The organism is Deltaproteobacteria bacterium (genome assembly GCA_022340465.1).
GTDB lineage: Bacteria > Desulfobacterota > Desulfobacteria > Desulfobacterales > B30-G6 > JAJDNW01.
This window is the reverse complement of the sequence record JAJDNW010000020.1, coordinates 1-57,671: the sequence shown is the minus strand read 5'-3', so window position 1 is coordinate 57,671 and position 57,671 is coordinate 1. Positions and strand designations below refer to the sequence as shown.

Below are 57,671 nucleotides of genomic sequence, written 5' to 3'. Positions count from 1 at the left end.
AAGCAGGGCGCCGGGTTGGGCCTGCCGGTGACCGAGGTCAGGCACCTTGTTGAGCGCATCCGGGAGGAGGGTCTCTTCAACGGCATCGAAAGTTTTCTCGGATTGATTTATCCCCGGCTGTCATCCCTTTTCGAATATGTTCCGGAGGAAACCCTGTGGGTCTCCGTCGATGACGAACTCATGGAAAAGAGTGCCGGAGAAGCGCAGGATCAGGTGGACACGAACTTCGAAGCGTCGATCGCCGACGGCTCTTTTGCCGTTGAGCCGACCAGGATGTATTTCGATTGGCCCGAACTGAAGGAAACCTTTGCCAAGACCCTGCCCCTGGCTTTCAGGATGCTGTCGGTGGTGAGGGAAGAAGACGGCGATGACGCCGGGAAAAGGACCTACCCCTTCCATATTGAAAACAATGCCGTGTTGACCGCCGAACTGAGAAATCCCGCCCATGTGGATCGTGCGGGATCGCCATTGATAACATGGCTGGAGGAAAGGCAAAAAGACGGCTTCATGACCGTTCTGGTGTGCGCGACGGACGCCCGGCTGAAAGGGTTGCAGACGCTGATCGAACCTTACGGGATCGCCGTCCGTTATGAAACCTCTTTTCCCTATTGGCTGAGGGGAATCGCTGGGAGGGACGGGCGCGTGTTCCTGTGCAGAGGTGCGCTTTCCACAGGTTTTGTGTGGGCGGGGGAGCGGGTGGCCGTGGTTGCCGAGGATGAGATATTCGGCGCCCGCAGGCATCGCCAAAAGGGGGGCAGCGGGTTGGCGAACCGTCAGATCCTGGCTTTCGAGGATCTCAAGAGCGGTGATCTGGTGGTGCATGAAGAACACGGTATCGGTCAATACAAGTGCCTTGAAAAGATGAACCTGTCGGGAGTGGACAACGATTTTCTGCTGATAGAGTACCGGGATGGAGACAAACTCTATCTTCCCGTCGACCGGATGGCCCTCATCAAAAAATACATGGGAGTCGAGGGCACCATTCCCCTGCTTGATAAAATGGGAGGGGTTTCCTGGGCAAAGGTCAAGCGCAAGGCGAAAAAATCGGCCGAAAAAATTGCCGGTGAACTGCTGAAACTGTATGCCGCGCGCAAGGTCAACGAGGGCTTCGAGCACGTGCCGGTGACAGGTGAACTGAGGGGCTTCGAAGCCGGCTTTCTGTTCGAAGAGACCGCCGACCAGCGCGGGGCCATCCAGGACGTGCTCGAGGACATGCAGAAGGCCACTCCCATGGACAGACTGGTGTGCGGGGACGTGGGCTACGGCAAAACAGAAGTCGCCATGCGGGCCGCTTTCATGGCGGTGTTCAACAACAAGCAGGTTGCCGTCCTGGTGCCGACCACGGTATTGGCCGAACAGCATTTTGCCAGTTTTTCGGAGCGGTTCAGCGGCTATCCCATTCGGGTGGCCTGCCTGAGCCGGTTTCGGAAGAAGGCCGAACAGAAGCGGATCGTGGAAGAACTCAAATCGGGCGCAGTCGACATTGTCATCGGCACCCACAGGCTGCTGCAGAAGGATGTCGGCTTCAAGGACCTGGGGCTTTTCGTGCTGGACGAGGAGCAGCGCTTCGGCGTGCGCCACAAGGAGAAACTGAAACGCATCCGCAGCACCGTCGATGTCCTGGCGCTGACGGCAACGCCGATACCCAGGACCCTGCACATGTCCATGGTGGGGATACGCGACATTTCACTGATTGCGACACCGCCGGAATATCGCCGATCCATTATCACCTATATCTGCGAGTTCGATGAGGGCATCGCCAGGGAGGCGATCCGGAAAGAGCTGAAGCGGAAAGGGCAGGTGTTTTTCGTCCACAACAATATCAATACCATAGAAAAGACAGCCGGGTACTTGAAGACCCTGGTCCCCGAGGTGCGGCTGGACATCGCCCATGGCCGCATGGAGGAGAGGGAGCTCGAAAAGGTGATGATGCGGTTCATGGACCGCGACATCGACATGCTGGTCTGCACGACCATCATCGAGTCGGGTCTCGACGTCCCCTCCGCCAACACGATTATCATTAACCGGGCCGACCGGTTCGGTCTCGCACAGATGTATCAGCTGCGGGGACGGGTGGGGCGGTCGGAGGAACAGGCCTATGCCTATCTGTTTATTCCGGACGAAAGCTATTTAGGAAGGGATGCGCAGAAACGGCTCAAGGTCCTCATGGAGCACAGTGATTTGGGGGCCGGTTTTCAAATTGCCATGAGCGACCTCCAGATCCGTGGTGGCGGTACCATCCTGGGTGCTTCGCAATCCGGTCACATCGCCGCGGTGGGGTACGACATGTTTCTGAAACTGATGGAGGAGTCGATCAGCGAGTTGAAAGGGGAGCGCCTCATCCCGCAGCTGGAGCCGGAAGTCAACATGGCCCTTTCGGCTTACATTCCGGAGACTTATATCGAAGATATCGATCAACGGCTTTCCATATACAGACGCCTGGCAAAGATGACCGACATCGCGGAGATTACCGCGCTTAAAAATGAGTTGATCGACCGCTTCGGCAACCTGCCGGACGAAGCCGGCAACCTGCTATTGAAGATCATGCTGAAGATACTGGCGCGGCATGCCGGGGTCATGCGACTGGACATCGCCGGAAGCGATATGACTGTGCATTTCTCGGAAGCGCATCAGGAAAACCCCGAGAGGCTGGCCGACATGATCGTGGCAGGCGGCGATCGTTTCAGACTGACACCGGGATATGTATTGAACGCGCATCTCTCTCATCAAGGCGCATACGCCCGTCTCACCCAGGCGAAAAATATCTTGAAAGATATTGCCCGCCATGTTAACCCGTGATCACCTAAATGCATAATTTAATTAGAAACATACGTTAACAAAGAAACGCGGATTTTAGAATGGGAATGCCTTGGTACCGTTTGATAGCAACGCTGTTGAGCGCTGTTTTGCTGACCGTCGGCGGATGCAGCGAGCGGTCGACCCCGCCGAGGTTCGAATCCCTGATCAGGGTCAACGACCGCTCGATATCGGTGGCCGAATTCAATCGCCGGTACGATGCGGCCTCGGCTGAATCCCCGATACAGTCCCAGGCGGACCCGCTGGTGGAAAAGGAATTGAAGCTGCGCTTGCTTAATCAGCTGACAGAGGAGCTGATTCTGCTCGAAAGGGCCGAGGAGATGAACCTCGAAGTTACCGATGAGGAACTGCAGGCCGCCGTCGACAGAATTAGGGCCGACTATCCGGACGGTGAGTTCAAAAAGGTTCTATTGGAGCAGGCGATTTCCTACGATGTTTGGAAAGAGCAGTTGCGTACGCGTCTGCTCGAGGAAAAAGTGGTGCGTGAAGATCTGGAAGCGTCTGTGGTCCTGACGCCGGCAGAGATGACGGCTGCATATGAGGCGCTTTATCCGTCTGACGGCGCGGAGAAGGAGGGGCATCTGATCGAGCCCGACATCGATGCCAAAGTGGTTAAGCTGGTAAGACGGCAGAAAGCCCAGAAAGCCTATCGAACCTGGCTTGAAAATCTGCAAAACAGGTACGAGGTGGAGGTCAATTTCGCTGCCTGGGAAAAAATGAACGATTCGTGAGCGAAATGAGAATGGACCGTATTCATAGCACAGCGGGGGTGCTCCGCATTGGCCGGTGGTTCGCCGGGTGCCTGCTTCTGGTGGGACTGTGGACCGCCGGCCTCGCTTTGGCTGAAGAGATTGTCGACCGTATCGTTGCCGTGGTCAACGACGATATTATCACCTATCTCGAATTGCAGAAAGAGCTGAAACCCTATGAGGAAAGAATCAAATCCATGGGGTATTCGGAGGAAAAAGAACGCCGGATGCTCTATAAGGTGAGGGACGAACTGATTTACCGGCTCATCGACGAGAAGCTGGCAGACCAGGAAATCAAGAAAAACAAGATCACCGTGGATGATGCGGAAATAGACGCATCCATCGAGCGCCTCAAGGCTTCGAAAATGTGGACGGATGAAGACCTGCGCAATGCTTTGGAAGCAGAGGGGATGACCCTGCAGGAATACAGGCGGTCACTGAAGAATCAGATCTTGAGGAGCCGCCTGGTCGGCAGAGAGGTCAGTTCGAAAATTGTCATTACGACCGAGGACGTGCGTGCTTATTACGACAGCCACGCCGATGAATACATGGGCGACCTTTCATATCATCTTCGCAACATCATTGCTGCCGTGGATGCCAACGCCGGAGGAGTCGCCCGTGCAAAAGCACGCGCCAAAATAGATGCGGTCATGGAAAAACTGAACGCCGGTGAATCTTTCGAAGCCCTCGCACGGCAGTATTCGGAGTCCCCCCTGGCCAAGGATGGGGGGGATCTGGGAACGATACCCTATGCGGATTTCTCACCGCAGATCCAGGGGGCGATTGAAGGATTGAAGGCGGGAGATCACACGGCTGTAATGGATACGGAACGGGGATACCAGATATTTTATGTGGAAGACGTGGTCATGAAGGGCGGTAAGAGTTTCGAGCAAGCCTCTCCGGAGATAGAAGAAAAATTGTACAATGCGGCCGTCGACGAGAAATATGGCGAGTGGCTGGAAGCGCTTAAGAAAAAATCTCACATAAAGATCATACGATAGTGGCCGCCCCACCGCAAGCCATACCCTCATGCGGCGGCGCAAGCTTGCAGGATATGGCTTGCCAAAGTGAAGCTTTTCATGGTAAATAAATCTGTTGATTCTACCTAAGTTGAGCGTTTCGAATTTTAAGAATGATCAAAACAAACATATTTTCAATGGATTCTATCTATTTGAACCGAGATAGCGAGCGCATTCCCTGCAGCTTGCTGCAGGGTAAGCGAGCGAATCATAATTGATAGAATTCCTTACGGTGAAGATTCCCCTTAAGCTTGCTACGGGGAGTGTTCAATTCTTAAAATTTGAAACGCTTAGTTTCTATATTTTCCGAGGATTCCTATGCAGGGCGATCGCAATAAAATTTTGCTCGACAGCATTAAACGGCTGCTTCGACGCAATGCGCTGTACAATCTTCAGAAGATCGTTGACAAAACGCACGCCGCAGACCTTTCCAGGGTATTCGACTCCCTGACGCTTCAAGACCAGAAAAAACTGTTTCAGATGATAAGGGAAACCGAGCAAAAGGGGGTGCTCTTCAGCGAGATGGAGGAGGACACCTTCCTTGAGTTTGTGGAAGATCTGGAATTGGAGGAATTTGTTTCCATCCTGGAAAGCATGCCCAATGACGATGTTGCCGACATCATCGGCCGGTTGCCGGAGGAAAAATCCGATGAAATCCTCAAGTTGATGCAAAAGGAGGATTCGGAAAAAGTCGAGGGGCTGCTGCGGTACGGCGATGACACCGCCGGCGGCATCATGGTTCCGGACTTCATCGCATTGGAGGAGCATAATACCGCCAAGGAAGCCATTGAATCGCTGCAAAAAGAGCATCAGGACGTGGAGATGCCTTTCTATTTGTACGTAGTGAACGACTATGGCAACCTGGTGGGTGTCATTTCTTTGAGGCAATTGGTCGTCGTCCCTCCTCAAACCCCTTTGAAAGCGTTTATGACTACGGATGTGTTCGCCGTCAAAACCGACATGGATCAGGAAGAGGTGGCCCGAATCGTAGCCCGCTATGACATTTTGGCCGTACCGGTGGTGGATGAAACCAATAAGCTCGTCGGGATTGTCACCGTCGACGACGTCATCGACATCTTCAGGCGTGAAGCCACCGAAGATATATTGAAAATGGCCGGTGTGGGTGAGGAATACGTCGAGACCAAGTCTATTTTCAAGAGTACCCGCATCCGTTTCCCCTGGCTGTTTGCCAGTTGCGTCGGCGGCATCATCGCTTTTTACGTCATCGACGGCTTCGAGTCCAGCCTGAAACAGTTGGCATATCTCGCCGCTTTTATTCCGGTGGTTATGGGCATGGGCGGCAATATCGGAACGCAGTCATCGACCATCGTGGTTCGCGGTCTGGCCACCGGCCGGATCAATGTCAGGGAAATCTGGTCGGTCGTGTTGAAGGAGCTTGCCATCGGTGTCATATTGGGGTTGACCTACGGCATGTTTATCGGGATCGTGGCCCAACTGGTCTTCGGCACCATGGCACTGGCTGTTTCCGTGTGTTGCGCGATATTGTCCTCAATGGCCGTAGCCGCTCTTGTCGGATCGCTGGTGCCCATGGCTTTTGCCAAGGCCGATATCGATCCGGCCGTGGCCACAGGCCCTTTTGTGACGACATCCATCGATGTTATCAGTGTTTCCCTTTATTTTTCGATCGCCACGACCCTGCTGGGGGTGTAACGTATCCCGAGCTGCAGCTTTCGATGACACCATATACTACCCCCGCCATATTGATTCGCCGTGTGGACTATGGAGATTATGATCTCATCCTCACTTTCCTGACCAGGAACCGGGGGAAGATATCCCTTATCGCCAAGTCGGCCAAACGCAGCAAAAAACGGTTCGGGGGGCTGTTGGAACTGTTCAATTCGTTGGACATCGTGGTCAGCCGAAGACGGGGCAGGGGGCTTGCCGTCATTCAGGAAGCCTCCCTCATACAGCCGCTGTTCAACATCGCAGCCGATATCAGAAAAACCGCCTACGCCAGCTACTGGGCGGAACTGGTCAACTTATGGCTGGAGGAGGAACGGCAACAGAAGGATGTGTACGACCTGCTGGCATACGTTTTGACGGAGCTGGACGCCGGTACGATTTCCGGAGAAGTGCTGAGCATCCTGTTTCAGATGCGTTTTTTGGATATGTCAGGACTTTGCCCAAACCTCAGCAATTGCTGCACTTGCCGGATAGAGATAGATGCCGCCCCGCACAACCGGATGAATGTCGACTTGTCAAAGGGCGGTGTCGTATGCGAAAGATGTGCTCCCTATGGCAGGGAATCCCACTTTCTTTCGAAGGGGACCATCAAGCAACTCCAGTGGATCGGCAACGGAGATTTGCACAAGGCGGCCAGGATACGCTTTTCTGATCAGGCCCTCAAGGAAGGACTTCATTTTCTCGAATCCTTCGTACCCTACCACCTGGGAAAGGAACCCCGCAGCCTGAAGTTTCTCAGGCGGATACGTTTGTAATATTCTGAATTAATGATATTGTAAACCCCCGGCACGTAAGACCCGGCACTGGCTTCACCCTGTAAGTGCCTTGTGCATTGCGATTTTTTGAGTTCGTTGGGTTTGTTGCGCTACTCGCCAACCCAAATAACTCGAGTAACTCAATAACCCAAGCAACCCACGCGACCACAGGAAGGGTACCATGTCCACGGCCATGAGAGAGCTATTGAAATCGGGAGCGGTGAAGGCGTCGGCTCCCTGCAGGATCGACATGGGGGGCACCCTCGATCTGAGCACCTTTTTTCTGCCCTTGAGATTTGTTCGCCCCTGCACTTTTAATATCGCCCTGGCTTTGAGAACCACCGTTGTCCTTGAACCCTGGGAGAAGGAGAGAATCAGAATCAGCTCCAGGGGCTTCGAAGACGCCGAGTTTTATGCGGGGCAAGCGCCTTTCAACCATCCCCTCGGTTTCATGTTTGCCGTGGCCAATTATTTCGGTGCGGCGGGCGTTCGCATCACCATCGATTCATCTTCACCTCCCAGGAGCGCCCTGGGGGGATCTTCGGCGGCGGCGGTCGCTCTGGTGGCGGCCTTCGGAGCGGCGTTGCGGCGGGCAGGCAGGGGCGGATCGATTACCAGAAGAAGGGCGGCCCTGCTGGCACACGCCCTCGAGTCGAGCGTCGCCGGTGTGCCCTGCGGCCTCCAGGACCATCTTGCAGCTGCTTATGGGGGGGTGAACGCCTGGTACTGGCCTGAAAACATCGGTGCTCCCGATTTCAGGCGGGTTTCCGTCAAGCCGCCCGGCAAAGCCGAAAAACTCAAAGACCATATCCTGGTGGCCTACTGCGGCGTCCCCCACACATCGGCGGATATCAACGGTGAGTGGGTCAGGCAGTTCATAGCGGGAACGGATCGCAACAAGTGGGTTCAGGTGGCCGAGTGCACCCATGGGTTCGTCGAAGCGCTGTCAACCGGAGATTATAAAGAGGCCGCCGCGTGCATGAACAGGGAGGTCGCGCTTCGTACGGCGATGACGCCGGAGGTCTTGGATGGCGTCGGCCGACAACTGGTGGAGGGGGCTGTAAATGCCGGGTGCGGCTCCCGCTTTACGGGTGCCGGCGGGGGAGGGTGCGTGTGGGCTCTGGGTGATGTTGAAGATATTGACAGGCTGAGGCAGATATGGGAAAAAGCTCTTTCAACCAGAGCGGATGCCCGGTTGCTGGACGCCGCCGTTGACCGCACCGGGATGAAGGTCACCTCATCGTCGAGGGCCGGTCTCAGAGGTGCTTGAACCACATGGCAAAGCGAGGAACGTATATGAATTTTCAGGATATAATCTTAAAGCTGAATCAATTCTGGGCCAGGAAGGGGTGCCTCATCACGCAGCCCTATGACCTGGAGGTGGGTGCCGGGACCTTTCACCACAACACGACCCTGAAAGCGCTGGGACCGGAACCGTGGAACGTTGCTTATGTGCAGCCTTCCAGGCGCCCCACCGACGGTCGTTACGGAGAAAATCCCAACCGGCTCCAGCACTATTATCAGTACCAGGTGCTGCTGAAGCCGTCGCCCTATGATGTTCAGCGGCAGTATTTGCAAAGCATGAAAGTGCTGGGTGTCGACCCTCTGGAGCACGACATCCGTTTTGTGGAAGATGACTGGGAATCGCCGACACTGGGGGCTTCCGGCCTCGGATGGGAGGTTTGGCTGGACGGTATGGAGATTACGCAGTTCACCTATTTCCAGCAGGCCGGCAGTGTCGAACTGTCGCCCATTCCGGTAGAACTGACCTACGGTCTCGAAAGAATCGCCATGTATCTGCAGGGCGTGGACAATGTGTACGACCTCATGTGGAACGACACCGTGACCTACGGGGACGTGCATCACCAGCAGGAAGTGGAGCAGTCCACCTACAATTTTGAAAAAGCCGATGTGGACATGCTCTTCGACCTGTTTAACAAGTATGAACACGAAGGTCAGCGGATGAAGGCGGAGGGGCTGGTTCTGCCCCTGTACGAATACTGCCTGAAGTGTTCCCACACCTTCAACCTGCTGGATGCCCGGGGGGCTATCAGCGTCACAGAGAGGACCGGCTACATAGCCCGCATAAGGAATTTGGCGCGTGCGGCGGCGGAAGGTTACCTTAAACAGAGGGAGGCCATGGGCTATCCTCTGCTGAAGAAAGGGGCGTGAACCGGCCGTTGCGTATTTTATCGAATCCTAAAATAACGACATACGTTTTCCGTTTGTAATAATGGTAGAGGTGAGCATGGACAATTTACTGGTTGAGATCGGTGCGGAGGAGATACCCGCGGGATATATCGCACCCGCTCTGGAGGCCATCACTGCAAATCTGCTTAAAAAACTGAGCGCCGCCCGCATCGAACACGGGGGAGCGCATACATTCGGGACGCCGAGGCGTCTGGCCGTTATGGTTGAACAGGTTGCGGCAAAGCAGCCTACCATTTCAAAAGACGTGCAGGGACCTCCCGAGAAGGTGGCTTTTGACGCGGATGGCAATCCGACCGTTCCCGCCGTGAAATTTGCAGAAAAGGTAGGCGTGCCCGTTACGTCACTTAAACTGAAAGAAACGGAAAAAGGGCGTTACCTCAGCGCTCGGGTGACGGAAAGGGGGCTGGCCACCAAGACCCTGTTGCAGCGGATGCTGCCCGAGGTCATCCTGGCGACGCCATTTCCCAAGACGATGAAATGGGCGACACTGGATATTCAGTTTGCGCGGCCCGTGCATTCCGTGGTCGCCCTGCTGGGCAAGCAGATCGTTCCCTTTAAATTGGACAACATCAAAAGCGGCCGGCACTCCTACGGGCACAGCTTCATGCACCCGGGAAAAGTCAAGATAGAACATCCGGACGGGTACCTGGACGCCCTGCGCGGCGTCGAAGTCATCGCGGATATCGGCGAACGCAGGCAGATGGTCCTGCAGGAAATTGAACGCGCCGCGTCGGCCGTGGGCGGCAACATACTGCCCGATGAAGAACTGGTCGATATCGTCACCAATCTGGTGGAATTTCCCGTTGCGACCGCAGGCAAATTTGACGACGATTTTCTGGCGATCCCAAGGGAAATTCTGATTACGGCCATGCGGGAGCACCAGAAGTATTTTGCGGTTGTCGACGGCGGGGGAAAGCTTATGCCCTATTTCATTGCCGTCAACAATACCCGCACCAGGGATCTTGGCCTGGTGGCCACCGGGCACCAGCGGGTTCTGAGGGCGCGCCTCTCGGACGCCAAGTTTTTCTACAACAGCGACGTCAAGGCCTCGTTCGGTCCCTGGATAGAAAAACTGAAAGGGGTCCTGTTTCAGGCAAAGCTCGGCAGCATGCAGGAGAAGGTCGGCCGGGTTAAAATGCTGGCCGCCTATCTGGCCGACCAAGCGGGAAAGGATGCCGGCTTCAGGTCGCGGGTGACCAGAGCGGCGGAACTGTGCAAAGCCGACCTGGTAAGCCAGGTGGTGGTGGAATTCCCGAAACTTCAGGGGGTAATGGGCCGGGTTTACGCCGGTGTGGCCGGCGAGCCCCAAGATGTGGCCAGCGCCATAGAGGAGCACTACCGACCGACGTTTTCGGGCGGGAAACTCCCGGTAACGGATACCGGCGCCATCCTGGCCATTGCGGACAAAATAGATTCCATCTGCGGATGTTTCTCCGTGGGCCTGATTCCTACCGGCGCTTCCGACCCCTACGCCCTCCGCAGGCAGGGAATCGGCATCGTCAACATCATGCAGGACAAAGCGTTTGGTTTTTCCCTGCAGGATCTCATCGCCAAAAGCCTCGAACTTTTTAAATCCAAAGCGGATTTCGACTTTACGGAAATCGTGGAAAAAGTACACACCTTCATCCAAAACCGCATGGCGCACATCCTGGTTGAAAATGGCTTTTCCAAAGATGTCGTTGCCGCCGTCACCAGTGCGGGGGCGGAAAACGTGCCGCAGGTGTGGCGAAGGGTCAAGGCCCTGGAAGACCTGAAGGGGGCCCCGGATTTCGAACCGTTGGCGGCGGCGTTCAAACGCGTGGTCAACATCATCAGGAAAACCGAGGGCGGGGTTCAGACCCGGGTCGACGAAGATCTGTTTTCCCATGCGTCTGAAAAGGATTTGCTGACGGCCTTCCGTGATGTGGAGAACCAGGTGTCGGCGCTTTTTGCCTCCGGCGACTTCGAGGAAGCGCTGTTGAAAATCGCTTCGCTGAAGGATGCCGTGGATGCTTTTTTCGACGGTGTGCTGGTCATGGCCGAGGACCTTAAGGTCCGCAACAACCGCCTCGCTCTATTGGGGGGCATTGCCGCCCTCTTCGGCCAGTTCGCCGACTTTTCGAAGCTGGCCTGATTTTCCATGGCCGATATTGAAACGCTCAATTCAGGTAGGATAACGATTTGATGTTACAGGAGACAATATGCCATTCGACCCCGAAAAAGATAAAGTCCTCAAACGTTGGAAGTGTGAAGAGACCGGCCTGGTGGTGACGATCAACCAGTACAACGAGGGACAGCCCAAAGTGCAAATCGGCCCGCGAATACTGCTCAAAAAGGATGGTTCGGAAAGGGCACCGGTGAGAGCCGGTCGTCTGAGCATGGAAGACGTGATGTGGCTGTACGATACCATCGATGAAATCAAGGACACCCTGTCGGAGTATGCATCGCCCGAGTGATCAGCTGCAGCGGGGGCTTTAATCACGTATTGAAATCCTGGTCCTGTGGGCCAGGTCAGAGATATTTGGCTGTGCCGGCAACAAGGGTAATAAAATTCCAAGCACCAAATCCGAAATCCTAAACAATATCAAATGGCCAAAATTCAAATGATCCAAACATAGACGTAAGCTGCCGGTGGTCGGGTTTCAGTGGAAAAAAATAAAACCAATCACGAAAGCACGAAAGCGGGAAAGCACGAAAATTTTCATGATCTTTTTCGTGTTTTTGAACTTTCGTGTTTTCGTGATAAATGATCTTTCTCTTTTCCGGTTTGCCCGGAAGCTTCTCATGGACAACGACGAGCCCATCGTAAAGCCTGTCAGAGGCAAAAACTCACCGCAACTGGGGCCGGTGGCCGTCATGGCGGCCCCCAAACCGGATCTCCAGCCCCTGGCGGCATCCCTGGGAATGGAGAATACGAAACCCGCACCACTGTTTACCGGAAATCTGTTTGCCGGGGATGGACCGGCGGCCGGTTATTCTCTGGCGGGCCCCTTTCTGGGGTCACCGCACGCTGCTATGCTGATGGAGGTGCTGGCGAGCCGGGGGGCTGAAAAGGTGATCTTTCAGGGTTGGTGCGGGTCCCTCAATGCCGGCGTGCGCATCGGCGATATCGTCGTTCCGACCGGGGGGATCGTGGACGAGGGTACCTCGCCCCACTATGGGGTGGGTGCGGGAGAAATTTCCCGACCGTCCGAAGCACTCCGCAACGCCTTGTGCGGTGTACTTCACGATGAAGCGTTGCCATTCCACGAGGGCGTGGTCTGGACAACGGACGGTGCCTTCAGGGAGACACCGGCAAAGGTGGCCTGCTATCAACGGAAAAAGGCGCTGGCGGTGGAAATGGAGATGTCCTGCATTTTCAGCGTGGCCGCATCTCTGGGAATCGATGCCGGGGGGCTGCTGGTTGTGTCGGATGAACTGTTCGCCATGCAGTGGAAGCCGGGATTCAAGAGTGAGGCATTCAAGCGGGGGCGTATGAGCGCCGCCGGTGTTGTCGGGAAACTTTGCAAGCTGCTATAGCCTTTGGCAACCGGTATCATATGACATGCAAGATCGAAGCATCGAAAAACTGGCCGAGAGGCTCGAAGCCTGCAACGCCGCCTACCGAAGCGGAAACCCGCTCGTCAGCGACCGGGAATATGACGAACTGGTGGAGCGCCTGCGGGAGCTCGCCCCTCGGCATCCCTTTCTGACAAAGGTCGAACCGGAGAGGTTTGACGGGAAAATAGAGATCCGGCACCCCGTCCCCATGCTTTCTACGGAAAAGGCCTACAGCCGCGATGATGTCGAGCGTTTTGTCAACCGGGTGCAAAAAGCCGCCGTGCAGATCGGACTCGAAGAGATCACCTTCCGAGTGACTCCCAAGCTGGACGGCCTGGCCGGGAGGGACGACGGCAGGGCTTTCGTCTCCCGGGGCAACGGGGAGACCGGTTACGAAATAAGCAGCGCCTTCGACAAGGGCGTGGTTCCGTTGGGAGGCAGGGGAAACGGGCTCGGGGAGATCGTGGTCCGGCAGTCCTATTTTACGGAAAGACTGTCCGGCGTTTTCGAGCACCCGCGCAACATGGTGGTGGGCATCGTGTCGTCCGACACGGTCAACGAGATAGCCCGGCAGGCACTGGACGACGGCGTTGTCCATTTCGTTCCGTACGACGAACTGCCCCGCTGGGAAGGCAGCGGAGAGGAACTGCTCGATGGCCTGGAGGCCATTGTCGAAGATCTCGCATCGAAAACCGACTACCCCATGGACGGGGTCGTGGCGGAAGCCGTCGACGAGGAATTGAAAACCAGCATGGGGGCTACCGCCCACCACCACCGTTGGCAGATCGCCATTAAATCCAAGGGAGCCACGGCGGAGACCGATGTGGAGGGCCTCACCTGGCAGGTTGGGCGCACCGGCAACGTCACCCCGGTCATGGAGGTTAAACCCGTTCTGCTTTCCGGTGCCACAATCAGAAGGGTGACCGCCCACCATGCGGGCATGGTGGTGAGAGAGGGGCTCGGCAGGGGGGCGGTCGTCGAAATTATCCGCAGCGGTGAAGTGATCCCAAAGCTGGAAAAGGTCATAAAACCCGCCGATGCGGTCAGCCTGCCGGAAAACTGCCCTGTTTGTGCAACCCCGCTGACGTGGCAGAATGATTTCCTGCGCTGCACCAACCCCCGGTGCCGGGCTCAAGTCGAGCAGTCCATCAGCCACTGGTTCAAAACCCTGGGCAATGCCGACTGGTTCGGTATTAAAACCATTCAGAAAATAGTGGCCGCCGGATTCGATTCCCTGGAAAAAATCTATGCCCTTACGGAAGCGGATTTCGTGGCAATGGGCTTCGGCCCTGTGCAGTCCAAAAACCTGGCCGAGTCACTGAATATCAGCCGGAGAAAACCGGTGGAAGCATGGCGCTTCCTGGCAGCCTTTGGCATTGCCAACCTGGGAAAAGGCGACAGTCGCAAGCTGTTGTCACACATATCGCTTAAAGACCTCCTGCAGGCCGAACAAGAGGAGATAGAATCCATCAACGGGTTTGGCGGGGTCACCAGCCTGTCGGTACATCAGGGGATTGAAAGGCTGAAAAACACGATCGAGCACATGCTGTCGCTCGGCTTCAATCTCGTTGCGCCCGATCCGCTTCAGGATCAGGCGGCAGCCGACAGTGCGATTGCAGGCAAGGGCATTGTGTTCACCGGAAAAATGAAACAGGGCAGCAGGGAAGAGATGCAGGCACGGGCCAGGAACCTGAGGGCCCGGGTGCAAACGAGTGTGAGCGGAAAAACGGACCTGCTGGTGTGCGGCGAGAAAGTAGGCGCAGCCAAAATCAAAAAAGCCGAATCCCTGGGAGTGACGATTTTGTCCGAGGAAGCGTATCTGGCGCTTATCAAGCCGTGATATTCCCTTTTTCTACAAGGAGGCCGATATGGGAAATAAAGTTCGTGCGCATGCCATTATCACCGGCAGGGTCCAGGGGGTTTGTTTTCGCATGGAAACCTGCCGGGCCCTGGAGCGCCTCGACGTATCGGGCTGGGTCAGAAACAAACGCGACGGGTCGGTGGAGGCCGTTTTCGAAGGAGAGCAGGCCGATGTCGATGCCGCTCTGGGCTGGTGCCGGCAGGGGCCGCGCCTATCCAGGGTGGACGACGTGCGTATCACCTGGCAGGACTACATCGGCGAGTTCCCGGGATTCGATGTCACCTATTGAAACAGCGCTTCCACAAATGTTTCCCGGTCGAAGGGTTGCAGGTCATCGATCCCTTCACCGACGCCGATATACTTCAGCGGGATGTTGAGGGTGCTGCAGATGCCCACGACGATGCCGCCCTTGGCGGTCCCGTCCAATTTTGTCAAGGCGAGACCCGTGATGTCGAGGGCTTCGTTGAACAGGTTTGCCTGGGAGATCGCGTTCTGGCCCGTGGTGGCATCTAAAACCAGCAGAATTTCATGAGGAGCGCCGGGAATTTTTTTTGAGACGGTGCGTTTGATCTTCTTGATTTCTTCCATCAGATTCACCTTGGTGTGCAGCCTTCCGGCGGTGTCGATCAGTACGACGTCGGTGTCTCTGGCCTGGGCGGCTTCGAGGCTGTCGTAAGCCACGGCGGCGGGATCGGCATTGTCCCTGTGTTTGACGATGTCGGCACCCGCCCGTTCGGCCCATATGGAGAGCTGCTCGGTGGCGGCGGCCCTGAACGTGTCGGCGGCGGCGATCAACACCTTTTTTCCTTTGGCGCGCTGATTGGCGGCCAGTTTCCCTATGGTGGTGGTTTTGCCGACCCCGTTGACCCCCACGACCATGACCACGTGGGGTTTTGCGTCCGTGGTTTCCGGAGACGTTTCGATGGTGCCCATGGTTTTCAGAATTTCTTTCTTCAGAAAGCTTTTGAGCTGGGCGGCATCCTTGATGCTGCCTGATTTTCTGGAAATGCTTTCGATGAGCTCCATGGCGGTGGCCACACCGATATCCGAGGTGATCAGCAGCTCTTCGAGCTCCTCTAGGAGATCCTCGTCCAGCTTTCTTTTCCCGGTGAAAAGGTCGTCGATGTCGGTGGTTAAAATGTCGCGGGTTTTGGACAGGCCTTTCTTGAGGCGTTTGAAGAAGCTTTTCTTTTTCTCCGGTTCATCGCCCGCATTTTGATCCGGTTTTATTTCCGTTTCATCTTCCGGGGGTGCGGCCTTTTCTCCAGAACGTTCCCCGGAGGGATCCGCCGCTGCGGGCCGGGTCGTGTCGTTCACGGCTTCCGCAGCCGGTGTTTCCCGGTGGTCGGCCTCAGCTTCTTCGGTTAGCGTTTCATCAGATATTTCTGTTTCGTCTGACGCGTCCCCCGCGGTTGTCAGCCCTTTATCGTCACGCGTCTTCTTTTTGAACCATTTCAATGCCATTTTTTCTCCACACCATTTTCATATGCCATGATTTTGAGCATTTGCCATATACATGTTTCGTTTCAACATTGGATTGGCAGGTGGCGGGATTGTTTTTCAAAGCACCATATCATCGATAATCTGCACGGCTGTCGGAGTGCCCTGCCGGATTGGTGATGTCTCCGCTAGCTGATTTTATTAAAAATCTGTATTTTTTCATCAACAATCCGGCGGGCACAGGGTATGCCTTGGTTTGATATGACGCTTTGAAAAACAATCCCGCCACCCGCTCATGGCATACGGAACGGTATTCTGGCAAACACTATCGTGATTTTTTATAACACATTTATTTGAATCTGAAAATTTATAAAAAACGGTATAGTTTCCTTTATTTTTTAATAATTTTTCAAGTTTTACGTATAGAAAATCAGGAAAAGAATTTAAAACACAGCTATCCTGCGGTTTGTTTACGATTACGGCCTTGAAAAAATTATGCGGCTTGCTGTTTGGCGAGATTCACCGAAACGACTTTCGAAACGCCCTTTTCCCCCATGGTGATTCCGAACAGGGTGTCGGCAAATTCCATGCTGCGCTTGTTGTGGGTGATCATGATTATCTGGGATTTCTCCCCGATGACCTTCAGCAGATCGTTGAAGCGAAAAACATTGGCTTCATCGAGGGGCGCATCGATTTCGTCCATCAGGCAGAAGGATGTGGGTTTGATCAGGAAAATGGAAAAAATGAAAGCAATGGCCGACATGGCCTTTTCCCCTCCCGACAGAAGACTCATGCGGGTCAGCTTTTTTCCGGGGGGTTGAATCATGTATTCCACCCCGGTTTCCAGCGGATTGTTCGGCTCGGTCAGGGTCAGTTTGGCCGCCCCCCCCTCGAACAGGCGGGGAAACACTTCTTTCAGCTTTTCATTGACGGCATCGAAGGTTTGGGTAAAGCGTTCCTGGGTGATCCTGTTGATTTTTTTAATCACCCGATGCAGGTCATTGATGGCCTTCATCAAGTCGTCCCTCTGTTCAACCAGAAAGTCGTAGCGATTTTTTAGCTGGTCATACTCATCGATAGCCCCCAGGTTGACGTCGCCGATTCTGGCCATTCTTTTGCGGAGTTTTTCCAACTCACCTTCCATGGCTTCTATGTCGAGCGGCTCCTCGTCCGCTGATGGGGGAAACTGAAACCGCAGCTGCCCGACGTCGGAATGGTAGCGCTCCTTCAGGCGGCTGCCGATGTTTTCCTGCTGCATTTTCTGCTGGGAATGTTCGATCTCGAGCAGTCGAATTTTTTGGAGCGTTTCCTCCCTTTCGTTCTGGATGCCGGAGATAAGGTCATCGTTTTTCTTCAGCTCCGTTTCGATTTCGAGGTAATTCGACTCGTTGAGTTCAAGTGTGCGGCTTAGCTGATTGAGTTCTTCGTACAGTTCGGTAACGCTTTGTTCATGACGCACGATCTTTTCTTTCGAGTCCGACAAACGACGGGTTTTGGCGGCAATTTCCCCGTCAATCTGTTGGATCCTGACCAGACCGTCCTGCCTGAATTCTTCGAGGCGTTTGAGGGTGTGGTTGCTGTTGTCCAGCCGGGCATCCAGAGACGTCAGTTTCAGCTTCAATTCAACCAGGGCCTGGTTGAAGGATTCCGCTTCGCGGGAGTCCGTCTCTATTTGCACTTTTGTTTCCGCTACCGCGGCCTGGGCTTCCGTGACGCGTTTTTCGATATCGGCAATTGCCTGGTTGTATTGCGACATTTCTGCATCGATATCGCTTTCCTCGCCCAGCAGTTGTTCCTGTTCGAGCCTGAGAACGTCCAGATGACGCCGGGTATGCTTGAGGCTTTCCGTGGCCTTGTACAGGCTCTTTTCCTTTTCGACCTCTTCCTCGGACAGGTCATACTTTCTTTCCAGGCGCTGCTGCAGTTTGTCCTCGGATTCCTTTACCGCTTCCTCCAGCTCGGATTGCCGCTCCCGGGCTGCCAGAAGCTTTTGGGCCAGTTCCCTTTCACGTTGGTAAAGCCGTTTGATCTCCTGTTTCTTTGAAAGGATGCCGGACAGTTTTTCCCTGGTGCCGCCGATGATAATACCCTGGTGGGAAATGACGTCGCCGTTTTTGGTGACGATGGTCTGCAGGCGCCCGTTGCGGTTAAAAAGTTCGAGGGCCTCGGCCATATCCGTGGTAACGGCCACATGACCGAGCAGTGCCTGGGCGACGTTTTCGAATCCTTTTTTCACCGATACGCGATTCAAAAGCAGTTTGCCGGGTTCCGGTCCCTGCATGTTTTCGGAGGCCAGGCGTTTGACGTCCGGCAGCGGGATGAATCCGCTGCGTCCTTTCCCTGTGGTTTGCAGGTAGTCGATGGCATCCGCTCCCGTGGTCTGCTGTTTGACGATGATATACTGAAGCTGTTCGCCTAGAACCGCTTCCACGGCGGCTTCATAAGTGGGTTCCGGCACGAGGATGTCCGCCATCAGCCCCAGAACATTGCCGGCGAGCTTTTGGTTCCATTCCGCATTTTCAGGCCTCTTGCCATCTGCAGAGGTTCGGGCCGCCTGCATGACAGCCTTGACGCCGTCCTTGTACCAGGCATAGCTTTCTTCCATTTTTTTTAGGGCGGCATACTGTGAGTTTACCCTGTTCTGCTCCAGTTCAATGCCCTGCGCCAGCTTCACCTGACCGGCAAATGCCTGGCTTCTTTCGGCGAGCTTTTTCTCAACCGCCTGGATTTCCTCCTTGACGGATGTGATTTCGCCCCTCAGCTGCTCGAGATCCTCTCCGATCAGATCGACCTCCGCCTGTTGGGCGGAAACCTTTTTTTCGGCGGTGGCCGTTTCCTGGTCGGTGCGCTTCTGCCTGCGCCGCAGACTCTCTTTGTTGTTGGTGGCGTTCTGGTAAATATTCTTGAAGCGCGCCTCCTGGGCGACAAGGTCCATCAGGGTCGATTTATGGCTGTCGAGCAGGCGGTTCAACTCTTCCAGACGCTCTTTGTTTTTTTGAACCACCTCCCGTTCGCTTTCCAACCGGCGGTGAACGTCCTCTTTTTCGGTTTTGACGGCACCGGCTTCATATTTTACCTGATCGATTTCGGTCAGGATGCTCTGATTCTTCTCTTTCAGGTCGGTTTTGGCGGACTCCAGCTCAATGACCTCGGTGCCCAGTCTCTCGATTTCCTCCTTCAGGTGGGCCAGGTCTGATTCCGTGCGGTCCAGTCTGCGTTGGATGTCGAACTGTCTTGACTTTTGGTTTGATATCTCCTGGTTTTTCTGCCAGCGTCGCATCTTGATCTCTTCGACGGCCGCGTCGATTTTTTTCAGTTGCGAGGTGTGCTGAATGTCTTTGTCCCTTTGCGATTCCAAAAGAGCGGCGGTTTCCCTGATCTTGGCCGCATAATCATCGAAATAGTGCAACCCCAGCCGGATGTCCAACTCCCTGGCGCCTGTTTTATATTTCTTGAAACGCTCCGCCTTGCGTGCCTGTCGTTTGAGACCGGCCATCTGGCGCTCGATTTCAACGATGATATCGTTGACCCGCAAAAGATTCTGGTTGGTCGAGGCCACCTTGCGCAAGGCTTCCTTTTTTCGATTTTTATAGCGCGTTACACCGGCGGCTTCTTCTATGAACAGGCGGCGATCCTCGGGGCCGGCATCGGTGATGGCCCCGATGTTTCCCTGCTGAATGACGGCATAGGTCTTGGCGCCCATACCGCTTCCCATAAACACATTGTGGATGTCTTTCAGACGGCATGGACGCCGGTTTATGAAATAGGCGCTTTCCCCTGAGCGGTAGAGCCTCCGGGTGACATTGATTTCCGCAAAATCCTTCAGCTCTTCGGGTGCCGAACCGTTGTCGTTGAGGAGCGTCAAGGACACCTCCGCCATGTTCAACGGGGCCTTTCCCCGTGTGCCTGCAAAAATGACGTCTTCCATGGCTTTGCCCCGGAGCTGCTTGACGCTCTGCTCACCCATCACCCAGCGCAGGGCGTCGACGATATTGCTTTTACCGCAGCCGTTGGGGCCCACCACGGCAGATATACCGGTCGGGAACTCGATGGCGGCCTTTTCCGGGAAGGATTTAAAACCTGATATTTCCAGCTTTTTAAGCTTCATGGAATGGAGATCTCCTCTTGCTTTTTTCTTTATGCATTTGTAGCCGGCGCTTTTTTAAGATTCCCGCTGCGCCCGAGGCACAAAACAGGCAAAAATGGGGGTTGTCGTGCCGCAGGCGAGCGGTTCCCGGTCACAGATCTTTTTGCGCCTGACATTATCCCGGGTAATTTAGCAGATATAGGGCGGCTTGTAAAGAAAAAACACAAGGGGGAGTGGGTTTGCCGTATAAAAGGCACAAGATGTGGATATTTCGTTTTACGTTTCAGGTGTTAGGTTTTAAGATGCGCCTTGCATCCGGCTTTTCGCCGCTTAATGCCCAGCACCCAACCCGGATAAACCGGAAAAGATAAAGATCATTTATCACGAAAACACGAAAAAGACCATGAAGATGTGCGTGTTTTGCTGTCATTTAAACTCGTAAGGAGCTAAAACGTAAAATGGATCTTTACAAAATCTGACTGAGAAAAAGCTTGGTCCTTTCGTGCCCCGGATTGGTAAAAAAGTGTTCCGGAGTGCCGACTTCCACGATGGCGCCGGCGTCCATAAAGATGACCCGGTCCGCCACCTCCCGGGCAAATCCCATTTCGTGGGTCACCACCACCATGGTCATGCCTTCCTTTGCCAGGGTTTTCATGACGTCGAGCACCTCCCCGATCATTTCGGGGTCGAGGGCCGAAGTGGGTTCGTCGAAAAGCATCACCTTGGGATCCATGGCCAGGGCGCGTGCAATCGCCACCCGCTGCTGCTGCCCTCCGGACAGGTTGTCCGGGTAGGCTTTGGATTTGTCGGCAATGCCGACCTTGTTGAGCAGAAACATGGCCTTTTCCTTGGCCTTGTCCTTGGAGCGTTTGCGGACGACCGTCTGGGCAAGGCTGACGTTTTCAAAGACGGTTTTATGCGGGAAAAGGTTAAAGGACTGAAACACCATGCCGACTTCGGCGCGGACCTTGTTGATGTTGGTCTTGTGGTCGAGGACATCGATGCCGTCGATGATGATGTGACCGGAATCGGCTTTTTCCAGGCGGTTGAGGCATCTTAAGAAAGTGCTTTTTCCGGAACCGGAGGGGCCGCAGACCACGACCACCTCACCGGCGGCTACGTTGGCCGAAACATCCACCAGGGCCTTGACGTCGTGGGGGATGTGAAACGTTTTGTGAACATGCTGGATGTCAATCACTTTGTGGCCGTCCTCCTCTCGAGATGTTGCACGAACATGGAAAGGGTGAATGTCAAAACAAGATAGAGTACCGCCACCACCAGATAGATTTCAAAGGGCTGCAGGCTGGCACTGACCGCTTCCCTTCCAGCTTTGGTGAGTTCCCGGATGGCGATGATTCCCAACAGCGAAGAATCCTTGATCAGGCTGATGAACTGACCGGCAAGGGGGGGCAGTATCCTGCGCATGGCCTGGGGCAAAATAATGTGATACATGCTCTGGGCGTAGGTCATGCCCACGGAGCGTGCGGCTTCCGTCTGGCCCCGATGGATGGACTGGATGCCGGCCCTCACGATTTCGGTGACATAGGCGCCGGCAAAACAGGCCAGAGAGGCCACGCCGTACCAGAAAGCGGAAAGCCTGCCCAAACCGTAGGCGGCCAAAAGGTCGTTGATAACGGTTCCCAGAACGAAGTACCAGATCAGGATCTGCACCATCAGGGGGGTGCCCCGGATGATTTCGACATAGACGATGCTGATCCATTTGAAGGCCGGATTGGAGGAGATCCTGGCCAGGCCCCCGGCGACACCGATGATAATGCCGAAAATCGTGGCCATGACACTGAGCTTAAGGGTAATCCAGAGGCCGATCATCAGGAGCCCGGGTTTCCACTTGGTGTAGGAGCCCAGCACGTCCCCGATGGAGACCATATCGCCCCTTCCGACCTTCAAACCCTGAGTGGGGACGCGGTAGGCGGCTTTTTCATCGAATTCCTGGACGGTTACGATGGTGTCGTCACCCTCGACTCGCAGGTTGACCACTTCTCCATCCAGTCCCGAAGTGATTTCGATGGTATCCTCGTAGGCGAAGTAGATCGGCATGCGGTTCCAGCGCCAGACGTATTCGATTTTCTGGGTCGCATAATAGAAAAGGCCGACAAACACGAGGACAAAAACAACGAAGACACCCACCCACTTGTTGTAGCCCGGGGGCTTTTGTATTTTTTGTTTTTGGGAATTTTTAGTCATGGTGCCACGTTTTGAATTTCAGGGCTAAGGGCTAAAAATGGGCGGCGGTCCATCTCGGGTCGTTCGACCGGCCGCGGGCTACATTCCCCAAATGCCACAAGGCCGGCCGATCTCGTTCATACGGGATCAGCCGGCCTTATTCAGGGCGTCAGCAAAATTAACGCCCAATACCTCGACGTTGCAAATAGACAGGTTGCCCATGTCGTTTGTGCAACTGTGAGGGAAAATTGCTGGCAGTTATTACTCGAGCTCTTTTTTCCAGTCCGAACCGATGATCCATTTGTTGTAGACTTTTTCATAGAACCCATCCCCCTTGCTCTGCCTGAGGAAATTGTTCAGGAAATTGAGGAAGTCGGGGTCGCCTTTGTTGATGGCCCAGGCCAGCGGTTCGTAGGTGAAGGGCTTGTTCAGGAAAACCGTCTTGCCTTTGCCCTGGCTGCCGTACATGTAGCCGCAGAAGGGCAGATCGTAGACCATGGCATCGGCCTTGCCGTTGATGACTTCCAGGGCGGCTTCGCTTTCGCTTTCAAAAGCCTTGTAGGTTGCTTTGGGGATGTATTTTTTAATGGCTTGCTCACCGGTGGTTCCCAACCTGGAAGTCAGGATGTATTTCGGGTCGTTCAGGTCTTTGTAGGAAAGGACTTTACCTTCGTGTTTTTTATTCAACAGGATGGTCTGCCCGACGACGATGTAGGGGTTGGCAAAGTTGATTTTGAGGTTTCTTTCCTGGGTGATCGTCATGCCGCCCATGATGATGTCGAACTTGTCCGTCACGAGTCCGGCAATGATACCGTCCCAGGCAATGTTGACCGGTACGAACTTGACGCCCATGGCCTTGGCCAACTGGCGGCCGAAGTCCATATCGAAACCGATGAACTTGCCGGTTTTGGCGGTCATTTCAAACGGAACGTAGCCGGATTCGAATCCAACGCGCAGTTCACCCCTTTTCAGGACCTTTTCGACCGTCGATTTTTTTGCCAGCTCGATGTCCGCACCGAATACCGCTGTTGAAAAAATGAGCCCCAGCACGGCAATGGCAAAAAGCCCCGTCAATAATCCTCTCTTCATGTTTCGCCTCCTTACGTTTTTGGGATTTTGGAATGACCAGAACCTGATTTCAACTTAAGCACAGTTAAAGGAACTGATGTCTCGTGCCAAAACAAAATTAACCATTATACTATAATATCGGTATTGTAAACCTTTTATAGCGGTTGACGTGAATCTGCTTCGGTACAACCGATCGATAACCTCCGGCATTTCGAATATCGGCGCCCTGAATTGAACCCGGGGACTCGTTGTTTTGCCGAAGGTTATATGAGATATTGTAAATGGTTGCCCGATATTTTATAGTCACCGAACACAATTTTTTATGAAACGGAGGTTCGAGTATGACCATTCCCGAAGCGTTGTCCACGGAAAAATTAATGGCCCACCCCGAAGTCGTCCGGGCAGTCGACAAGGTAAACGCCGAATTTGTCGAAAGAACCGCCTACAGACCGCCCATGTGTGAGGTATTCACCTCGACGGTGACCGGACTCGAGGCGGATGACGCCTATTGTTTCGAGATCGATCGCGAGGCACGGAAACAGCTGCCGGATATTATCGGCAACCAGGTGCAACGCATCGTGGGAAAGGACAAGCCGGGCGGTGAAGACGAAAAAAAATATCGCCGTCGGCGCAGGATCGGGATCGTTTTTTCGGGAGGGCCGGCGCCCGGCGGCCACAATGTCATTGCCGGCATTTATGACGCCGCCAAGCGGGCCAACCCGGAAAATGCCGTCATGGGTTTCTTGCTGGGACCGGACGGCATCATCGAGAGCGAGGTGGTCGAAATCACCGGGGAAATGGTCGATGCCTACCGGAACCTGGGCGGTTTCACCATGATAAAGACGGGTCGGACCAAGATCGATACCAGCGAAAAAATGGCCCTGTCCCGCGAGACCTGCCGGAAGCTGAGCCTGGACGCTCTGGTCGTCGTGGGCGGGGACGATTCCAATACCAACGCGGCTTTCCTGGCCCAGGCGATGGCGGCGGACGGCATACAGGTGATCGGCGTTCCCAAAACCATTGACGGCGATATCCAGGTCAGGGACAGCAACGGAAAGGTGCTGTGCGCCATGAGCTTTGGATTCCACACGGCCGCGAGGGCCTTTTCCAATGCCATCGGCAACCTGTGCACGGATTGCAGTTCCGACGTGAAGTACTGGCACATCTGCAAGGTCATGGGCCGCGTTGCCAGCCACCTGGCTCTCGAAGTCGCCCTGCAGACCCATGCCAGCATGACGCTCATCGGCGAGGACCTGGCCGACTACACGGACCGGCGCCGGCTGGAACGGGCGGTTTCAGGGAATGCGACCGACTACAGCGCTTATGGTATTACCCTCAGGCACCTTTCGCGGGTGATATGCAACGGCATCGTAAAACGCGCCGCGGCAGGCAAAAAATACGGTGTGATCGTCATTCCGGAAGGCATTCTGGAATTCGTCAACGAAATTCAGGTGTTCATCCTCAAGTTGAACACCATTATCGCCGATTTCAATGCGACCCATGACCGGGATTTTCACAAAACCCACCCTTTTCTGGAGGACAAACTCGAATTTTTAAGACGGATGGCCAGGCAGTCGGAAGAGGAAGACAAGATTATGGTCTGGAACCGCCGGGACGAAGATCTTTTCAATGACCTCCCTTTGTTCTTTCAGGAGGGACTGCTGACGGAAAGGGACAGTCACGGCAATTTCCAGTTTTCACAGGTGGAGACCGACAAGGTAATCATGGGGATGGTCAGGGATTACCTGGATATCTTAAAAGAGCAGGGGCGCTATAAAAACGGCATCGAGGAGAAATACTATCGAAAGACCCTGCGCAGGGGGGGGCTCGAGCCTGATCTGTTCGGGCCGGTCCTGTTTGCAAATTATGGCGACGCCCCTTATCTTCTGGTCAAAGAATCGATCATATCCGTCAAGACCCTGACGCAGGAGCTGGAAGCGGCCAATTTACTGGATAAGAACGAATCCATTCCCGATGCTGTCCGCAAGATTTACAAGAAGTCCGTTCCGGAATTCAAAACCCAGACTCACTTTTACGGCTACGACGGGCGGGGGAGCGACCCCACGCGCTTCGACTGCATATACACCTATAATCTGGGATTGACCGTGTTCAACCTGATAGCCGATGGGGCCACCGGCCAGATGGCGGCAATCAGGAATCTGGAAAAGGAATTTTCCGCGTGGGAGCCCATCGGCATTCCCATAGCCCCCCTGATGCATCTTGAAGAGCGCAAGGGAAAGCTGGAGCTGGTGATAGAAAAAAGCATCGTCGATATCGATTCCAATGCATTCAGAGTGGCCAGGGCATGCCGTGAGGAGTGGCTGGCCGCCGCCCCCGGTGAAGATCACTTCAGAAAACCGGGCCCCATCCGCTTTGCCGGCAAGAGTGAGGAGGATCGGCCCATTACCCTGGTGTTGAATGCGATCGGGCGGTAGTTGCGGGTGCGTAATTTGCCTTCGGCATAATTCATTGCAGTTATTGGCGAGAAGCAATTGGCGACAATGAATGACAGCCAATTGAACCGAGATGGCGAGCGCATTCCCCGCAGCTTGCTGCGGGGAGTGTTCAATTACGCCCAGTGAACAACCATAGATGACGGGAATTCAAAGAGGGGAAAACAGCACATGCATACCGAAGAGAAAGAGGCGGCCATAGGACGCTTTCGGAACCATGTTTCCTCCGGCAAAGCAGATTTTTTCATCAATTTGGGGATGGACCTGGTCATGGGGGACAGGGAGGGGGCCTTTCTGGCGGATATGGACGGCCGCAAAAAACTGTTCAATTTGCACTGCAACGGCGGCGTCTTCAACCTGGGCCACCGAAACCCCGAGTTGATAGAACTTTTAAAGCAAAGCCTTGACGAGTTCGACATCGGCAACCATCATCTCATGAGCCGCGTACGGGGCGAACTTGCGGAGAAAATCGCCGGGTGCATGCCGGCCGATCTGAATTACACGGTGTTCGGCGTTTCCGGAGGGGAAGCGATTGATTTGGCGATAAAGGTTGCCCGGGCCTGGCAGGGGCGCGGGAAAGTCGTTTCGGCGAAAGGGGGCTATCACGGCCATACCGGGCTTGCTCTGGCCGCAGGCGATCCCCGGTACAGGGATCCTTTCGGCGTGACTTCCACCGGGTTCGAACAGGTTCCGTTCGGCGACCTGGACTGTATGGAAGCGGCCGTGGGGCCTGATACAGCTGCCGTCATTCTCGAAACCGTGCCGGCGACGATGGGCGTGGTCGTTCCCGGCAGAGAATACATGTCCGGCGTGCGGGAACTGTGCACCCGCAAAGGGGCGCTGCTCATTCTCGATGAGGTGCAGACCGGGCTGGGCAGAACAGGACGCCTCTGGGGATTTGAACACTTCGATGTGGTTCCGGACATCGTCGTGCTTGGCAAGGGACTGTCCGGCGGGTTGTATCCCATAACGGCCACTGTGTTGCGGCAGCCGTTGGAGCGGATATTCCACAAGGATCCTTTCGTGCATATCTCCACCTTTGGCGGAGCCGAACCGGGGTGCTGTGTTGCCGGACGCGTGCTGGAGATTTCTTCCGATCCGGCCTTCCTGGACAGGGTCGTCGAACTGGCCGGGGAATTCCGGCGGTGCGTGGCCGTCCTTCAGCAGAAATACGCGGATTTTTTAATCGGTTTCCGGCAGCTCGGCCTGATGATGGGTCTGGTGTTCGCAGGGGAGATATCCGGGCAGGTGGTCAGTAAAACCGCCTACGACAACGACCTGCTGATGGTGTATGCCAACAATGACCCCTCCGTGTGTCAACTGCTGCCGCCGTTGATCATGGAGAGGGAACGTGTGCCGTGGGTTGCCGAAAGGCTGGAAAAGGCCGTTTCCCAGGCAAGGGATTTCGTTTTAGACAATCGTTAATTACGACTAGTAAGAATACAGGCACAACATATTTGGAAAGAATTAACAGCGGATGAAAATTGATACGGAGCTATTAACGCGTTTCGAGGCCGGCCTGGACCCCCAGCAAATAGAACGATCGAGGGTCCCGGCAACGCTACTGGGCTACGGTGAAATCTCTGCGATATTCAAAATCGAGGGCGATGAAAGAACCGCGTACAAACGCATGCCCTTGTTTTCGGACAGGTCTTCGGCCGAAACGTATGTCAGCGTGTATCGGCACTACTGCAGGCTTCTTCGGGATGCCGGTCTGAATCTTCCCGAACACGATACGGCCGTTGTGCCTGTTCCCGGCCGCCCGGTGGTGGTCTATATCGCCCAGGAATGGCTGCCTGCGGAACGGTTCGCTCACAAGCTCGTTCACAACCTTGAAAGGGATGCTTGCTACGCGTTGATGGAGCAGGTGGCCCGGGCAGTCGACGGGGTGTGGCGTTTTAATGCCGCTTCCACACCCGAGGTCGAGCTGGCACTCGATGGCCAGATTTCCAACTGGGTTCGCACGGGCGGCGAAAAAGAAGCCGGGTTGACCTATATCGACACCAGCACGCCGTTATTCAGGTTGGGGGGAATCGAACAAATGGATCCGGAGCCGCTGCTGAAAAGTGCGCCGCTTTTTTTACGATGGATACTGCGGTGGCTGTTTCTGGACGACGTCATGAACCGTTACTATGACTTGAGGATGGTATTTATTGACATTGCCGCCAATCTCTACAAGGAACAGTGCCCGGATCTGATTCCCGGCACGATTGACGTCTTCAACGGCTATCTTGACGTTGAGCAGAAGCCGTTGACGGAAAAAGCGATCGAAAAGTACTACCGGGAAGACAGAATGATCTGGATGCTTTTTTCCGCTTTCCGGCGTGTGGACCGCTGGCTGACGACCAAACTGATGCGCAAAAGGTACGAATTCATTCTGCCGGGGAAGATTGTGCGCTGATTGGACAAAAAGGGCTCGAGGGTTCCAATGTCCAATGATCAAGTATCATTAGCCACGAAACACCAAACACGAAACACGAAATACTAAACAAAACACGCGGAAGACAGGTATGTGTGACACTTTCATCATCATGCCGGACAGCACGACGGACGGTTCGGTACTGTTCGGCAAAAACAGCGACCGTGAACCCAATGAAGCCCAGTCCCTGGAATATCACCCGGCCGCCGCACACCCAAAGGGCGAACAGGCGACGTGCACCTACATCGAGGTTCCCCAGGTCCAGGAGACGCTTGCGACCGTTATTTCAAGACCGTTCTGGATGTGGGGGGCCGAAATGGGCGCCAACGAAAAAGGGGTGGTTATCGGCAACGAGGCCGTTTTTACCAAAATGCCCCGGGAACGGAACGGCGGCCTGACGGGAATGGACATCCTGCGGCTCGCGCTCGAACGCTCGGGAACGGCGGACAGGGCCCTGGAGGTGATGGTGCAGCTTCTTGCCGACCACGGGCAGGGGGGGGCGTGCGGGTACAAAAACAAGGGCCTTTTCTATCACAACAGTTATATCATCGCCGATGCACAAAGGGCCTGGGTCTTGGAAACGGCAGGCCCCTTGTGGGCCGCCTTGAGGGTGAAAAGCCGATACAGCATCAGCAACGGACTGACCATCGGTGAAACCTATGACGAGGGGCATCCGGACCTGATTTCCGTTGCCAGGAAGAAGGGGTGGCTGAAAAAAAGGACCACGTTTCATTTCGCCAAATGCTACGCAGACTGGTTTTACACCACCTTTTCCGCCAGCGGGAAGCGTCGGTCGCGCGCCATGCATCTGATGAGCCGGCGGGCCAAATCCGTCGCTCCCGGCATGGCCATGCGCATCCTGCGGGACCACGGCCCGGATACGACGTATCGGCCGGGCGCCCACCTGTTCCTCGACCGGTTGTGTGCGCATGCCGCCAACCCGTTTTCCAGAGATGCGGCCCAGACGACGGGCTCCCTCGTCGCCCATCTCAAAGCGACGCGGCAAACGGTATGGGTTACCGGGACCTCGGCGCCCTGCACCGGCATTTTCAAGCCGGTCTGGATCGACGAATGCGGCCTGCCCGACATCGGGCCGGCACCCGGCGCCGTTTATGACGCCAAGAGCCTGTGGTGGTTCCATGAAAATTTGCACCGGCTGGTCATCGAAGATTATAACAACAGAATAGCCCTCTACAAGCGCGAACGAGACCTTTTGGAGGGACGGTTTGTGGAACAGGCTGCTTCCGCAACGCCGGAAGCCAGGTGGGAGGTGTCAAGGACCGCCTTCGAAAAGGCCAGGAAAATGACGCGTGAATGGATCGAACGCGTCGGGGCCGCTGCGGTCGACAAGCGTGAGAATGTGGTGTACCGGCGCTACTGGGAAAGGCAGAACCGCGGGGTATTGTAAGCGTCGGCTTTTCCCGATGCCGTCTTTAGTGGTTGCCGGAAAATGGTTCCGGACAGCCCCTATTTCGAGTTTCAATCGGAACATACTTATGGCAATGGGTATAAGAACCGCCGGGCTTTAAAACCATCGCTTCGAGATGTTCAAGGACACCATACCGATAGGTTGGCCCCACGGTTTTAAAACAACATGACAAGCAATAGATAATGATCTTTATCTTTTCCGGTTTATCCGGGGTGGGAATTTTTCAATTGTGAGTTCAAAGCATGTTTTTCACAGCAGTTTTGACGTTATCTCGTGCACCCCGGCAAAGGCTTCGCTCGACCTGTCGATCTGCGAGAGCGGTGTCATGCTCGATACGAGCGAATTCAGCCGCTTGTCGTAAACGACGCCCCCCATATCCACGGGTTCGATCATCAAATATTTCTCCGAAACCAGCCGGATGATGCTGCCGGCGTTGTTGTCCCTGCGGCTGCGGACCATATTGGTCACCAGCGCCGGGCGGATCGTAGCCAGTTCTCCCTTTAGAAAATCCGCTGCTTCGGCTCCCCCGTCGTCCCGGATAACCCGAAACAACTCTTTGACGGTTCTCACGTTCAATTCGTTTTTGGGATCCATGGCCGATTTGATGATGGACAGCATACCCGGTTTCTGGCTCGTGAGACGGCTCAATTTCCGATACACGGCGTTGCGGACGAAGGCGTAGGAATTCTGAATGGATATGGGTTGGGGGGTGAGCATGACAATCTGCCGGTGGGCAATCAGAAAAAAATCGAGGACATTGAAGGACGTTCCCGCCCCCAAGTCCAGAACCACATACTCGGCATCCAACTGCCCGATGCCCTGAATGATTTTCACTTTCTGGGCAAATTGGAGATTGGCCAGCGAGAGAATTTCACTCGCACCGCTGAGCAGGCGCAGGTTGGGCACGCCTGTTTCGATGCAGATATCTCCCAGGCTGCCGACTTTTTTGGTTATGAAGTCGTTAATCGTGTGGGTGGGGCTTTTGATCCCCAGCAGCGTGTGGATATTGGCGCCGCCCAGGTCCACGTCGACGATGATGGTGCGTTTGCCTATCTGTGCCAGCCAAAGCGCAAAAAGCGAGCTGAGAACACTTTTCCCGACCCCTCCTTTTCCGCCACCGACGGCCCATATTTTAGGTTTTACCGGCGATTGTTCCGCATGGTTATCAGTCACAAGGCTATCCTTTCACCAAGTCATCCCACAGATTCCAGAGCAGATTCTGTTCGGCATTTCCCTGCAGGCAGTATTTTTCCAGGGCCCTCCGTTCTGAATCGTTTAAAGCTTCGAAGCGGATGCCCACTAGTAAACGGGTGTTAGCGTTCTCGATAAATTTTACGCTCCAGGCGATGTTCCCGGCGATTTTCAGGGTCACATTCTCTCCGGTCAGCCTGATTTCAACGTTCACGGCGGCATTTTCAAACGCCTTCAAGGGGGTCGCGAGATGCTGGTCACCGATATCCACACACGCACCGCCCAGAGAGATATCCCTGGTGAGTCCCTCCGTGTCGATAGGGGGGGCGTTCTCCATTTGTGGAAGGATGCTGAGTTTGACCTTCGTGGGGATTTCGTACCTCACCGCCCGCCGAACGCTTGTCCACATTCTTCCGTCGAGGGTTTCGCTGGGGTTCCTGTAAAGGTCGGTCAGCAGGAGCTCCACCCTTGGGTGTTTCCGGCACAATTGCTGAAGTACCTGTTTGGAAATTTTGACCAGTTCGACATGGGTAAGTGTTTCAACGTCCGATCTCGAACGGTGTTCCGCATCGAGGGGATATATGTCTCCGAAGATGTCGTTATCGGACAGGTGCCGCACCAGTGCCTGGTCGCCGGATTCATCATCGCCGTCGGTGCGGTAGGTGGTTTCTTTCAGGGTGCCGGACACGATGAAAAACAGTTCGTTCGCTTCATCTCCGAAGCTCTTGACGGCATGATTGGCCGGGAAATGGACCCTCACCAGTCTCAGCATGACGGCCACCAGCTCCGGATAGGTGAAAGCGGAAAAAAAGTCCTGCAGGGGCGTTTCGGCAGATTTGGATGCCTGCACGGCGGCGTGGAAAACCCGGCCCTGATCGTGGGTGGGTTTGTTGATGCTCCATGCCAGTATCGTGGCCACGATGGCCTGCAGGCTCCTGCCCGAATCGAGGTACATCTTGGCGGATCGTTCATATACCCGAACGGCTTCGTCCCGCGCCCCCTCTTTTGCGAGAAAATCGGCAAAGGCCCTGTGAAGGGACGCTTTTTCGGGAAACAGTTTCAGGAGGTGCTCGAACTTTTCCCTTTCGTTGATGATAATCGTTCCTTCTTTGATGCGGGCAAGAATTCTTTCGTACGATTCATTTTGAGAATTCAATCTTTGTCCCCCGGGGTTCACCATGGCTGCGGCGCTCTTGGCTGCTCAACCACACCATCTTCGAATTTGGAATATCATTTCCGGTCGGCACGTTCGTCTCCGCCGTGACCGATCAGGGCATCGATGCGCCGGTTCATGATCTCGCTTTTTTGATGGATCAAGCGGATAATATCATAAAACGCATCGATGCGTTTATTGATCTTTATTACGATATCACTCAGTTGATAAATTTTATCCTGCAGTGCCGCCACCTGCTCCAGAGGATCGCCCCCGGCCGGGCGGTTCGGGGCGTGCGTTCGATCGGCGCTGAAGTCGCTGATCATGCTTTCCAGGTCCGCTTTTTCCTCGTCCGAGAGTCCAAGGTCGAACCCCTCTTGATCTTTTCCCGCCATCAGTCCGCTCCCTTGGGATTCGATTCCTCGTATTGTTTGAATTTTTCCCTGATTTTCGCATCGATGGAAGCCATGATGTCGGCGGTTGTCTTCAATTCCTCTCCGGAGTCGATGCGCCGGGTCCGGCCGGCAGTGTTTTTCCTCTGTAAAAGCAGCATTCCGATCAGGGCAAAGATGACAATCGATATGACGGCCAGGGCGGCGATCAGATAGGTCTGGAAGTTTCCCGACGGGGTTGTCTGCACCTCTTGCTTCATGGTGCCGGATGCCGGCGACGGCTTCGGTGCAGCCGGTGCCGTTTCCGGGGCCTTTGGCGCTTGTTTGCCGGCGGGTTGGGCGGGTGCGACCGCTGCCGGAGCAATTTCAGGGCCGGCAGCCATTTGCGGTGCAGGTTGCCGGCTTGGCACTTCGGCCGTTCGCCGCGGCTTTTGGATGCCGGGCTTGCCCCCGGGGGCCTCCGCCGCGGGGGGCGGGGAGGCGGCCTGTTCGGGAGCCGCTGTGTTGGGACTTTTTTCCGCCGTTTCAGCCGGTGATTCAATTTCCGTTTTTTCCGCGCCGCCATCGCCTCGCATCGACGCTTTCACAACCATCCGGTTCAGCCGCACCTCGGATGCGGCAGGTGCTAGAGGGTAAAGGTCGAAGACCACCCTGTCCGGTTCGGTCAAGGTGAACGCCTGCATGCGGTACTGGGGAGTGGCAAGGTCTATGCCGGTTTTCAGATTTTTCCCCTTCGCTTGAACCGTGATGGACTTGATAGGCGGGGCCAACGCAATCTTTTTGCCAGCCCCTGGCCCGGATGTCGATTCCGTGAAGGTCAACAGCAGCTTTCCCGCCCCCTGGCTCTCTTTTACCAGGTAGCGGACAGGCCCGTTGAACTCAAAAACGATGCGTGTAAAACCACTTTTTTTCCCGGTTCTGATTTCCTGAAGCTCCGCGGCGAAAGCAGCAGTGGCCATGCAGGCAAAGAGTATCACGAGGAAAAGGATTGCCGGGCATATGCGGGGTCCTGGTTGCTTCATTGCACGAATACGCTGTTCAAGATTAAGAGTAACGGTGTGGAAAAGGTTGTCCCGACACCATGAGGGCATCAGGCAGTTCGGTGAGAGAATAGATAAGAATCGTTTGCATGTCAAGGGATTGTAAAGGGGATGCGGTACACGGTATGCGGTTCACGGTATAGGGGACACTTCCAAAAAAGCGTGAAACGGTAGAGGTAAGACGATAGACGTGCGGTTCGCTCCACGTTTCACGGCATAGGGTATACGGCGCAGGGCTTAGAGCGCTGGGTGCCAGGCGCTCTGAAGGTTCCTTGCGCCTCGTGCCTGGCGCCGTTTAGGTCTGAGCCGGCTGGTAGCTGCACAGCGGCTCTTCCGCCATGTAGTCGCCGGTGGCTTCGTAGGCCCTGGCCCGGCATCCGCCGCACACCTTGCGGTATTCGCATGCCCCGCATTTCCCCTTCAATGCGTCAAAATCACGCAGATTTCTGAAGATTTCCGAATCATTCCAGATTTCCTGGAAAGGCTTTTGGGTGATGTCGCCGCAGTTGAGATCGAGAAAGCCGCAGGGCTGCACAATGCCGGTATGGGAAATGAAACAGAAACCCACGCCACCCAGGCAGCCACGGGTGACCGCGTCCAGGCCATGGGTTTGGAAGGTTACCTTTTCACCGTCTCTCTTGGCATTCTGCCTGAGAATCCGGTAATAGTGCGGTGCGCAGGTGGCCTTGAGCTGCAGCGGCGTCTGCCCTCTTTGATCGTAAAACCAATTGAGGGTTTCCTCGTACTCCAGGGCATTGATTTCCTTGTCGACAATGTATTTTCCCCTGCCGGTGGGCACCAGCAGAAAGATGTGGTGCGCCACGGCACCCAGTTTTACGGCGAGGTCCTGGATGGCCTGTATCTGGTCGAGATTGGACTTGGTGATGGTGGTGTTGATTTGAAACTCGATGCCGGCCTCTTTGGCCAACTCGATCCCATGCAGGGCGCCGTCAAAGGCTCCCTCCACCCCCCTGAACCGGTCGTGGACGTCGCGCGTGGCACCGTCGAGGCTGATGCTGATGCGCTTTATGCCCGCCCCGGCCATTTTCCCGGCCATTTCCCTGGTGATCAGGGTTCCGTTGGGCGCCATTACCATCCGGAGCCCCAGATCGGTCCCGTAACGGGCAATTTCGAATATGTCGGGGCGCAGCAGCGGTTCCCCCCCGGTGAGGATGATGATGGGGTCCCCTACGCCTTTGATCTGGTCGAGAAGCCTGAGGCCGGCCTGCGTGTCCAGTTCGCCTTCATAGGGCCCCATGGTGGCAGCCGCACGGCAGTGCACGCAGGAGAGGTTGCAGTTTCGGGTTATTTCCCATGCCACCAACCGGAGCGGTGGGCTGCTTTTCCGGTCCTCATGGGGGTGTTTTTTGTCGGACATTGGTTTTTTCAGTTCCTTGTTTCCAATGGGGTATCGCTTTGTGCCCTTTGTGCCTTTGTGGTTCGATATTTATTGGTCTGCGTTTGCTTCAATCGTGCAGCACCTTGGCCGCATCCATGGCAAAATAGGTGAGAATCAGGTCGGCTCCCGCACGCTTGATGGCCGTAAGGGTTTCCATCATTACCTTCGGACCGTCCAGCCAACCCAGTTTTTCGGCGGCCTTGATCATGGCATACTCGCCGCTCACGTTGTAGGCGGCCACGGGCAGGTCGATTTCGTCACGCACCCGGCAAATGACATCGAGATAGGCCAGGGCGGGTTTCACCATGATGATGTCGGCACCCTCTTCGACGTCCATGGTCACTTCACGAATGGCCTCCAGCACGTTGGCCGGGTCCATCTGGTACGTGCGCCGGTCGCCGAACTGGGGGGCCGAATCCGCGGCTTCACGAAAAGGGCCGTAATAGGACGAGCAATACTTGGCTGCATAGGCCATGATGGGGACGTGGCTGAAATCTTTTTCATCCAGGGTGTTGCGTATTTCGGCAACCCGTCCGTCCATCATGTCCGACGGGGCCACCATGTCGGCCCCCGCCTGCGCATGGGAGAGGGCGGTTCTGGCCAGCAGGTCGAGGCTGGCATCGTTGTCTATGACATTGCCGTCAATGATGCCGCAGTGTCCGTGGTCCGTGTACTGGCACAGGCAGACATCCGTGATGACAGCCAGGTCGGGGAGCTTGTCCTTGACGGCTTTCACCGCCCGTTGAACGATGCCGTCCTTGGCATATGCCCTTGTGCCCAGCGCATCCTTTTTATCGGGGAGGCCGAAAAGCATAATGGCCGGAATGCCCAGATCGTAGGCCGCTCCGGCCGTTTTCACCAGTTTGTCGATGGACATCTGGCTCTGTCCGGGCATGGACGGAATGGGGGTTTCGACGTTTTTTCCATTGACGGCGAAAAGGGGATAGATCAGATTCGACGTCGACAGCTCGGTTTCGCGCACCATGCGCCTGAACGCCTTGCTTTGCCGCATGCGGCGGCCTCTGTAGTCTGGAAACAGCATGTTGTTTTCCTCGGTATCAGGTTCAAGGTTTAAGGGTTAAGGCCGATGCCATTGTCACTCCGTTTTCTGGATTTCGGCGTCTGTCAAATAGCACGCCGGGTCCGGTGCCCAGATGTCGTCGTAAACCGCTTCCGCGCGAACCCTGAAGTTGCCGGCACAGATGTCGAGCCATCCGCAGGCGGCGCAACGGCCGGTCACATGATTCTTTTTCTCCTTCAGTTTTGCCATCAGGGGGTCGGACAGATCCGTCCAGATTTCGGAAAAGGGTCTGTCTTTCACGTTGCCGAAACTGTGGTGACGCCAGAACTGGTCGGGGTGAACGCTGCCGTCCCAGCTAACACAGCCGATGCCGCGGCCGGTATTGTTGCCTTCGTTCATTTTCAGAAGGTCAAATACCTCTCCGGCGCGCTGCGGGTCTTCCTTCAGCAGCCTCAGGTAGAGGTAGGGCCCGTCTGCATGGTTGTCCACCGTCAGTACCTCTTTGGGTTTGCCCCTGTCGTGGAGGTCCTTGGTACGGTCTATGATCAGGTCCACGGCCGCCCGGGTTTCTGCGTGGGAAAGATCCTCATCCACCATGGTGGAGCCCCGGCCGGCGTAAACCAGGTGGTAGAAACACACCCTGGGTATGTCCATTTCCTCCAGGAGGTCGAAGATGGCGGGGATCTCCCCTACATTGGCCTTGTTGATGGTGAAGCGCAACCCGACCTTGATGCCGGCCGCCTGGCAGTTTCGAATGCCCTGCATGGCCTTGCCGAAGGCCCCCGGCACCCCCCGGAAACGGTCGTTGATCTTTTCCATTCCGTCCAGGCTGATGCCCACGTAAGATAGGCCGATATCTTTCAGCGTCCGGGCCAGTTCGGCCGTTATGAGCGTCCCGTTGGTGGAAATCACCGCCCGCATGCCTTTGTCCACGGCGTAGGCGGCCAGGTCGGGCAGGTCCTTGCGGACCAGGGGTTCCCCGCCCGAAAAAAGCAGCACGGGCACACCGAATCCTGCCAGGTCGTCGATAAGGGTTTTGCCCTCATCGAAAGAGAGTTCGTTCGCGAAATGCCGGTCCTCGGCATGCGCATAGCAGTGTACGCACTTCAGGTTGCACCGGCGGGTGACATTCCAGACGACAACGGGTCGCTTGTCGGCGGAAAACTGCAGCAGGTGGGAGGGAAGTGAAGAGGACAGACGCCCGTAACGCAATGCATCCGACGGCTCTACGGTTCCACAATAGAGTTTCGATATTCCGATCATTGTATAATCCGTTCGTGTTTTCGTGATTGATTATTTTTCTTCCCCTGTTGGGAGTGATTTGGCGTGCAGGTTGATCAACTCGCCGACATAGGTCTCAGGGGAATGCAATGCATCACGGGTAATGAAAAAGCGGTTGCGGCCGGTTTTGTCCCTGACCAGTTTCAGGCCGTACTCAAAATCATTGGACAGGTTTTTGTAGACATCCTTCAGTTCGATCTGTCCGTGGATCACCTTTTCGATGATAAAGTCGATGGCGTCCTCTTCGAGCACGATGTTGATGTCGTGATTTTTCAGGAAGTAGAGTTCGATGGTCTTGATCTGACTGTGATACGATTTGATTTTTTTAATAATGCTGTCGATATCCGATGGATTGGCGGCATAGCATTCCGCGACCAGGTTTTTGCGGGAGGCCGTCAGGTCCATTTTGTGCTTGTTGATGATGTTGTTCTGATTGTCTTCGAGATAGGCCACTATGGATTGCCGCTCCTCCTCGGCCAGTTTTTCGAAAATGCCGTCGTTATCCGATCGCCTGCCTTTGTCCAGAATGCGCTCCATGCTCTGTTTGGGTGCATCGATGACCCCCCGGGTGATGGCAAACCTGCCCACCTCTGTGGATGGCAGTTTTTTTTCAAACGGCAGCAGGGCATTCTCGACGGCGCTCACCAGGCCTCTGGCGCCTGTGTTTTCCTGGAAGGCGTTTTTGGACAGCAGATGAAGCGCCTGGTCTTCGAATACGGCATCGATGCCATAGGCGGCGAAGTCCAGCTTCTTCCCTAAAATGATCGGATTGTTTGGATTTTTCAGTATGAGGTAGAGGTCGTCTTCGGTCAGGCGTTCGAATACCGCCCTGACGGGAAGCCTGCCCACGAATTCCGACTCGAAGCCAAAGGATATCAGGTCTTCGGACCTGACTTGGGAAAGAACATCGGTATTTTCGATCGATTTCGGCAGATTGGCCCCGAAACCGATTCCCTTGGCGGCAACACGTTTGTTGATAATTTCCACCAGGCCGGTGAAGGCCCCGCTCATGATGAAAAGGATGTTTTTGGTGTTGACGGTACTTTTGTCCCTTTTTCCCGTTTTCCTGAAGCGTTCGACTTCCTGAAGCATGGATATGGGATCGTGGGGCACCTTGAGGTCCACTTCGGTCTCTTCCATGGGTTTCAGCAGGGCCCGCTGTACCCCGGTACGGGACACATCGGCCCCGATCAGGTTGTGGCTGGAAGCGATTTTGTCGATTTCGTCGATGTAGACAATGCCGTACTGGGCCCTTTCGATGTCATTGTCCGCCTCCCGCACCAGATCCCTGACCAGGTCCTCGACATCACCGCCGACATAGCCGGTTTCACTGAATTTGGTAGCATCACCCTTGACGAATGGCACGCCGATCTTCTTGGCGATCAGCTTGATCATGTAGGTCTTGCCAACACCGGTGGGTCCGATCATGAGCACGTTGTTTTTAATGCTGCCCACCATCTCACTCGTTTGATCCGGGAACTGCTGATATCGTTTTATCCTGTTGAAATGAGTGCATATTTTGGTAGAGAGAATGGCCTTGGCATCGTCCTGCTTGACGATATACTGGTCCAGGTAGGCCACCAGGTCCTCGGGCTTGAGCTCGAAATTGATCTTGCGCTTTTCGGGCGGCTTGGCTTGCTCGCTGTCGTCGGCGTTTTCGTGCTGCATCAGGATGGGGGTAGCCACCTTGACATTGCCGCCGAACTTCTTGGAAAGAAAGTCGCCCAGTTCTTTTTCGAGTTCCTTGGGGGTCGGTATTTTTTCGCTGTATTCTTTCATAATGACCAACATAATAAGCATGCCTGGTGCGGAATGCAAGCGTCTCACCCCCTGCAGAACGGCGGCAGGAACCGCAACCCCCGTACCGTCCCCCTTATACGGCTGTAAAGCGCCGTCTGCCGATTGTCACCGTCTGATGTAAAACAGGGCAATCGACACCGGCGACCTGCATATGCCTTCAGGGGGTGATCAACAACATCTTGTGCAAGACATTTGGTGCTAAACACAAAATATCGCAAAAAATTATAATTGACATACCGGCAGAGCCAAACGTATTTAGACAGAAACGTAGGTTTGTTGGGTTCATTGGGTTAGCAGGTTTGTTGGGTTGGTGGGTTTGCCGTTAACTCAATAAACACAAAAAACACAACGAACTAAAAAAAACACAACAAACTCATTTGATTCAAGGGCTTTATCAGATGAACACCTTGTATGTCATTTCAGCGGTGGGAAAGGACAAGCCCGGGCTGGTCCACTCGGTGACGAGTGTCCTTGCCGGGCTAAAAATCAATATCGTGGACGTGGAGGCCCGTGCCGTGCGGGGGCACTTCACCATGTTTCTGGTGGTGGATATGAGTACGTCCGACATCGGCTACGAAGAGATGATGAAGGCTGTCGAGCCCGTGGGCGCCGATTTCAACCTGGGCCTGCGGGTGGAACCGTACGAGGAGGGCCGCAGAATCGTCAACAAGCACCTGATGCTGTTTACCCTGATGGGACGCGACCGACCGGGCATTGTGGCCGGCGTGTCCGGCATTTTTTCCGAAAAAAATATCAACATTGAAACCATCAAGATGATTGCGCGCGGTGAATACATTGCCATGGAGATCACCGTGGACACGTCGAATGTGGCGGATATCGCCGCCCTGCGCAAGATGTTCTATGACTTTTCCGGCAAGACCGGTCTGGACGTTTCCCTCAGAAAATACGATCGCTTTCAGAAACCCAAGCGCGTGGTCGTTTTCGACTGCGACAGTACCATTATTCAGGGGGAGGTCATTGACGAACTGGCGGAGGTCGCCGGCGTGGGCGCCGACGTAAAGGCCATGACCGAGGAGGCCATGAGCGGGAACCTGGATTTCAAGGATGCGGTCAGAAAAAGGGTGAGCCTGCTGAAGGGCCTGACCACCGACCAGCTGGAATCCCTGACGAAATCGATCCACCTGACACCCGGTACCGAGGATCTGATTTCCACGCTCCACTTCATGGGCTACAAGGTGGGCGTGATCTCAGGCGGGTTTTCTTTTTTCACCGATTATCTCAAGCAGCGCCTGGGGCTCGATTACGTTTACGCCAATGAGCTCGAGATAGAAAACGGGCAGGTGACCGGCAGCATCAAGGGGGAAATTATCGATGCGGAGCGCAAGGGAGAAATCCTCATCGAGATCGCACGCCTGGAGAACATTACCAAAGATCAGATCGTGGCCGTGGGAGACGGCGCCAACGACCGCTTCATGCTGCAAAATGCGGGCCTGGCCATTGCCTTCAGCCCCAAGGAGATCCTCAAGGAATACAGCGACGGCATGATCACCACGGACAACCTGTCCGGTTTGCGTTATTTCCTGGGCATACCGGAAGATTGATCAGGAAGGTAAGCGGGTTAGAAAACCTGAGGCTTATCCAGTAGCCGGTGGCCCGTTTGTCTGTTGTCGGCGCAGACAGCAAGAAGCTTACCGACAGCACCGGCAACTCACGGATGGCCAAAATCTCACGTTAAAGCCTACTGATCTTCAGCCCTCTTGCCTCTCAATCCGTTGGTGGGGTCCCCCTCGGCCACCATGGCCTCCAGCACCTCGATGTCTCGATTCCCCGGGAGCCGCCCGGTAATCCACGCTTCCACCACGGTAAGTCCGTCCTGGTTTTTCATGGTTATCTCCGCCCGGGCCCATCCGCGCGCATCCACGTCGGCGATGAGGAAACGGCAGGTAATCGTATCGCCGAAATAGACCGGCTTTTTGAACTCGAAGTTCATCTGGGTGGCCAGCCACCCGATCTGCCCCCCGATTTCCGTGACCATGGCGCCCGTCAGCAGGCCGTGGCAGATGCGCCCGTCGAAATTCTTGGCCTCGGCAAAGCGATCGTCGAAGTGGACCGGGTTGTAGTCGTGGGTGATATCGGCAAATGTTTTCACCTCATTTTCGCCGAAGGTTCTGGAAACGATAAACACGTCGCCTCGCTTGAGGCCGCTGATTGTTTTTGCACGAATGCCGGACATAGTGAGTCATCCTCTTTCCGGTCCTGAAAAATGCGGCGCACAAATCTTGCCCCGCCGAAGGTTATTACTATTTGACATCGTTGGTATTTCTTTATACAATAATCCAAATTAGCGCCAAAGGCGGATCGGACCCTTTCGAGGGGCCTTCCTCATACCTTCGACTCTGCTATCGGCCGCTGATTTACCTGTCGTGGATAACACAAAATCATTCGCATTGAAACCATCCTTATGAACGCTTGACTATATAGGGGGACGATACCATGCGTCGATCGTTGGCGGTTGCGTTGGCGGTTCTTCTCTTGGCGGGTGCCGGTCTGTCGGCCCAGGCAGCGGAAGCAGGAGGCGGATATTACGATCTGGGGGTTTTTGCATATGAGTCCAAAGACTACCAGTCAGCCGAAAGCCTCTTCAAGAAGGCTCTTGAAACCGATCCTGCAAACCCGGTTTACCTGCAATATCTGGGTCGGGTCCATACAGAGCAGGGACGTTACGAAGAGGCCCGAGAAAATCTCGAAGCCGCCTGGGACAAAGATCCGGATCTGTCCGGCCTGAACTACGACTTGGGTCTGCTCTATTACCACACCGAGCAGTACGGCACGGCCGCCGAACACTTTGCAGCCGGTGCCGGGGAGGACGATTCCAACGTGCTGGCCGCCTATTACGGCGGCATCTGTCTTTACCGGCAGAAGCGCTACGGCGAGGCCGCTCCCCTGTTTGAAAAGGCCGCGGAAAGGAGCCCCTCCCTGAAGGTCAACAGCACCTACTATGCCGGCATATGCAACTATCAAACGGGGAATACGGGGGCGGCGAAAGAACAGTTTACCTATGTAAAGGACAATGCCGACACGCCGGCGGAGAAGAGGAACGCGGAAAAATGGTTGGGCATTCTCGGTGCGGAGCCGGCGCAAAAACCGTATTATCTCGACTTTGCCCTGCAATATATCTACGACGACAACGTTCCCCTGGACCCCACGGACATGGACCTGTTCCCGTCGGATGAAGCCGATTCGGGTGTTTACGCCCGGGCGGGTGGACGCTACAATATCGTCAATCGCAGCGATCTGGTTCTGGGGGCCGGAATCGAGCGCGGCCAGAATTGGTATTTCGACCTGGACCAGTTCGACATGTCCGACACCAGCGCCGACCTTTACGGGACCTATTCCAGCGGGTCTTTGCTTTTCGGCCTCAATTACATACCCAGGCTCTACACGCTCGACGACGAGGACTATCTGCTGCAGCACCAGCTGCGCCCTTCGGTTTTCTGGCAACCCAACAGGAATCTCCTGACCCGATTCGTTTACTCCTACTATCTGAGGGATTACCGCCAGAATGACGACCGGGACGGCAGCCTTCACGACCTGTATGCCGATGTCTACTACCACGTGTTTGGCGGACGTGGATTCGTTTTCGGGGGGGTCGGCTACGAGACGAGTACCGCCGATGTGTCAGCCTACGACTACACCCGTCCAAAACTCAAGGCGGGCATTTCCATGGAGCTTGGATGGCGCCTTATCATGGACCTGGAACTGTACTACTACCACAAGGAGTACCCGAATTTTCCCGGGGAGACAAGGAAAGACGACAAGTTCTCCGGGATTGCGGCGCTCAAACGACCGGTTTACCGGGATTGGCTTTTTGTCACTCTGGAATACAACCATATCACCAATCATTCCAATATCGAGGAGTACGATTACAGGAGAAACAGCCTGGGCATGGGACTTGAATTGGAATTTTAGATTTGCTGGAGAGATAAAATGAATACATGTAAAGGTACATTGACGGCAATCCGTGGTCTGGCTGTTGCGGCATTTCTTTTTGCGGGCCTCTGTTCGCCGGGCATCGCCGCCACCGGTACCATCCTGCCGGCAGGCGTTGTCATTGCTGATACATTCATGCCGGGGTTCGGTGCGCCCATCGGAAGCGTCCAGCGGGTCAGGGGTGACGTGGTGGTGATGCACGCCGAGAATGCGCACGAGGGATACCGGGCGCGGCCGGGCCTGCCCCTTTACAGGGGGGACACGGTAACCACCCTGAAAAGAGGCAAGATCCGTTTCAGGATGAACGACGGCAGTATTCTCTCCCTGGCTTCGGAAACGAAGCTGGAACTCAACCAGAGTGTTTACGACAAGAAGAAGAAAAGCCGATCGTCGTTTCTTCGCATGGCTTTCGGCAAGGCGCGGTTTTTCGTGGTGAAACTGCTCAAATTCAAACGTTCGGAATTCAAGGTGAAGACGCCTACGGCCGTCTGCGGCGTGCGGGGCTCCGATTTCGTGCTCGAAGCCTCCGCGGAAGTGACCATAGCCACGGCATTGGAAAAAACCTCCATCGAATTGGCGGGACTGGTAGACCCGGCGAGAGAACCCGTCGTGCTGACCGACTACCAGTCATCAAGGGTGTATGCCGGGGGATACCCGTCCAAGCCGGTCAACGTTTCACCCGAAGCGGTCAAGCGCCTGCTGGACCAGTTCATCAGCGTGGCGCCAGAAGATTATGAACCCGAAGCGGGTGAAATACAGGCAGGAAAAGGGATCGAGGCCATTGTCAAGGCAGACGTCAGGGTGCTGGTGCCCGAGAAAGTCATCGTCGCCGTACCCGAAGACTTCGAGACCAAGGAGGTCAGAGCCGGCGATATCTACAGGACCGTGGTGCAGTCGGGCGTGACCAAAGAACGCCCCAGCACCGTCCGGGTCGATATAATCGAGCAGGCCAAAGAGGGCTACCTGGGCAATCTGCCGGATTTTCCGCAGATGCCGGAGTAACCTCAAGGTCGCAACATTGGGGGTAATTTTCGATGTCGAGAATCGATGGGGGCACTATGCAGCCGAAAAATAGACTTGTGGCTTTCGTTGTCACGACAGTGGCGTTTTGCAGTTTATTCATGGTCAATCACGTGGCCGGCGAGGAGTGGACTGCCATGGGATCGGTTCCGACGACAGAAACATTGTATGCTGTCTGGGGTACCTCGGGGAGCGATGTTTTTGCGGCAGGAGGGCTGGAGACCATCCTTCATTTTAACGGCAGCAGTTGGGTGGAGCAGAACGTCGTTGCCAATGGTGTCGTTTTGAGGGATGTCCGGGGCAATTCCGGCAGCAATGTCTATGCCGTGGGTGGCAATGGAACCATATATCACTATGATGGCACCTGGTCGCTTGTGAGCGACATTAATACCTCGGCCGACCTGAACGGCGTCTGGGTCAGTGCCAACGGCGAGGTGTTTATTGTCGGCGCTCAACCTCCCACAGGGGGAACCGCCGTTATCCTGCACTATACGGGCAGCAGTTGGGAAGTCCATAGCAGCGGCACCGCCTACACGCTGAATGCCGTCTGGGGCGCTTCCGAAAACGACGTTTTTGCCGTGGGGGAAAACGGTACGATCCTGAAGTATGACGGCAGCACTTGGGCGCCTATGACCAATCCCGGAACTAGCCCGCTTACCGCTGTCTGGGGAAATTCCGCTTCAGATGTCTTCGCCTGTGGGGCGACGAACATATTGCATTATGACGGGAATGCAGGCGACATCTGGACGGCGGAACTTGGGGTGGTTGATTACCCTAACGGCTTATGGGGCACATCGGACAGCGATATATATGCGGTAGGCGGCAGCGACAACAGGGTAATCGAGTATTTTGACGGAAATTCGTGGGGGGTGCAGTACAACCCGAGTGCTTACCCATATGGCGTATGGGGCAGCTCAGCATACAATGTTTTTGTGGTCGGAGGAGGGGGCTTGATTTTGAACAAACGGCTTGAAGCCGGGATGCACCCCCCCGTAAAGCCGACCGGGGTCGCTCCTCCAATCGAAAGCATTTTTTCAGGGGAAAACCCCATAACCCTCAAATCAAGCGCTTTCGACGATCCGGACGGCAGCAGCATACACTATCAGACACAATGGAAAATAATGCGTGCGGATACAGGCGCTGCCGTGAACCCGATCATTTCCACAACCGACTTGACCCAGTACATCATCGGCAGCGTTGGTTTGACGACAGGACTCAAGTATGCCTGGCAGGTCCGGTATGTGGATGACACCGGACTGGCGTCGCCGTGGTCCGACACGTTTTCCTTCAAGGTGGGCACTTCCGAGCCGGACTCCCTCCCGCCGATCGCGGCAGGGGAAGAACTGGGCGACTTCGGCATGGCATCCATCGTACACTGGCCCGACAACCCCGACCCCCGGGCCGTCTTCAACATCGATTACGACCCGGCCAACTACCGCATCGGCACCTATGATGCTGTGCAGGGCAGATACATCGAGTTCGGCAAGGGCTTGAAGATGGAGCCGGGCCGGGCCTACTGGATCCTGGCGCGGGAAGGGTTGACGGTGAACTTCAGCGGCATCCCCGTGAGCAAGGAATTCGACATCGACGTCAAGCTGGGCTACAACCCGACGACACAAAACGGCTGGAACATGGTCGCGCCGCCCAACGACGCCCGCTATTACTGGGGGGATGTGCAGGTCGTCGTTTACGATGCCAACGGCGCGATCATCTTTGGCCCGCAGAGCATCCTGTTCATGGACGGCAACAACCCCTATATCGACCTCAGGATCTGGTGCTGGGAAAACGCCGTATATCACTCATACAACGAGCTCCTGATGGAGCCCTACCAGGGGTACTGGGTAAAAGCACAGGCCGGAAATGTCTTCCTGCGGTTTCCCTATTATTACCAGGCAGAGAGCAGTGCCCTGGAAAAGACTGCGTGGGCTAGGTTGTTGAATAAGGCAAAACAGTGGGCAAGGGATGTGAGGCTGTCGGTAAGGGAAGCCCTGGCCGGCGACGACGCGCCGCCCATGCCAATGGGGGAGTTCGAAGACCGCGTGGATCCTGTGTTTGAAGGGTGTTTTGTAGGATCGGCGGGGCGATGATACCGACCATGATCAAGTTGAAAATCCTGCTTTGGACCGCATATTAGCGGCGGGCGGTCTCGGCGAAGCTCTCGGAGCGAAGAGGGAAGCCGCGTTCCAGAACCCGTTCGCCCCGGTCATCCGAGATGAACGGGGCGAACGGGTTATTCCCAGCAGGCCAGCTTGGCTGCGATGAAATCGATGGTGGAGCGGTGCTCGGTCTTGCCGGCGCCGCTGATGTGGACGGGCTCGCCGAAGCAGACCCTCACCGGCTTGGAGGGGTCGATCCTGCCGAGGTCCTTCACCCATTTTCCTATGCCCCAGGCGTCGGTTTTGACGGCCACGGGTATCACCGGCACCTTGGCCCGTTTGGCGAGCTTGATTCCGAGGGTGTTGAATTTGGCCGGGTCGAAGTCGAGCGCCCGGGTTGTCTGCGGAAATATCAACACGGAAATATTGTTCTTCAGATTGGCGAGGCCCTCCTCCATGACCGTCCTGAAATCCTGCCGCGGATTGGTTCTGCCCACCACAATGGGGTCCAGGCTGCGCAGCACGTGTTTGAATACAGGGTACTGCATCAGGCTGTGTTTCAGCACCACTGTGTATGCCTTGTAAGGCAGGATCAAGCAGGGAAAAATGAAGGTCTCCAGCACGCTCATGTGGTTGGAGACGAAAACGCAGGGGTTTTTCAATTTCGACAGCATGTCCAGATTTTCGACCCTGACGTCGGTTCCCAGGTATTCGAGGGATTTCAAAATGCTGAGGCTGCTGTGAATCCGGTCCCTGGCGGAATAGAGCCCCCTGCGGGCCAGGCGCGAGGCGGCGATTACCGCCCAAACGGCGTTGGAATAGAAGATGAATCCGGGCACCTTGCTGGCCAGCCAGGTGGGCTTTTTTTTAAAAGATATGGTGTCATGCGGCCACATGCATCAGCTTTAGCAAATATCGGGGCAACATGCAAACAGGATGGCGGCAACAAGTTCTTTTTCTTTGCGAAAACATCTGGTATATGGGCGATGGTTGAACCGTGGCTCACGGGCAACTACGTAACCATTATTACTCACTTTGTTAGAGGCGCAGAGCACACAGGGAGTGACCATCCTTGTGTCCTCTGTGCCTTTGTGGTTCAAAAGAATGAAAAAGACGATCGACCAATACTTCAAGCAGAACGCTTTCGGCATATCGAGCGTGGAATTCCTGTGGGGCCTGGGGCTGCCGGTGGTCATCGAGTCGACCTTCCTGCAGCTGTTTCTCAAAAGTTTGGGCGCTTCGAGTTTTGTCATCGGCTTCATTCCGGCCATCTTCTTCGTGGGGTGCTCCGTTTTCGGTCTGCTTGCCAGCTACATTACCTCGGGAATGATCTTCAAGCGCAACGCCGTGATCTGGCTGCACGTCGTGTCGGGTGTCGCCCTCCTTTTTTTCGGCTGTTTTCTGTTTTTGTTCGGCAAGATTCCGGCCATTCTTCTCGTGTTCTTCATCTCCTATGCGGTGTTTTCCGTATGCATCGGCATGACCGTACCGGTTTGGCTGAACTATGCCGTGAACATGTTTTCCGCCGAACGAACCGTAATGGGTTTCTCCTACATGATGATTTCCCAGCACGTGGCCCGGTTGATCTGCAGCATTTTCATCGTCAAGTGGGTCGAGAAATATTCCTTCTCGTCGAGGGCATCCGCTTTGATCTTCATCGCGGTGGGGGTTCTGTTCGCTGCGAGTGCCGTACTGTTTCTGTTTACCCGGGAGGTGGCCCGGGACGGGAAAAACAACGACCGCGGTGGGCGGTCCCTCCTGCGGTACACGCTGGATTCCGTGAGAGCTATCCTCAAAAACAGGAATTTTTTATATTTCCTGGCGGGCGATATGGACTACTTCGTGGTGGTGACGGCCATCTCCTTTTACGCCAACTATGCCACCACCTATTGCGGCATCAAACCGGCCATTGCGGCGGGAATGTTCGTGGGGCTGCTCTATCTCGGCGCTATCAGCTGCAACATTCTCCTGGGCTCCATGGGATATCTTAGCCCCCGGGACAAGTACATCTTTTCCAAGATCGCCGCCATCGCCGCCCTCCTGCTTATCGTCGTTTTCAGGGAATACTGGAGCTTTCTGCTGGCCTCCTTTTTGTTCGGTGCCTGCCGGGGCACGCGTTCGATCGTATTCGGACCGACCGTGGGCAGGCTGTCCGGACTGAATGACGCCACCAGTTATTTTGCCGTTGCTCCGCTGCTGACCCTGTTGTTCGCCACCGGCCTTCCCCTCGCTTTCGGGCGGTTTCTGGACAGATTCGCGTGGCTGGAGGGTGATTCCTACCGGATCGTTTTTACGGTTTCGGTGTTCCTGATTGCGGGCACCTTTTTTGCTCTGATGAAGGTCGATTTCGACTGACATCTTGCGCCCGCTTCGCTATTGGGATTTAGGATTTATCTGTGTAAAAGGAGACCTACCCATGCCAAACCCAATCTATCGATCGGCAAGCCGGCTGCTGGCGGATATCCGGAACCGGCGCATCGGCTGTGCGGAGCTGCTGGAGGCGTTTATCGAGCGCATCGAGCGGAAGAACCCCGAAATCAACGCGGTGGTGACCACGGATTACGAAGCGGCCCGGCGGAGAGCCAAGGCGGCGGACGAAGCCCTCGACAGGGGAGAGCAGTGGGGTCCCCTGCACGGGCTGCCCATAACCATAAAGGACACCTTCGAGGTCGCCGGCATGCCCTGCACGGCCGGTTTGCCGGCGCTGGAGTCGTATGTGCCTGCGCAGAACGCGGATGCCGTGCAGTCGCTGGTGGACGCGGGTGCCGTCATCATCGGCAAGACCAACGTGCCCATGGCCGGCAACGATTTCCAGACGTACAACGATGTGTACGGCCAGTCCAACAACCCCTGGGATATCTCGCGTACACCCGGCGGATCCTCCGGCGGGGCCGCCGCCGCCCTGGCAGCGGGTATGGCCGCTTTGGAATTGGGCAGCGACCTCGGCGGGTCTATCCGGCTGCCGGCCCACCTGTGCGGGGTGTTCGGCCACAAATCGAGTTTCAATGTGATTCCCAAGCAGGGGCACATACCCGTACCGCCGGGGGTGTTTCCGCCGGATTACGCCGCCGGCATCGACGTTGGCGTAGTGGGTCCCATGGCAAGGAGTGCCGGGGACCTCGTGGTGGCCATGGATCTTCTTGTCAGACCCGACAGAGCGCAGCGGGCGGCCTGGAAGGTCAACCTTCCCTTGCCTGTTAAAAAGCGTCTGAAAGATTTTCGCATCGGTTTGTGGCTGGACGACCCGTTCTGCCCTGTGGATGCCGCCGTCGGCGATCTCCTACAGCAGCTGGCGGACACGCTCGCCAGAGCCGGCGCCAAGATTGAGGAAAGCAAACCCAACCTGGATTTCCGGCACAGCCACGCCGTCTTCGTATCGCTGTTTTCCGTTGTGGGATCCGCGGACATGCCTCTAAAGATGTATGACCGCCTGGCGGCAGAGGCCGCCGAAACCGGCAAACAGGACAACCATCCCCGCGCGCTGTACATCAAGGGGATCACCCAAAGCCATCGTGACTGGCTCAAGGCGGATCGTGAGCGACAGCAGCTGCGCCGGAAATGGGCCGAATATTTCGAAGATAAGGATGTGCTGCTGTGTCCGTCGGCGCCGGTCACCGCTTTTCCCCATGACCATGGCAAATTTTACGATCGCACGCTCATGGTCAACGGCGAGAAGCGGCCCTATGGCAACACCGTCTACACCTGGTCGGGCCTGGCCGGCGTGGCCTGCCTGCCGGCAACAGCGGTACCCGCAGGCCTCACCGTCGACGGACTGCCGGCCGGCGCCCAGATCGTCGGGCCCTACCTCGGCGACCGCACCACGCTTCAGCTGGCCATGCTGATCGAGGAAGCGGCAGGCGGATTCGTTCCGCCGCCCGAAGCCTCTTAGGCGACTTCACCCTCAGGCGCCTTGACGCTGAAGTCCTCGGGCGTTTGCAACGATGAGGTACTTCAAACCCCGACACCCGGGGGAAATTGGGTTGAATATATGACGGTCCTTTGATAAATTTACATCCGTACCGCTCGATTTTTCGTTCGTGTCTTCGCATGTCGAGCTTTCGTGAATTCAAAGCAAAACCGGTTTATTACGGAGGACCTGTTTGACCATCAAATCCAAAGCGCTGGAAGTCAACATCGCGGATTATCATGTGGATGTGAGCATCGACCCCAAGTACGCGGTGCTGCAGGAAGCCATGTCCAGCTATTACGGCATCATGGAGGGCCTGGGCACCTTTCTGAAGGAACTCTCCCACCCGTATAAAAACTGGCAGTTCATTGTCAACGAAGCCCGCTCCTATTCCCTGGATTACTTTCATCTGTTGAAAGCGCACCCCCAGGGGGATGAGGCCGTGAGACTGTTGATAGGTATTTTTCAGGCGGCCGTCCGGGCCAACATCCCGGTGCAGGCAAAACGGGACGCCGTCGACAACCTGCTGCTGTACCTTCAGAAGATCATCAAAGAGTCAAAAGAGAAGCAGGCAACCTTTGTGCCGGTTCTCATGGATGCTTTCAAAGAGATCCGGCAATACGATCAACCGACGTTTTTTCTTTTTGTCACCAGCTATTACCAGTTGAAAAAGTTGGCCGAGGTATTCCGGGGCAGCCTGGATATCTCGGGCTTGGACCTGACGGAGCTCAACCTCCTTCTGGTGCACAACTTTGAAACCGCCTACGATTTCTGGCTGAAGCAGAAGGACCCCAGCGACTGGTTCGAAGAAGAAGTGGAGATGCTGGATCCCGGCAACAAATGGAAGCAGATATTCAGGGATATTTCCAGAGATCGCATCTTTGCCTGGAAAAAAGGCCTCGACGGCATCGTACGGCGTGAGGACCCGGGTTCGGCCGAGATGCTCGACCAACTGATGGGTTTGGCCGGATACAACCAGATTGCCGACATGTACCGGGGAATGCCTCAAAGACTGCTGGATGCAGGCAGGGACAGCAACAAGGGCAACCAGTGGAAGATGATTTTTCTCTTTCTGATCATGCACATTTCGGAGCTGTCCATCATTCACGAGGAGACCCTGAGGGATATCAACCGGACGCTGACCTGGCTTATCGGCAACGAGACCCACTTTTACATTCGCAAGCTCATGCAGAAAACGTTTTCAATCCTGCAAAAGCAGACCGACGCCTTTCCGGCCACGGCTCTCAACTGCGTACTGACAATGGGCAAGGGGATTTACCAGACCGAGGACAGCGAGCTGGTCAACGACTTCATCGAACACGTCATCGATCTCGGTTTTCAGGCGCCCATGATCACCGGAGTGGGCGATGACTGGCAGGTGATGGTCAACCCGGCGCACATACAGAACATTCGTACCTGGATGGAGCTGATCATATTGGGGCCCAAGCGCTCGGTAAGGCTGATTTCCTGCATGATCATCCACCTGTCGCTGTGCGGCGTGTTCATCAAAGACACGGATCTGTTTCCGCGCGATATCACCCGCATCCTCAACAGCCGCATCGGACAGGTCTACAATCTCCTCAAGCAGCTGGCCAAACTCTTTCCGGTCTATTTCAACGATATCGGTGCGGAAGGCAAGCTGCGCGACATTTCCACCAGATTGGACGAGATCGCTCACAGAAAGGACGAACTCATCCACTTCTTGCGCAAACAGAGCCACGTGGAGAGCAGCAATCTCATTATCGGCTTTATGGAGGCGGCCTTTACCTTTTGGGAAACCCGGGACAAGACGCTGCTCAAGCCGTACGTGCCGCCGGTCATCTATAACCGCATCGAAGATAAAGGCGTGTATGTGGATGGTATGCACCAGACCGTCCGATACCTCAGGCAAAAAGGGGTGTCCCTGCCGGGGGACCTGATCAGCCTTGATGGGGAGAAGATAAAGGCGCTGCTGGATGGCGCTTCCGACCTGCAAAAGGAAGATGTCGAGCGGGTTACCCTGGCCATTTCATTCTACAAACACCTGCATCAGAAGTACAACCTGGACTTTATCGAAATCAACAATCACGTTGCCCGGTTGAAAGCGGAGGCTTTTCCGGGCCTCGATCAGCTGGAGGATGCCCTGAAAGAGCCGGAATTGGATAAGAAGATATTCATGATGCTGGATTATCTCGAGTTTCTGAAATATCTGATCCTCTCGAATGAATCTTTCGAGGTAAAGGAGGACATATACAAAAAAAGACATTTCACGGTGGACATCCCCTCCATGTACGGCAGCTACCACGAAATGAAATTCGATGCGCTGGGGCTGACGTTCCGTCTGGAATCGCTGGTGAACACGCTCTTCGAGGAACTGGTGGACAGAATCGATCTCAGCCTGATTACCAAAGCCACTTTTTTTCAGATTTATGACCGGTTGCTGCTTTTTGACAAGGCACTGCACATCGAGGGCATCCATTCCGTGGAACTGGAACGCCAGCTTGAAATGCTGGCCCATTCCCTCGAGATAAGGGGGTTTACCTTTACCCAATACATCGACATCTTCAAAGGGTTTGCACAGGCGGTCAAAAATATCATCAACGACTACTTTGCCAACGTGCACGGGCAGAACCTGAACACCATTCTGACCAAGCTGCCGCCGGGAGCCATCCTGGGGCGGTTTCTGCCTAAAGACGGGCTGCAGGACAGGGACAAGGCCCGCCACAGGATATCGGAAATTTTCTTCAGAGACAGAATCGCCTTTACCACCGGGCTCCGGCAACTGGACCTTTTCCTCAGCCGGATTCTGAACACGCTTTTCCAGCAGTCCAACAAGCTGCCCAAGGACAAGCTTCATCAGCTGCTTCTGTACGACCCCCACAATGCCATGACCTATATCCACGACGTGGGAAAAAGGGTTTCCGGCATTATCCACCTGGGCAACAAGGGACTGAACATGGCCAAGCTCAAATCGTTCGGCCTCCCGGTGCCCCCGGGCTTCGTCATTACCACCGAAGTCTACCGATGCTGGGATATCATCGAAAGCTACCTGCCCGCAGAGGAAAATTTCAAGGAGCAGGTGACCAGGCACATACACACCATCGAAGGGAAAACCGGGCGCAATTTCGGAGATCCCGGAAACCCGCTTCTGTTTTCCGTGAGGAGCGGCTCCTCCATCTCCCAGCCGGGCATGATGGACACCTTTCTCAATGTGGGGGTCAACGAGGAGATTACCAGGGGGCTGGCGGCCCTTACCGGCAATGAGTGGTTTGCATGGGACAACTACCGGCGTTTCCTGCAGTGCTACGGTATGTCCTTCGGCCTGAAGCGCGATGAATTCGACGCCATTATCAGCGAACTCAAACGGCGGGCAGCGGTCCGGTTCAAACGGGACATGTCCGGCCAGCAGATGCAAAAGGTGGCCATCGCCTATAAACGTCACATCAAGGAAAGCGGAATAGAAGTCCCCGAGGATCCTATGGAGCAGCTGTTTATCACCATTCGCAACGTGCTGGCTTCCTGGGAGTCATCCAAGGCCAGGACCTACCGCAGGATCATGGGTATCTCAGACGACTGGGGGACGGCCGTGACCGTTCAGACCATGGTGTACGGCAATATGTCGGAACAGTCAGGAGCCGGGGTCTTCTTCACGCACAACCCCAGGTGGTCCGGAGACAGCATCAGGCTGTGGGGGGATTTCACTATCGGCAATCAGGGCGAAGATGTGGTTTCCGGGCTGGTCACCACCCTGCCCATCTCCATTACCCAGCAGGACATTGAGATGCGCGAGACGGACATCACCCTGGAAACGGCCTTTCCCGAAATTTACGCCGCCATGAAAAGCTGGGCCGTCGAACTGGTCGAAAAAAGGGAGTGGAGTCCCCAGGAAATGGAGTTTACCTTCGAAGGACCCTCCCCGGGCGATCTGTACCTTTTGCAGACCCGTGACATGGCCATGCGTGAGCGCAAAAAGGAGCTTACCTTCGTCGATCCGGGTCATACGGGTGACGACCGAATGCTGGGGCACGGTATCGGCGTATCGGGTGGTGCCATGAGCGGACGCCTGGTTTTCACGCTCAAGGAGATCGACAACTGGCGGAGCACCGAGCCCGACACCCCCTTGATACTGGTACGCGGCGACACCGTTCCGGACGACATCAGGGAAATATATGCCTCGGACGGCCTGCTGACCGCCCGGGGAGGCGTTACCTCACATGCTGCGGTGGTGGCCCATCGGCTCGGGAAAACCGGGGTGGTCGGGTGCGGCAGCATGCGCTGCGACGAGAAAGAGAAGGTCTGCATTTTTTCGTCGATCAGGCTGGAGTCCGGTGACTACATAAGTATCGACGGTCGCGAGGGGTCGGTTTACAGGGGTATGCTGGAACTCGACGAAGCCTGATTGTTTCGGGCCGGAGTTGCACAAATTCGGCCCGGGACAATCAGTTAACGCGGCTGAGCCGCTCAACTCAGAAGAGAGAAACAGGGATAGACATCAACGTCGAGGTAGGCAGAACCGGCCTGTTGCGGAATGGGTCATGGAGAGGACAAAGGTGGATGCGATGAGTGACAGCAATTTGAAAGTCGGCGTCAACGGTTTCGGACGGATCGGGAAGCTTACGGTGTGGCACCACGTGGCCCGCAAATTTTTCGGGGAGATCGTCGTAAACATAGGACGGCAGTCCGGCACGTCGCTTCAGGACATCGCCCACTATGTGCAGAGAGACTCCACCTACGGCAGGCTGCACACCTACCTGCACGGGCAGAATGCGAAACCGGTCGTGGCCGATATCGACGAAGCCTCCGGCACCATGGTTCTGGACGGTGTGCGCGTAAAATTTTTGCGCTCTCAGCGCAATCCCATCGATATCGGATGGCGGCAGGAGGGCGTGCGGCTGGTAGTGGAAACCACCGGCCAGTTCCTGGACCCGACCCTGTCACCGGAAGACGCCAAGGGATCCATCAGGGGACACCTGGAGGCCGGCGCGGAAAAGGTGATCGCATCGGCGCCTTTTAAGATCAAAGATCAGGGACAAACCATGCCGGAAGATGCCGTGACAACGGTCATGGGTATCAACCATAGCGATTACGACCCCAGACGGCATTGTGTCATCTCCAATGCATCCTGCACCACGACCTGCCTGGCCCACATGATGAAACCCCTGCTGAATGCCTTCGGCCCTAAAAAAATCCTGTCCGCCTCCATGGCAACGGTGCATGCCGCCACGGGATCGCAGGCGGTGCTGGACCGGCTGCCCAAAAGCGGTAAAACCGATCTGAGAAAAAACCGCAGCATCATGAACAACATCATCCTGACGACAACGGGTGCGGCCAAGGCGCTTAGTCTGGTCATACCGGCCATGGAGCAGATCGGTTTCATCGCAGAGTCCGTTCGGGTCCCCACAGCCAGCGGATCGCTCATCATTCTGGTGGTCAACCTTCAGGAGGAGCTGGCCACGGAACCGATATCCCGGGAGTATATCAACAACATATACAAGCGTGCCGCCGACGTCGACCCCAATGGCTACCTTTACTACTCGGACCAGCAGAACGTATCGGGGGACATCGTCGGGTTTCCCAAGGCGGCCGCTATTATCGAGGGCAACGAGACCCACCGCAGGACAGCTGAAGTGACCATAGATCTCGAGAAAGTGCCGGGAATCGACAGGGAAATCGTTGCCACGCTCAACAAGACCATTCTGAGAGTACCGGTAACCCAGACGGTCATCTACGGCTGGTATGACAACGAAATGGGCAGCTACGTGCAAATGCTCGGTGACCGGACGGTGTCCGTGGCCGAAGACCTTTAGTGGTTTAGCAAGTTACTTGGGTTAGCTGGTGTAACGCGACAAACTCAATGAACTTATCAAGAGCAACGAACCCAACAAACACCATGAATACAACAGCCGTCACCTTCAAACCTGAAGCCTCGGAAATGCAGGCCCTCGAGTCCGTTTTGGACGGCCTTACGGAGATCCGATGTATTGCCGGTATCGAATCCGCCCGCAGGCTGGATCTATTGAAGGCCGCGGATATCGTTATCTCCAAGCGTTTTTCGGGGAAAGAGGTGGGCCTTCCAGAAGTTTCGGCGCTTGAACGCGTGCGGCTGGTTCAACTGGTTTTTGCCGGTGCCGACCAAGTTCCCTATGAATCGCTGCCCGAAAACGCGATGGTGGCAGGCAATGCCGGAGCATTTGCCGGCCCCCTGGCAGAGCACGTTCTGGGGATGGTGCTATGCCTGGCCAAAAAACTTCTGAACGGTCACGAAGCTCTGGTTAGGGGACGCTTCGAGCATTCAGTGCTCAGCAGGGAATTGCGGGGTTGCACCTGCGCCATCATCGGCATGGGTGGCAACGGCACCGCTATCGCATCTCTGATGAAGGGGCTGGGCATGCGGGTCATGGGCATTAACCGCAGCGGGAAATCCGTCGCCGCGCTCGACTTCATGGGAACTCTTGCCGACATGGACAGGGTTCTGCAGGCGGCGGACGTGGTGGTGCTCACCGTTCCCCTCACCAGGACCACACGGGGCATGATCGGCCGTGACGAGCTGCAGCGCATGAAGCCGGATGCCATTTTGATCAACGTGGCCCGGGGCGCCGTGGTGGAGCAACAGGCCCTTTACGACCACCTGACGGCTGTGCCCACCTTCAGTGCCGGCATCGATACCTGGTGGTCCGAACCCGGAGACCCTCAGGGGTTCAAGGTGGACTACCCGTTTTTCGACCTGCCCAACGTGATCGGCTCTCCCCACAAAGCCGACCGTGTGCCAGCGATGAGGACGAAGGCGGTTAGGGCGGCGGCGGAAAACGTGCGTGATTTCCTGGAGGGAAAGCCCGTCCGGGGGGTGGTGGACAGGGCGGACTATCTATATTCTGCGTAGATAAAGTTGCCGAGGCGTACAAATTCGTCCACGGTAAGGGTTTCGGCACGCCGGACCGGATCGATGCCGACAGTCTCGAGTGCGGCCGCGGCGGCCTGATGGTCAAAACCCGGGATAAATCCCGCCAGGGAATTCCTCAGGGTTTTGCGCCTCTTGGAAAATGCCGCTTTGATGACATTGAAGAAAAAGGATTCGTCGTTTGCCGTGAGGGCAAGATCGGATTTAAATTCGAAGCCCAGAACAAGGGAGTCGATGGTGGGCCTGGGGTAGAACAGGGCTGCCCTGACTTCCATCAACACCCCCACCGTGGCACAATACTGTACCATTACCGAAAGGCGCCCGTAAGTCTTCGAACCCGGGCCCGCCATAATCCGATCGGCCAGTTCCCTCTGGAACATGAGCGCAGCCTTTTTCACGCAGCCCCTTGCCTTGATCACCCGCACCAGGATCTGGGACGAGATGTTGTAGGGCACATTGCCCATGACGATGAGATCCTTTTTTACCGATGCGGCCAGAGACGGGATGTCCAGTTTCAGGATATCCTTTTCCACGACAGTCACGTTTCCACGGCCTGCGGCGGTCAATTCCGTCTTCAACAGGCTCACCAGACGATGGTCCCTTTCGACGGCAATCACCTGTCGGGCTTTTTCCGCTATGGGGCGGGTCAGTGCACCCAAACCCGCACCGATTTCCAGGACCACATCCTCGGCGGCGACCCCTGTTTTATCGACGATGGCGCGGGCCGTGTTCGGGTCGGCCAGGAAGTTTTGACCCAGCTGCTTTTTGGGATGGAGATTCCATGCCTTCATCAGGATGGAAGGGGAGGTCATGCGCTTTTCCCCTCCG

General features: G+C 55.5%; 41 protein-coding genes (1 of these 41 running past the window's edge). 25 read left to right on the top strand and 16 right to left on the bottom strand.

Going from position 1 to position 57,671, the window contains the following annotated elements; translation table 11 throughout:
* From mfd to LJE94_03255, 12 genes are all read left to right on the top strand, one after another.
* A protein-coding gene (gene mfd / locus LJE94_03310) for a transcription-repair coupling factor (protein MCG6909138.1) crosses the window boundary here: on the top strand, nucleotides 1-2,799 show its 3' portion. The gene continues 732 nt to the left of window position 1, outside the view; the window shows 2,799 of its 3,531 coding nt (coding positions 733-3,531); its start codon lies off the left edge, out of view; its stop codon occupies nucleotides 2,797-2,799.
* 59 nt (nucleotides 2,800-2,858) lie between these two features.
* Nucleotides 2,859-3,548: a SurA N-terminal domain-containing protein gene (locus LJE94_03305; GenBank protein MCG6909137.1), complete on the top strand. Its 690-nt coding sequence runs from the start codon at nucleotides 2,859-2,861 to the stop codon at nucleotides 3,546-3,548.
* Nucleotides 3,549-3,559: 11 nt separating this feature from the next.
* Complete coding sequence (locus LJE94_03300) at nucleotides 3,560-4,567, top strand: SurA N-terminal domain-containing protein (protein MCG6909136.1); 1,008 nt, start codon at nucleotides 3,560-3,562, stop codon at nucleotides 4,565-4,567.
* A gap of 336 nt (nucleotides 4,568-4,903) precedes the next feature.
* A complete protein-coding gene (gene mgtE, locus LJE94_03295; protein MCG6909135.1) occupies nucleotides 4,904-6,256 on the top strand; it encodes a magnesium transporter in 1,353 nt (450 codons plus the stop codon).
* A 23-nt stretch (nucleotides 6,257-6,279) separates the two neighbouring features.
* Nucleotides 6,280-7,044: a DNA repair protein RecO gene (gene recO / locus LJE94_03290; protein MCG6909134.1), complete on the top strand. Its 765-nt coding sequence runs from the start codon at nucleotides 6,280-6,282 to the stop codon at nucleotides 7,042-7,044.
* Nucleotides 7,045-7,225: 181 nt separating this feature from the next.
* Nucleotides 7,226-8,314 (top strand): galactokinase, encoded by a 1,089-nt coding sequence (locus tag LJE94_03285; GenBank protein ID MCG6909133.1) that lies wholly within the window; start codon nucleotides 7,226-7,228, stop codon nucleotides 8,312-8,314.
* Between the two features lie 26 nt (nucleotides 8,315-8,340).
* The gene (gene glyQ / locus LJE94_03280; GenBank protein ID MCG6909132.1) at nucleotides 8,341-9,216 is read left to right on the top strand and encodes a glycine--tRNA ligase subunit alpha; all 876 of its coding nucleotides are present in this window, start codon (nucleotides 8,341-8,343) and stop codon (nucleotides 9,214-9,216) included.
* Nucleotides 9,217-9,292: 76 nt separating this feature from the next.
* Nucleotides 9,293-11,368 carry a glycine--tRNA ligase subunit beta gene (glyS, locus tag LJE94_03275; protein MCG6909131.1) on the top strand — a complete coding sequence of 692 codons (2,076 nt, stop codon included), beginning with the start codon at nucleotides 9,293-9,295 and terminating at the stop codon, nucleotides 11,366-11,368.
* A gap of 67 nt (nucleotides 11,369-11,435) precedes the next feature.
* Complete coding sequence (locus tag LJE94_03270) at nucleotides 11,436-11,690, top strand: hypothetical protein (GenBank protein ID MCG6909130.1); 255 nt, start codon at nucleotides 11,436-11,438, stop codon at nucleotides 11,688-11,690.
* Nucleotides 11,691-12,018: 328 nt separating this feature from the next.
* A complete protein-coding gene (locus LJE94_03265) occupies nucleotides 12,019-12,753 on the top strand; it encodes a nucleoside phosphorylase (GenBank protein ID MCG6909129.1) in 735 nt (244 codons plus the stop codon).
* A 25-nt stretch (nucleotides 12,754-12,778) separates the two neighbouring features.
* Complete coding sequence (locus tag LJE94_03260) at nucleotides 12,779-14,614, top strand: DNA ligase (GenBank protein MCG6909128.1); 1,836 nt, start codon at nucleotides 12,779-12,781, stop codon at nucleotides 14,612-14,614.
* A 28-nt stretch (nucleotides 14,615-14,642) separates the two neighbouring features.
* Nucleotides 14,643-14,924 (top strand): acylphosphatase, encoded by a 282-nt coding sequence (locus LJE94_03255; protein MCG6909127.1) that lies wholly within the window; start codon nucleotides 14,643-14,645, stop codon nucleotides 14,922-14,924.
* Here LJE94_03255 and ftsY read toward each other — a convergent pair.
* The 5 genes from ftsY to LJE94_03230 form a co-directional block, all read right to left on the bottom strand.
* Nucleotides 14,918-16,099: a signal recognition particle-docking protein FtsY gene (gene ftsY / locus LJE94_03250; protein ID MCG6909126.1), complete on the bottom strand. Its 1,182-nt coding sequence runs from the start codon at nucleotides 16,097-16,099 to the stop codon at nucleotides 14,918-14,920. The two genes, LJE94_03255 and ftsY, sit on opposite strands and share 7 nt — an antisense overlap.
* 469 nt (nucleotides 16,100-16,568) lie before the next feature.
* Nucleotides 16,569-20,183, bottom strand: coding sequence for a chromosome segregation protein SMC (smc, locus tag LJE94_03245; GenBank protein MCG6909125.1), 3,615 nt, complete (start codon nucleotides 20,181-20,183; stop codon nucleotides 16,569-16,571).
* A gap of 445 nt (nucleotides 20,184-20,628) precedes the next feature.
* Nucleotides 20,629-21,360, bottom strand: a complete 732-nt coding sequence (locus LJE94_03240) for an amino acid ABC transporter ATP-binding protein (GenBank protein MCG6909124.1) — start codon at nucleotides 21,358-21,360, stop codon at nucleotides 20,629-20,631.
* Nucleotides 21,357-22,367 (bottom strand): amino acid ABC transporter permease, encoded by a 1,011-nt coding sequence (locus tag LJE94_03235; GenBank protein ID MCG6909123.1) that lies wholly within the window; start codon nucleotides 22,365-22,367, stop codon nucleotides 21,357-21,359. Before LJE94_03235 ends, LJE94_03240 begins: the two co-directional genes overlap by 4 nt.
* A 240-nt stretch (nucleotides 22,368-22,607) precedes the next feature.
* Nucleotides 22,608-23,435 carry a transporter substrate-binding domain-containing protein gene (locus LJE94_03230; protein ID MCG6909122.1) on the bottom strand — a complete coding sequence of 276 codons (828 nt, stop codon included), beginning with the start codon at nucleotides 23,433-23,435 and terminating at the stop codon, nucleotides 22,608-22,610.
* A gap of 320 nt (nucleotides 23,436-23,755) precedes the next feature.
* Here LJE94_03230 and LJE94_03225 point away from each other — a divergent pair, with 320 nt between their 5' ends.
* The 4 genes from LJE94_03225 to LJE94_03210 all read left to right on the top strand — a co-directional run bounded on the left by LJE94_03225 (nucleotide 23,756) and on the right by LJE94_03210 (nucleotide 29,694).
* The gene (locus tag LJE94_03225) at nucleotides 23,756-25,849 is read left to right on the top strand and encodes a 6-phosphofructokinase (protein MCG6909121.1); all 2,094 of its coding nucleotides are present in this window, start codon (nucleotides 23,756-23,758) and stop codon (nucleotides 25,847-25,849) included.
* 189 nt (nucleotides 25,850-26,038) lie between these two features.
* On the top strand, nucleotides 26,039-27,292 hold the full coding sequence (locus LJE94_03220; GenBank protein ID MCG6909120.1) for an aminotransferase class III-fold pyridoxal phosphate-dependent enzyme: 1,254 nt from the start codon (nucleotides 26,039-26,041) through the stop codon (nucleotides 27,290-27,292).
* Between the two features lie 52 nt (nucleotides 27,293-27,344).
* On the top strand, nucleotides 27,345-28,268 hold the full coding sequence (locus LJE94_03215; GenBank protein ID MCG6909119.1) for a DUF6206 family protein: 924 nt from the start codon (nucleotides 27,345-27,347) through the stop codon (nucleotides 28,266-28,268).
* 109 nt (nucleotides 28,269-28,377) lie between these two features.
* Nucleotides 28,378-29,694: a C69 family dipeptidase gene (locus tag LJE94_03210; protein ID MCG6909118.1), complete on the top strand. Its 1,317-nt coding sequence runs from the start codon at nucleotides 28,378-28,380 to the stop codon at nucleotides 29,692-29,694.
* Nucleotides 29,695-29,964: 270 nt separating this feature from the next.
* Here the strand turns inward: LJE94_03210 and LJE94_03205 are convergent, their stop codons facing one another.
* From LJE94_03205 to LJE94_03170, 8 genes are all read right to left on the bottom strand, one after another.
* Nucleotides 29,965-30,888, bottom strand: a complete 924-nt coding sequence (locus tag LJE94_03205) for a P-loop NTPase (protein ID MCG6909117.1) — start codon at nucleotides 30,886-30,888, stop codon at nucleotides 29,965-29,967.
* Nucleotides 30,889-30,892: 4 nt separating this feature from the next.
* The gene (locus LJE94_03200; GenBank protein MCG6909116.1) at nucleotides 30,893-32,062 is read right to left on the bottom strand and encodes a cyclic nucleotide-binding domain-containing protein; all 1,170 of its coding nucleotides are present in this window, start codon (nucleotides 32,060-32,062) and stop codon (nucleotides 30,893-30,895) included.
* Nucleotides 32,063-32,136: 74 nt separating this feature from the next.
* The gene (locus LJE94_03195) at nucleotides 32,137-32,454 is read right to left on the bottom strand and encodes a hypothetical protein (protein ID MCG6909115.1); all 318 of its coding nucleotides are present in this window, start codon (nucleotides 32,452-32,454) and stop codon (nucleotides 32,137-32,139) included.
* A complete protein-coding gene (locus LJE94_03190; protein ID MCG6909114.1) occupies nucleotides 32,454-33,473 on the bottom strand; it encodes a hypothetical protein in 1,020 nt (339 codons plus the stop codon). Before LJE94_03190 ends, LJE94_03195 begins: the two co-directional genes overlap by 1 nt.
* Before the next feature lie 313 nt (nucleotides 33,474-33,786).
* Nucleotides 33,787-34,869 carry a heme b synthase gene (ahbD, locus tag LJE94_03185; GenBank protein ID MCG6909113.1) on the bottom strand — a complete coding sequence of 361 codons (1,083 nt, stop codon included), beginning with the start codon at nucleotides 34,867-34,869 and terminating at the stop codon, nucleotides 33,787-33,789.
* 88 nt (nucleotides 34,870-34,957) lie between these two features.
* Nucleotides 34,958-35,932, bottom strand: coding sequence for a porphobilinogen synthase (hemB, locus tag LJE94_03180; protein MCG6909112.1), 975 nt, complete (start codon nucleotides 35,930-35,932; stop codon nucleotides 34,958-34,960).
* A 54-nt stretch (nucleotides 35,933-35,986) separates the two neighbouring features.
* Nucleotides 35,987-37,174: a 12,18-didecarboxysiroheme deacetylase gene (gene ahbC / locus LJE94_03175; protein ID MCG6909111.1), complete on the bottom strand. Its 1,188-nt coding sequence runs from the start codon at nucleotides 37,172-37,174 to the stop codon at nucleotides 35,987-35,989.
* 30 nt (nucleotides 37,175-37,204) lie between these two features.
* A complete protein-coding gene (locus LJE94_03170; protein ID MCG6909110.1) occupies nucleotides 37,205-38,971 on the bottom strand; it encodes an AAA family ATPase in 1,767 nt (588 codons plus the stop codon).
* 419 nt (nucleotides 38,972-39,390) lie between these two features.
* Here LJE94_03170 and serB point away from each other — a divergent pair, with 419 nt between their 5' ends.
* A complete protein-coding gene (serB, locus tag LJE94_03165) occupies nucleotides 39,391-40,554 on the top strand; it encodes a phosphoserine phosphatase SerB (protein ID MCG6909109.1) in 1,164 nt (387 codons plus the stop codon).
* Between the two features lie 137 nt (nucleotides 40,555-40,691).
* Here the strand turns inward: serB and LJE94_03160 are convergent, their stop codons facing one another.
* Complete coding sequence (locus LJE94_03160) at nucleotides 40,692-41,186, bottom strand: MaoC family dehydratase (GenBank protein ID MCG6909108.1); 495 nt, start codon at nucleotides 41,184-41,186, stop codon at nucleotides 40,692-40,694.
* A 260-nt stretch (nucleotides 41,187-41,446) separates the two neighbouring features.
* Between LJE94_03160 and LJE94_03155 the strand changes: the two genes are divergently transcribed.
* The 3 genes from LJE94_03155 to LJE94_03145 are packed head-to-tail and all read left to right on the top strand — an operon-like array spanning nucleotide 41,447 to nucleotide 46,050.
* A complete protein-coding gene (locus tag LJE94_03155) occupies nucleotides 41,447-42,922 on the top strand; it encodes a tetratricopeptide repeat protein (protein MCG6909107.1) in 1,476 nt (491 codons plus the stop codon).
* Between the two features lie 18 nt (nucleotides 42,923-42,940).
* Nucleotides 42,941-43,945, top strand: coding sequence for a FecR family protein (locus LJE94_03150; protein ID MCG6909106.1), 1,005 nt, complete (start codon nucleotides 42,941-42,943; stop codon nucleotides 43,943-43,945).
* Nucleotides 43,946-44,001: 56 nt separating this feature from the next.
* Complete coding sequence (locus LJE94_03145) at nucleotides 44,002-46,050, top strand: hypothetical protein (protein ID MCG6909105.1); 2,049 nt, start codon at nucleotides 44,002-44,004, stop codon at nucleotides 46,048-46,050.
* Nucleotides 46,051-46,193: 143 nt separating this feature from the next.
* Here the strand turns inward: LJE94_03145 and LJE94_03140 are convergent, their stop codons facing one another.
* Nucleotides 46,194-46,955: a 1-acyl-sn-glycerol-3-phosphate acyltransferase gene (locus LJE94_03140; protein MCG6909104.1), complete on the bottom strand. Its 762-nt coding sequence runs from the start codon at nucleotides 46,953-46,955 to the stop codon at nucleotides 46,194-46,196.
* Nucleotides 46,956-47,163: 208 nt separating this feature from the next.
* Between LJE94_03140 and LJE94_03135 the strand changes: the two genes are divergently transcribed.
* From LJE94_03135 to LJE94_03115, 5 genes are all read left to right on the top strand, one after another.
* Nucleotides 47,164-48,414: an MFS transporter gene (locus LJE94_03135; GenBank protein MCG6909103.1), complete on the top strand. Its 1,251-nt coding sequence runs from the start codon at nucleotides 47,164-47,166 to the stop codon at nucleotides 48,412-48,414.
* A gap of 61 nt (nucleotides 48,415-48,475) precedes the next feature.
* Nucleotides 48,476-49,948 carry an amidase gene (locus LJE94_03130; GenBank protein MCG6909102.1) on the top strand — a complete coding sequence of 491 codons (1,473 nt, stop codon included), beginning with the start codon at nucleotides 48,476-48,478 and terminating at the stop codon, nucleotides 49,946-49,948.
* A gap of 211 nt (nucleotides 49,949-50,159) precedes the next feature.
* Nucleotides 50,160-54,344 (top strand): pyruvate, phosphate dikinase, encoded by a 4,185-nt coding sequence (locus LJE94_03125; protein MCG6909101.1) that lies wholly within the window; start codon nucleotides 50,160-50,162, stop codon nucleotides 54,342-54,344.
* A 160-nt stretch (nucleotides 54,345-54,504) separates the two neighbouring features.
* Nucleotides 54,505-55,752: a glyceraldehyde-3-phosphate dehydrogenase gene (locus LJE94_03120; GenBank protein ID MCG6909100.1), complete on the top strand. Its 1,248-nt coding sequence runs from the start codon at nucleotides 54,505-54,507 to the stop codon at nucleotides 55,750-55,752.
* 83 nt (nucleotides 55,753-55,835) lie between these two features.
* Nucleotides 55,836-56,825 (top strand): 2-hydroxyacid dehydrogenase, encoded by a 990-nt coding sequence (locus LJE94_03115; GenBank protein ID MCG6909099.1) that lies wholly within the window; start codon nucleotides 55,836-55,838, stop codon nucleotides 56,823-56,825.
* Here LJE94_03115 and rsmA read toward each other — a convergent pair.
* Complete coding sequence (gene rsmA / locus LJE94_03110) at nucleotides 56,807-57,634, bottom strand: 16S rRNA (adenine(1518)-N(6)/adenine(1519)-N(6))-dimethyltransferase RsmA (protein ID MCG6909098.1); 828 nt, start codon at nucleotides 57,632-57,634, stop codon at nucleotides 56,807-56,809. The genes LJE94_03115 and rsmA overlap by 19 nt on opposite strands.
* Nucleotides 57,635-57,671: the final 37 nt, after the last annotated feature.

Excerpts from the sequence above, each read along its gene's own strand:
- LJE94_03255 (MCG6909127.1), top strand. The coding sequence starts at position 14,643 with ATGGGAAATAAAGTTCGTGCGCATGCCATTATCACCGGCAGGGTCCAG.
- LJE94_03305 (MCG6909137.1), top strand. The coding sequence starts at position 2,859 with ATGGGAATGCCTTGGTACCGTTTGATAGCAACGCTGTTGAGCGCTGTT.
- LJE94_03270 (MCG6909130.1), top strand. The coding sequence starts at position 11,436 with ATGCCATTCGACCCCGAAAAAGATAAAGTCCTCAAACGTTGGAAGTGT.
- LJE94_03170 (MCG6909110.1), bottom strand. The coding sequence starts at position 38,971 with ATGAAAGAATACAGCGAAAAAATACCGACCCCCAAGGAACTCGAAAAA.
- LJE94_03285 (MCG6909133.1), top strand. The coding sequence starts at position 7,226 with ATGTCCACGGCCATGAGAGAGCTATTGAAATCGGGAGCGGTGAAGGCG.
- glyS (MCG6909131.1), top strand. The coding sequence starts at position 9,293 with ATGGACAATTTACTGGTTGAGATCGGTGCGGAGGAGATACCCGCGGGA.
- LJE94_03115 (MCG6909099.1), top strand. The coding sequence starts at position 55,836 with ATGAATACAACAGCCGTCACCTTCAAACCTGAAGCCTCGGAAATGCAG.
- LJE94_03135 (MCG6909103.1), top strand. The coding sequence starts at position 47,164 with ATGAAAAAGACGATCGACCAATACTTCAAGCAGAACGCTTTCGGCATA.
- LJE94_03145 (MCG6909105.1), top strand. The coding sequence starts at position 44,002 with ATGCAGCCGAAAAATAGACTTGTGGCTTTCGTTGTCACGACAGTGGCG.
- LJE94_03220 (MCG6909120.1), top strand. The coding sequence starts at position 26,039 with ATGCATACCGAAGAGAAAGAGGCGGCCATAGGACGCTTTCGGAACCAT.
- ahbC (MCG6909111.1), bottom strand. The coding sequence starts at position 37,174 with ATGATCGGAATATCGAAACTCTATTGTGGAACCGTAGAGCCGTCGGAT.
- LJE94_03190 (MCG6909114.1), bottom strand. The coding sequence starts at position 33,473 with ATGAAGCAACCAGGACCCCGCATATGCCCGGCAATCCTTTTCCTCGTG.
- LJE94_03230 (MCG6909122.1), bottom strand. The coding sequence starts at position 23,435 with ATGAAGAGAGGATTATTGACGGGGCTTTTTGCCATTGCCGTGCTGGGG.
- hemB (MCG6909112.1), bottom strand. The coding sequence starts at position 35,932 with ATGCTGTTTCCAGACTACAGAGGCCGCCGCATGCGGCAAAGCAAGGCG.
- glyQ (MCG6909132.1), top strand. The coding sequence starts at position 8,341 with ATGAATTTTCAGGATATAATCTTAAAGCTGAATCAATTCTGGGCCAGG.
- LJE94_03130 (MCG6909102.1), top strand. The coding sequence starts at position 48,476 with ATGCCAAACCCAATCTATCGATCGGCAAGCCGGCTGCTGGCGGATATC.
- LJE94_03265 (MCG6909129.1), top strand. The coding sequence starts at position 12,019 with ATGGACAACGACGAGCCCATCGTAAAGCCTGTCAGAGGCAAAAACTCA.
- smc (MCG6909125.1), bottom strand. The coding sequence starts at position 20,183 with ATGAAGCTTAAAAAGCTGGAAATATCAGGTTTTAAATCCTTCCCGGAA.
- LJE94_03150 (MCG6909106.1), top strand. The coding sequence starts at position 42,941 with ATGAATACATGTAAAGGTACATTGACGGCAATCCGTGGTCTGGCTGTT.
- LJE94_03260 (MCG6909128.1), top strand. The coding sequence starts at position 12,779 with ATGCAAGATCGAAGCATCGAAAAACTGGCCGAGAGGCTCGAAGCCTGC.
- mgtE (MCG6909135.1), top strand. The coding sequence starts at position 4,904 with ATGCAGGGCGATCGCAATAAAATTTTGCTCGACAGCATTAAACGGCTG.
- LJE94_03210 (MCG6909118.1), top strand. The coding sequence starts at position 28,378 with ATGTGTGACACTTTCATCATCATGCCGGACAGCACGACGGACGGTTCG.
- LJE94_03300 (MCG6909136.1), top strand. The coding sequence starts at position 3,560 with ATGGACCGTATTCATAGCACAGCGGGGGTGCTCCGCATTGGCCGGTGG.
- LJE94_03155 (MCG6909107.1), top strand. The coding sequence starts at position 41,447 with ATGCGTCGATCGTTGGCGGTTGCGTTGGCGGTTCTTCTCTTGGCGGGT.
- serB (MCG6909109.1), top strand. The coding sequence starts at position 39,391 with ATGAACACCTTGTATGTCATTTCAGCGGTGGGAAAGGACAAGCCCGGG.
- ftsY (MCG6909126.1), bottom strand. The coding sequence starts at position 16,099 with ATGGCATTGAAATGGTTCAAAAAGAAGACGCGTGACGATAAAGGGCTG.
- LJE94_03120 (MCG6909100.1), top strand. The coding sequence starts at position 54,505 with ATGAGTGACAGCAATTTGAAAGTCGGCGTCAACGGTTTCGGACGGATC.
- ahbD (MCG6909113.1), bottom strand. The coding sequence starts at position 34,869 with ATGTCCGACAAAAAACACCCCCATGAGGACCGGAAAAGCAGCCCACCG.
- LJE94_03225 (MCG6909121.1), top strand. The coding sequence starts at position 23,756 with ATGACCATTCCCGAAGCGTTGTCCACGGAAAAATTAATGGCCCACCCC.
- rsmA (MCG6909098.1), bottom strand. The coding sequence starts at position 57,634 with ATGAAGGCATGGAATCTCCATCCCAAAAAGCAGCTGGGTCAAAACTTC.
- LJE94_03235 (MCG6909123.1), bottom strand. The coding sequence starts at position 22,367 with ATGACTAAAAATTCCCAAAAACAAAAAATACAAAAGCCCCCGGGCTAC.
- LJE94_03195 (MCG6909115.1), bottom strand. The coding sequence starts at position 32,454 with ATGGCGGGAAAAGATCAAGAGGGGTTCGACCTTGGACTCTCGGACGAG.
- LJE94_03160 (MCG6909108.1), bottom strand. The coding sequence starts at position 41,186 with ATGTCCGGCATTCGTGCAAAAACAATCAGCGGCCTCAAGCGAGGCGAC.
- LJE94_03215 (MCG6909119.1), top strand. The coding sequence starts at position 27,345 with ATGAAAATTGATACGGAGCTATTAACGCGTTTCGAGGCCGGCCTGGAC.
- recO (MCG6909134.1), top strand. The coding sequence starts at position 6,280 with ATGACACCATATACTACCCCCGCCATATTGATTCGCCGTGTGGACTAT.
- LJE94_03140 (MCG6909104.1), bottom strand. The coding sequence starts at position 46,955 with ATGTGGCCGCATGACACCATATCTTTTAAAAAAAAGCCCACCTGGCTG.